General features: G+C 30.0%; 53 protein-coding genes and 2 pseudogenes (1 of these 55 running past the window's edge). 18 read left to right on the forward strand and 37 right to left on the reverse strand.

Going from position 1 to position 57,671, the window contains the following annotated elements; genetic code table 11:
- Positions 1–597 precede the first annotated feature (597 nt).
- Positions 598–1,164, forward strand: a complete 567-nt coding sequence (locus ACQ3F0_RS23160; RefSeq protein WP_428868168.1) for a class I SAM-dependent methyltransferase — start codon at positions 598–600, stop codon at positions 1,162–1,164.
- Here the strand turns inward: ACQ3F0_RS23160 and ACQ3F0_RS23165 are convergent.
- From ACQ3F0_RS23165 to ACQ3F0_RS23230, 14 genes are all read right to left on the reverse strand, one after another.
- Positions 1,161–1,469, reverse strand: a complete 309-nt coding sequence (locus tag ACQ3F0_RS23165; RefSeq protein WP_428868169.1) for an alpha/beta fold hydrolase — start codon at positions 1,467–1,469, stop codon at positions 1,161–1,163. The genes ACQ3F0_RS23160 and ACQ3F0_RS23165 overlap by 4 nt on opposite strands.
- A 45-nt stretch (positions 1,470–1,514) precedes the next feature.
- Complete coding sequence (locus ACQ3F0_RS23170; RefSeq protein WP_428868170.1) at positions 1,515–1,949, reverse strand: alpha/beta fold hydrolase; 435 nt, start codon at positions 1,947–1,949, stop codon at positions 1,515–1,517.
- 1 nt (position 1,950) lies between these two features.
- Entirely contained in the window at positions 1,951–2,361 is a 411-nt protein-coding gene (locus ACQ3F0_RS23175; protein WP_428868171.1) for a hypothetical protein, read from the reverse strand.
- The gene (locus ACQ3F0_RS23180; RefSeq protein WP_428868172.1) at positions 2,342–2,725 is read right to left on the reverse strand and encodes an N-acetylmuramoyl-L-alanine amidase; all 384 of its coding nucleotides are present in this window, start codon (positions 2,723–2,725) and stop codon (positions 2,342–2,344) included. Before ACQ3F0_RS23180 ends, ACQ3F0_RS23175 begins: the two co-directional genes overlap by 20 nt.
- Positions 2,726–2,974: 249 nt before the next feature.
- Positions 2,975–4,354, reverse strand: a complete 1,380-nt coding sequence (locus ACQ3F0_RS23185; RefSeq protein ID WP_428868173.1) for a GntP family permease — start codon at positions 4,352–4,354, stop codon at positions 2,975–2,977.
- Positions 4,355–4,421: 67 nt separating this feature from the next.
- Positions 4,422–5,972, reverse strand: coding sequence for an acyl CoA:acetate/3-ketoacid CoA transferase (locus ACQ3F0_RS23190; protein WP_428868174.1), 1,551 nt, complete (start codon positions 5,970–5,972; stop codon positions 4,422–4,424).
- A 362-nt stretch (positions 5,973–6,334) separates the two neighbouring features.
- Complete coding sequence (locus ACQ3F0_RS23195) at positions 6,335–7,513, reverse strand: acetyl-CoA C-acetyltransferase (RefSeq protein WP_428868175.1); 1,179 nt, start codon at positions 7,511–7,513, stop codon at positions 6,335–6,337.
- A 103-nt stretch (positions 7,514–7,616) separates the two neighbouring features.
- The gene (locus ACQ3F0_RS23200) at positions 7,617–9,341 is read right to left on the reverse strand and encodes a sigma 54-interacting transcriptional regulator (protein WP_428868176.1); all 1,725 of its coding nucleotides are present in this window, start codon (positions 9,339–9,341) and stop codon (positions 7,617–7,619) included.
- 164 nt (positions 9,342–9,505) lie between these two features.
- Entirely contained in the window at positions 9,506–10,513 is a 1,008-nt protein-coding gene (locus tag ACQ3F0_RS23205; protein ID WP_428868177.1) for an electron transfer flavoprotein subunit alpha/FixB family protein, read from the reverse strand.
- Positions 10,514–10,541: 28 nt separating this feature from the next.
- Complete coding sequence (locus ACQ3F0_RS23210; protein WP_428868178.1) at positions 10,542–11,324, reverse strand: electron transfer flavoprotein subunit beta; 783 nt, start codon at positions 11,322–11,324, stop codon at positions 10,542–10,544.
- Positions 11,325–11,336: 12 nt separating this feature from the next.
- Positions 11,337–12,476 carry an acyl-CoA dehydrogenase gene (locus ACQ3F0_RS23215; RefSeq protein ID WP_428868179.1) on the reverse strand — a complete coding sequence of 380 codons (1,140 nt, stop codon included), beginning with the start codon at positions 12,474–12,476 and terminating at the stop codon, positions 11,337–11,339.
- A 153-nt stretch (positions 12,477–12,629) separates the two neighbouring features.
- On the reverse strand, positions 12,630–13,046 hold the full coding sequence (locus ACQ3F0_RS23220) for a MaoC family dehydratase (protein WP_428868180.1): 417 nt from the start codon (positions 13,044–13,046) through the stop codon (positions 12,630–12,632).
- A gap of 125 nt (positions 13,047–13,171) precedes the next feature.
- Entirely contained in the window at positions 13,172–14,020 is an 849-nt protein-coding gene (locus ACQ3F0_RS23225; RefSeq protein ID WP_428868225.1) for a 3-hydroxybutyryl-CoA dehydrogenase, read from the reverse strand.
- A 9-nt stretch (positions 14,021–14,029) separates the two neighbouring features.
- Entirely contained in the window at positions 14,030–14,812 is a 783-nt protein-coding gene (locus ACQ3F0_RS23230) for a short-chain-enoyl-CoA hydratase (RefSeq protein ID WP_428868181.1), read from the reverse strand.
- A gap of 685 nt (positions 14,813–15,497) precedes the next feature.
- Here ACQ3F0_RS23230 and ACQ3F0_RS23235 point away from each other — a divergent pair.
- The 7 genes from ACQ3F0_RS23235 (at position 15,498) to ACQ3F0_RS23265 (ending at position 22,047) form a co-directional block, all read left to right on the forward strand.
- Positions 15,498–16,538, forward strand: a complete 1,041-nt coding sequence (locus tag ACQ3F0_RS23235) for an extracellular solute-binding protein (RefSeq protein ID WP_428868182.1) — start codon at positions 15,498–15,500, stop codon at positions 16,536–16,538.
- An 11-nt stretch (positions 16,539–16,549) separates the two neighbouring features.
- On the forward strand, positions 16,550–18,136 hold the full coding sequence (locus ACQ3F0_RS23240; protein WP_428868183.1) for an ABC transporter permease: 1,587 nt from the start codon (positions 16,550–16,552) through the stop codon (positions 18,134–18,136).
- 2 nt (positions 18,137–18,138) lie between these two features.
- Complete coding sequence (locus tag ACQ3F0_RS23245) at positions 18,139–19,194, forward strand: ABC transporter ATP-binding protein (RefSeq protein ID WP_428868184.1); 1,056 nt, start codon at positions 18,139–18,141, stop codon at positions 19,192–19,194.
- Between the two features lie 96 nt (positions 19,195–19,290).
- Positions 19,291–20,163 carry a DUF2971 domain-containing protein gene (locus ACQ3F0_RS23250; protein ID WP_428868185.1) on the forward strand — a complete coding sequence of 291 codons (873 nt, stop codon included), beginning with the start codon at positions 19,291–19,293 and terminating at the stop codon, positions 20,161–20,163.
- An 80-nt stretch (positions 20,164–20,243) separates the two neighbouring features.
- The gene (locus ACQ3F0_RS23255; protein ID WP_428868186.1) at positions 20,244–20,819 is read left to right on the forward strand and encodes an RNA polymerase sigma factor; all 576 of its coding nucleotides are present in this window, start codon (positions 20,244–20,246) and stop codon (positions 20,817–20,819) included.
- Complete coding sequence (locus ACQ3F0_RS23260; RefSeq protein ID WP_428868187.1) at positions 20,809–21,135, forward strand: hypothetical protein; 327 nt, start codon at positions 20,809–20,811, stop codon at positions 21,133–21,135. The genes ACQ3F0_RS23255 and ACQ3F0_RS23260 overlap by 11 nt, the downstream gene beginning before the upstream one ends.
- A gap of 27 nt (positions 21,136–21,162) precedes the next feature.
- Complete coding sequence (locus ACQ3F0_RS23265; RefSeq protein ID WP_428868188.1) at positions 21,163–22,047, forward strand: zinc ribbon domain-containing protein; 885 nt, start codon at positions 21,163–21,165, stop codon at positions 22,045–22,047.
- Positions 22,048–22,105: 58 nt separating this feature from the next.
- On the opposite strand, the gene ACQ3F0_RS23270 is transcribed toward ACQ3F0_RS23265, so the two are convergent.
- The 4 genes and pseudogenes from ACQ3F0_RS23270 to ACQ3F0_RS23285 all read right to left on the reverse strand — a co-directional run.
- A complete protein-coding gene (locus ACQ3F0_RS23270) occupies positions 22,106–22,768 on the reverse strand; it encodes an SIMPL domain-containing protein (RefSeq protein ID WP_428868189.1) in 663 nt (220 codons plus the stop codon).
- A gap of 230 nt (positions 22,769–22,998) precedes the next feature.
- On the reverse strand, positions 22,999–23,691 hold the full coding sequence (locus ACQ3F0_RS23275; RefSeq protein WP_428868190.1) for a hypothetical protein: 693 nt from the start codon (positions 23,689–23,691) through the stop codon (positions 22,999–23,001).
- Positions 23,692–23,937: 246 nt separating this feature from the next.
- Complete coding sequence (locus tag ACQ3F0_RS23280; RefSeq protein WP_428868191.1) at positions 23,938–24,444, reverse strand: hypothetical protein; 507 nt, start codon at positions 24,442–24,444, stop codon at positions 23,938–23,940.
- A gap of 91 nt (positions 24,445–24,535) precedes the next feature.
- A pseudogene (locus tag ACQ3F0_RS23285) lies at positions 24,536–24,823 on the reverse strand (AAA family ATPase); the annotation flags it as partial.
- 97 nt (positions 24,824–24,920) lie between these two features.
- Between ACQ3F0_RS23285 and ACQ3F0_RS23290 the strand changes: the two are divergent.
- The 3 genes from ACQ3F0_RS23290 to ACQ3F0_RS23300 are packed head-to-tail and all read left to right on the forward strand — an operon-like array spanning position 24,921 to position 26,794.
- Positions 24,921–25,313, forward strand: coding sequence for a GntR family transcriptional regulator (locus tag ACQ3F0_RS23290; protein ID WP_428868192.1), 393 nt, complete (start codon positions 24,921–24,923; stop codon positions 25,311–25,313).
- Complete coding sequence (locus ACQ3F0_RS23295) at positions 25,285–25,980, forward strand: ABC transporter ATP-binding protein (protein ID WP_428868193.1); 696 nt, start codon at positions 25,285–25,287, stop codon at positions 25,978–25,980. The genes ACQ3F0_RS23290 and ACQ3F0_RS23295 overlap by 29 nt, the downstream gene beginning before the upstream one ends.
- Complete coding sequence (locus ACQ3F0_RS23300) at positions 25,973–26,794, forward strand: hypothetical protein (RefSeq protein ID WP_428868194.1); 822 nt, start codon at positions 25,973–25,975, stop codon at positions 26,792–26,794. Before ACQ3F0_RS23295 ends, ACQ3F0_RS23300 begins: the two co-directional genes overlap by 8 nt.
- 58 nt (positions 26,795–26,852) lie before the next feature.
- Here the strand turns inward: ACQ3F0_RS23300 and ACQ3F0_RS23305 are convergent, their stop codons facing one another.
- From ACQ3F0_RS23305 to ACQ3F0_RS23340, 8 genes are all read right to left on the reverse strand, one after another.
- Positions 26,853–27,485 (reverse strand): class I SAM-dependent methyltransferase, encoded by a 633-nt coding sequence (locus ACQ3F0_RS23305; RefSeq protein WP_428868195.1) that lies wholly within the window; start codon positions 27,483–27,485, stop codon positions 26,853–26,855.
- A 38-nt stretch (positions 27,486–27,523) separates the two neighbouring features.
- On the reverse strand, positions 27,524–28,582 hold the full coding sequence (locus ACQ3F0_RS23310) for an ABC transporter ATP-binding protein (protein ID WP_428868196.1): 1,059 nt from the start codon (positions 28,580–28,582) through the stop codon (positions 27,524–27,526).
- Position 28,583: 1 nt separating this feature from the next.
- A complete protein-coding gene (locus ACQ3F0_RS23315) occupies positions 28,584–30,272 on the reverse strand; it encodes an ABC transporter permease (protein WP_428868197.1) in 1,689 nt (562 codons plus the stop codon).
- A 3-nt stretch (positions 30,273–30,275) separates the two neighbouring features.
- Entirely contained in the window at positions 30,276–31,373 is a 1,098-nt protein-coding gene (locus ACQ3F0_RS23320) for an ABC transporter substrate-binding protein (RefSeq protein ID WP_428868198.1), read from the reverse strand.
- Positions 31,374–31,641: 268 nt separating this feature from the next.
- Positions 31,642–31,959 (reverse strand): PTS sugar transporter subunit IIA, encoded by a 318-nt coding sequence (locus ACQ3F0_RS23325; protein WP_428868199.1) that lies wholly within the window; start codon positions 31,957–31,959, stop codon positions 31,642–31,644.
- 23 nt (positions 31,960–31,982) lie between these two features.
- The gene (locus tag ACQ3F0_RS23330) at positions 31,983–33,155 is read right to left on the reverse strand and encodes an NAD(P)-dependent malic enzyme (RefSeq protein WP_428868200.1); all 1,173 of its coding nucleotides are present in this window, start codon (positions 33,153–33,155) and stop codon (positions 31,983–31,985) included.
- A gap of 52 nt (positions 33,156–33,207) precedes the next feature.
- On the reverse strand, positions 33,208–33,816 hold the full coding sequence (locus ACQ3F0_RS23335) for a copper homeostasis protein CutC (protein ID WP_428868201.1): 609 nt from the start codon (positions 33,814–33,816) through the stop codon (positions 33,208–33,210).
- A gap of 48 nt (positions 33,817–33,864) precedes the next feature.
- Entirely contained in the window at positions 33,865–34,827 is a 963-nt protein-coding gene (locus ACQ3F0_RS23340; protein WP_428868202.1) for a glycosylasparaginase, read from the reverse strand.
- A 259-nt stretch (positions 34,828–35,086) separates the two neighbouring features.
- On the opposite strand from ACQ3F0_RS23340, the gene ACQ3F0_RS23345 reads away from it, so the two are divergent.
- Complete coding sequence (locus tag ACQ3F0_RS23345) at positions 35,087–36,673, forward strand: sigma 54-interacting transcriptional regulator (protein ID WP_428868203.1); 1,587 nt, start codon at positions 35,087–35,089, stop codon at positions 36,671–36,673.
- 161 nt (positions 36,674–36,834) lie between these two features.
- On the opposite strand, the gene ACQ3F0_RS23350 is transcribed toward ACQ3F0_RS23345, so the two are convergent.
- The 4 genes from ACQ3F0_RS23350 to ACQ3F0_RS23365 form a co-directional block, all read right to left on the reverse strand.
- Complete coding sequence (locus ACQ3F0_RS23350) at positions 36,835–38,220, reverse strand: aspartate ammonia-lyase (protein WP_428868204.1); 1,386 nt, start codon at positions 38,218–38,220, stop codon at positions 36,835–36,837.
- A 338-nt stretch (positions 38,221–38,558) separates the two neighbouring features.
- Complete coding sequence (gene pepV / locus ACQ3F0_RS23355) at positions 38,559–39,944, reverse strand: dipeptidase PepV (protein WP_428868205.1); 1,386 nt, start codon at positions 39,942–39,944, stop codon at positions 38,559–38,561.
- An 18-nt stretch (positions 39,945–39,962) separates the two neighbouring features.
- Positions 39,963–41,300, reverse strand: coding sequence for a PTS sugar transporter subunit IIC (locus tag ACQ3F0_RS23360; protein WP_428868206.1), 1,338 nt, complete (start codon positions 41,298–41,300; stop codon positions 39,963–39,965).
- Between the two features lie 64 nt (positions 41,301–41,364).
- Positions 41,365–41,691 carry a PTS sugar transporter subunit IIB gene (locus tag ACQ3F0_RS23365; protein WP_428868207.1) on the reverse strand — a complete coding sequence of 109 codons (327 nt, stop codon included), beginning with the start codon at positions 41,689–41,691 and terminating at the stop codon, positions 41,365–41,367.
- Positions 41,692–42,252: 561 nt separating this feature from the next.
- On the opposite strand from ACQ3F0_RS23365, the gene ACQ3F0_RS23370 reads away from it, so the two are divergent.
- The 3 genes and pseudogenes from ACQ3F0_RS23370 to ACQ3F0_RS23380 form a co-directional block, all read left to right on the forward strand.
- Complete coding sequence (locus ACQ3F0_RS23370; RefSeq protein WP_428868208.1) at positions 42,253–43,125, forward strand: DegV family protein; 873 nt, start codon at positions 42,253–42,255, stop codon at positions 43,123–43,125.
- A gap of 249 nt (positions 43,126–43,374) precedes the next feature.
- Positions 43,375–44,076: a 2-hydroxyacyl-CoA dehydratase gene (locus ACQ3F0_RS23375; protein WP_428868226.1), complete on the forward strand. Its 702-nt coding sequence runs from the start codon at positions 43,375–43,377 to the stop codon at positions 44,074–44,076.
- Positions 44,063–44,563 (forward strand): annotated as a pseudogene (locus ACQ3F0_RS23380) (acyl-CoA dehydratase activase); the annotation flags it as partial. The gene ACQ3F0_RS23375 and the pseudogene ACQ3F0_RS23380, both read left to right, overlap by 14 nt.
- A gap of 185 nt (positions 44,564–44,748) precedes the next feature.
- Here ACQ3F0_RS23380 and ACQ3F0_RS23385 read toward each other — a convergent pair.
- The 3 genes from ACQ3F0_RS23385 to ACQ3F0_RS23395 form a co-directional block, all read right to left on the reverse strand.
- A complete protein-coding gene (locus ACQ3F0_RS23385) occupies positions 44,749–44,910 on the reverse strand; it encodes a hypothetical protein (protein WP_428868209.1) in 162 nt (53 codons plus the stop codon).
- A gap of 115 nt (positions 44,911–45,025) precedes the next feature.
- A complete protein-coding gene (locus ACQ3F0_RS23390) occupies positions 45,026–47,431 on the reverse strand; it encodes a DUF5301 domain-containing protein (RefSeq protein WP_428868210.1) in 2,406 nt (801 codons plus the stop codon).
- Entirely contained in the window at positions 47,428–47,790 is a 363-nt protein-coding gene (locus ACQ3F0_RS23395; protein ID WP_428868227.1) for a BlaI/MecI/CopY family transcriptional regulator, read from the reverse strand. The genes ACQ3F0_RS23390 and ACQ3F0_RS23395 overlap by 4 nt, the downstream gene beginning before the upstream one ends.
- A gap of 365 nt (positions 47,791–48,155) precedes the next feature.
- Between ACQ3F0_RS23395 and ACQ3F0_RS23400 the strand changes: the two genes are divergently transcribed.
- Together ACQ3F0_RS23400 and ACQ3F0_RS23405 are read left to right on the forward strand one after the other, a co-directional pair.
- On the forward strand, positions 48,156–50,984 hold the full coding sequence (locus tag ACQ3F0_RS23400) for a DUF6273 domain-containing protein (RefSeq protein ID WP_428868211.1): 2,829 nt from the start codon (positions 48,156–48,158) through the stop codon (positions 50,982–50,984).
- A 230-nt stretch (positions 50,985–51,214) separates the two neighbouring features.
- Positions 51,215–52,321 carry a hypothetical protein gene (locus tag ACQ3F0_RS23405; RefSeq protein ID WP_428868212.1) on the forward strand — a complete coding sequence of 369 codons (1,107 nt, stop codon included), beginning with the start codon at positions 51,215–51,217 and terminating at the stop codon, positions 52,319–52,321.
- A gap of 208 nt (positions 52,322–52,529) precedes the next feature.
- On the opposite strand, the gene ACQ3F0_RS23410 is transcribed toward ACQ3F0_RS23405, so the two are convergent.
- The 3 genes from ACQ3F0_RS23410 to ACQ3F0_RS23420 form a co-directional block, all read right to left on the reverse strand.
- Positions 52,530–53,393 (reverse strand): AraC family transcriptional regulator, encoded by an 864-nt coding sequence (locus ACQ3F0_RS23410; RefSeq protein ID WP_428868213.1) that lies wholly within the window; start codon positions 53,391–53,393, stop codon positions 52,530–52,532.
- Positions 53,394–53,697: 304 nt separating this feature from the next.
- Positions 53,698–54,117 carry an alpha/beta fold hydrolase gene (locus tag ACQ3F0_RS23415; protein ID WP_428868214.1) on the reverse strand — a complete coding sequence of 140 codons (420 nt, stop codon included), beginning with the start codon at positions 54,115–54,117 and terminating at the stop codon, positions 53,698–53,700.
- Complete coding sequence (locus ACQ3F0_RS23420; protein ID WP_428868215.1) at positions 54,099–54,779, reverse strand: hypothetical protein; 681 nt, start codon at positions 54,777–54,779, stop codon at positions 54,099–54,101. The genes ACQ3F0_RS23415 and ACQ3F0_RS23420 overlap by 19 nt, the downstream gene beginning before the upstream one ends.
- Positions 54,780–55,262: 483 nt before the next feature.
- On the opposite strand from ACQ3F0_RS23420, the gene ACQ3F0_RS23425 reads away from it, so the two are divergent.
- A complete protein-coding gene (locus ACQ3F0_RS23425; protein WP_428868216.1) occupies positions 55,263–56,429 on the forward strand; it encodes a helix-turn-helix domain-containing protein in 1,167 nt (388 codons plus the stop codon).
- A gap of 78 nt (positions 56,430–56,507) precedes the next feature.
- On the opposite strand, the gene ACQ3F0_RS23430 is transcribed toward ACQ3F0_RS23425, so the two are convergent.
- Positions 56,508–57,671 carry the 3' portion of a DUF4179 domain-containing protein gene (locus ACQ3F0_RS23430; RefSeq protein ID WP_428868217.1) on the reverse strand. It continues 144 nt past the right edge of the window, so the window shows 1,164 of its 1,308 coding nt (coding positions 145–1,308); its start codon lies off the right edge, out of view — the gene reads right to left on this strand; the stop codon is at positions 56,508–56,510.

Genomic DNA, 57,671 nt, shown 5'->3' on the forward strand with positions numbered 1-57,671 from the left:
CGTCCTGAGCCAGGATCAAACTCTCAATTTGAAAAGTTCAATCATTTACTCATTACTTAAATTCATTGACTGGCATTTATTATCATTCTCTGTTTAATTTTCAAAGATCAAATCTGTTAAATCTTTCCCGCTGTTTTTCGACAGCTAAATTAGTTTAACATTTCAATTCCTTGTTGTCAAGAGTTTTTTTATTTTTTCTTTCGACCGTTTTCTTGGTTTCTCTTGGCGACAAGGAATATCTTATCAAATTAAATAGGACTATATTTCATCAAACAATCCTCTTACTTAAAATTATATCCTATTTACTCTTAATTAATAACTATATCTCTATTTTAAATATATTGACACTCCTGGAGGGGTAGACTTTACATTTCACAGTTATCAGTGTACAGTTGACAATAAAGGATTGATTTTCTTACATAAAATCTTTAACTAAGCCTTTATTAGCTTCGCTCACTTGAACAAATTACTTTTGCTAAAGTAAAAAATATCCATAACTAACAACCTACTACTTTAAGCTGTAAACTGTGCACTGTCACCCGTCAACTAAACATTGTGTGATTTCTTAATCGATTCAAATGAAAAGGAGAGAAAAACATGAGTTACTATGATAAAAAAGAAAATGTAAAAGAATATATCAAAATGGCAGAGGGTTTTGATGGAAGAAAATTAATTAAAATATTAAAAACTCATCTAAGAAAAGGTTCTACAGTTTTAGAGCTTGGCATAGGACCTGGTAAAGACTTGGATTTATTGAAAAATGACTTTATTGTTACTGGGTCAGATAACTCTTATTTATTCATTAATTCATATAAAGAAAAAAATCCTGATGCAGATTTAATATTTCTGGATGCTACCAAAATGAATACGCCACAAAAATTTAACTGCATTTATTCTAATAAGGTACTCCAACACCTTACAAGAGAAGAGTTTAAAATATCTTTAAATAAGCAAAAGGAAGTTTTAAATAAAAACGGTATTTTGTTTCACTCATTATGGTATGGTGATACAGTGGAAACTTATAATGATTTAAGATTTACTTACTATACTGAAAATTCATTGAAACAGATTATAGGCGAAAGTTTTGAAATTTTAGAGATGAATTTATATACTGAGATGGAAGTTGACGATTCCTTATATATAGTACTAAAGAAAAAAGACTAAAAGCCATTTTCCTTCAGTGGCACTATATTGGTTTCTATAATTCCCTTGTCAGTTATAAAATTGTATACTAATTTATTTAATAATTCTGGCTGCTCATAGGGTATACCATGTGCAACATTTTTTATGATGTATGCTTTACTTGACGGTAGCTTCTCATTTACACTTCTTGCTGACTCTATCATTAGCCTTTTTTCTTTTTCACCCACTAAAATCAAAGTATCAATATTGACTTTATTAGAGTTTTTAAAACTAAAATTCATGTTCTCACTAATAATATTATTAAAAGTTCTTTTAGTAATTTTCAAAGAATCTTTATAATACAATTCAAACATGTTATTGGGGATGGCTAGCTACTTTGCCTGCATCTTAGCAAAACTTTTCATTTTTACAAAAGGTATAAAGCATTCAACCATAGACTTTAATAAAGTATTAACTACTTTCATAGGCTTATTCAAAGCACTAATTATAATGCATTTTTCCAAAACTGTATAGTAATTTTCCAACATATTTAGAACTATCTGTGCACCTATGGACAATCCTATTAATATAGCTTTTTTTGAATTACTCTCTTTAAGTATTATTTCCTGTACATCTATACAACATGATTCAATGGTTGTAAATTCAATATGACTATTATCACCATGCCCTGGTAAATCAAAAGTTATACACTTAAATTTCGAAAAATAGCTTAGTTGATTTTGCCACATCCAAGATCCAACACCTGCACCATTAATAAATATGATAACCTGTCCATTGCCCTTTCCATAAACACTATATTCAACCATACTATTCTCCTTTTACTCCATATTTTAAAGTAGTAGTTAAAAGTTCTATATCCTTCATTACTGAGCATTCAAATTCCTCCATACTTAAATCATCAAATGTCTTCTTTAATAAAGATAAATTATATCCTTCAATCATATATTCAGAGATTTTTAAAATATTTATTTTTTCTATTCTATATTGAGTCCAATCTATACCAACAATTAATTTACTTTGGTACTTAAGAATCAATTCTTTTCTCTTTTCCATTAGTTTACTATAATTAGGAGAAGTTATGTCATTTAAAACATTCAATACTAACTTAAACTCCAAAGGCTTGTTTTTATAATATTCAAACCCACTTTTTAATAAAGAAATTAGCCTATCAAAATAGCAATTAACTGAAACATCAATTTTACAAGATTGATATTTCATTACATTCTCTAAACTCTCTAGTTTTTGCTCCTCGATCAGGTATTCCTAAAGCTTTAGATAAATCACTAGATATCTTAGCTGCATAAACTTTATCATTTGGTAAATCTACTGAATAAAAAACTTCTGAACCTGAAGCAGTGCTATTAAATGCATTGAAATGAACTGAAATGAATAAGTCGCCATTTTTAGCCATTAGTCCTCTGTTTGTCAAAGGAACATATACATCTTTTGATCGTGCCAAAATCACATCTAATTTTGTTTTAACCTTATTACATACTTCAAGTGTCAAATCTTTTTCTTTATAAATTTTACCTACTGCACCGGGATCAGAACCCCCATGTCCCGGATCAAATACTATCTTCATATTTTTACTCTCCTTTTATCGTTATAAACTGAAAGGTACATATACTGAACACCTTTCAATTTATAAAATATGCTTTAGGATACGTTTTTGTCTATTAATCGCGGTATTTCAAATCTTAATTGATTACTTTTTAAAAGCAAAATAATAATATATACTTCCTCTATCTACTGAAGGATAAATTTTATATACAAAATAAAGCCCTCTAAAATATAATAGAGGGTTTTAAATATTTTCTTTTTATGTTTAATACTATACAACTCCCATAGTTGCAAATACTATAGATACTGCAGTAGCTATAAGAGGTATAACAACTGTACACATTGCTAGGTCAATATAAGATTCTTTATGTGTAAGTCCTGTAATACCTAGTAAAGTAATTACAGCACCGTTATGTGGAAGTGTATCAAGTCCACCACATGCCATTGCAGCTATTCTGTGGAATGCTTGTGGATTTATACCTAAAGCTGTGGCTTTTTGCATATAGATTTCACCTAAAGCTCCTAATGCAATACTCATACCACCTGATGCTGAACCAGTTATACCAGCTAGGATACTTGTGGATGCAGCTAAAGAAATAAGTGGTGTTCCAGGTATAGCTAATATAGCTGTTTTAATCAAAGCAAATGCTGCTAATGTTTTAATAACATTTCCATATCCAACTTCTGAAGCTGTGTTAGCTATTGCTAGTAAAGATCCAATTGCACCTTTATTAACTGTATCTTTAACACTGTCAAAGTTTTTCCAGAATAATGCAATCGCTATTACAATGGCTATTACTAATGAAGAAATCAAACTCCAAATTCCCTTAACTTTTGATATAGTAATTCCACCAAATTCTTTAAGGAATCCACCATCCATATTAGCAAAAACAAGTTTTCCTAATAAAAGATTCACAACTAGCACTACGATTATTGGAACTAAAGCTTTTCCAAAACTAGGTAGCTTTGATATATCAAATGTTTTAATTACTTCATTTGCATGCTCACCATAGCCTTCTCCCCCAGCCATAGCTTTTTTTGATCTTCTTGTAAGCCAATACATACCTCCACCAAACATAACAGCTGCACCGATTAGACCTAATATAGGTGCTGCCCAAGATGTTGTTCCAAAGAATGGCATAGGAATAGCATTTTGAATTTGTGGTGTTCCAGGTAACGCTGTCATAGTAAATGTAAATGAACCAAGTGCTATAGAAGCAGGTATAAATCTTTTCGGAACGTCAGCTTCTCTAAATAATGCAGCTGCAATAGGATAAACTGCAAATGCAACAACAAATAATGAAACTCCACCATATGTTAATATTGCACAAGATAAAACTACCGCTAAAATAGCTTTGTCTTTCCCTAATTTTTTACTAATTGTGTGAGCTATAGCCTTAGCTGCACCTGAATCATCCATTATCTTACCGAATATAGCACCTAGTAAGAAAATAGGGAAATAAGCTTTCGCATATCCTGCGAAGTTAACCATAAATACTTCTGTATAATTAGCTAATATATGCGGTTGCCCTCCTTGGAACAACACTGCTAATACTGCTAAAATTGGTGCTAAAACAAGAACGGAAATCCCCTTATAAGCTAAATACATTAATAAGGCTAGTGAGATAATAATACCGATAATACCTAACATAATTTTCCTCCTTTAAATTTGTTTATATTATAGTTGAATAACCATAACACACCCTTCATTGTTTACTTTAGAATTCAAGTCCCATTACTTCATCTTTGAAAATTCTTTCATCCATAACTCTCAAATCTTCAGAAATTATAGGTTTAAAATCTATATGAGCTAATATATCTTCTTCAAGATTAACTCCTGGAGCAATTTCCTTAAGCACTATCCCTTCTTTGCTAAGTTCGAATACGGCTCTTTCAGTAATATAAATAACTGGTTGCCCTTTTTCAGAAGCATATTCTCCACTGAAAGTCACGTGTTCAACTTTCTCTATAAATTTATTTACTCTTCCTTCATTTTTGATTATAAGTTTTCCATCCTCTATTTTTACTTTAAGACCACCAGCAGTAAACGTTCCACAATACACAACTTTTTTAGCATTCTGAGTTATATTTATAAAGCCACCACACCCAGCTATCTTTGGTCCAAATTTACTTACATTAACATTTCCACAACTGTCACATTGTGCAAGCCCTAAAAATGCAACATCTAAACCTCCACCATCATAGAAATCAAATTGTGCAGCTTGGTCAACAACAGCTTCAGCATTAATTGAGGCTCCAAAACTCAAACCACCTGCTGGTACTCCGCCTATAGGTCCAGCTTCAACGGTAAGTTTCATCTCATCTCCTACCCCTTCTTCATTAGCTACCATTGATACTCCCTCTGGAACGCCTATGCCTAAATTAGTTATAGCATTAGGGACAAGTTCCATAGCCGCTCTTCTAGCAATAACTTTTCTTTCATTTAAAGGTAATTTATCTAAAGATTTCAAAGGTACTTTTATCTCTCCTGTATATGATGGGTTATACTGTTCACCATAAGTTTGCATATGATTTTCTGGTTTAGATACAACTAATGCATCTACATATATTCCCGGAATCTTAACATCTTTTAGTCTTAAACTTCCATTTGTAACTACTTTTTCAACTTGCAATATTACAATACCACCAGAGTTTTTCGCAGCTTGCGCCATTGCGAGTCCATCTAAAGTAGCAGCTTCTTTATCCATTGTTGCATTTCCGCTTTCATCTGCATATGTTGCTCTTATTATTGCTACGTCTATGGGAAAAGCTTTATAGTAAAGATATTTTTCACCTCCAAGCTCTATCAATTCAACAATATCTTCTTTTGCAGCATCATTTAACTTTCCTCCATCTAACCTTGGATCAACAAAAGTTTTCAATCCTACATGAGTTATAGTTCCTGGTTTACCTGCTGCAATATCTCTATAAAGATGAGAGACTACACCTTGTGGAAGATTATATGCTTCTGCTTTATTATCAATGGCTAATTTTTGTAGCATTGGTGAAAGACCCCAATGTCCGCCAATAATTCTTTTAACTAACCCTTCATGTCCTAAATGATTCATGCCTTTAGTTTTGCCATCTCCTTGTCCTGCTGCATAAACTAAAGTTAATCCTTCTGGTTTTCCTACTTCCAAAAATTTCTTTTCTAATTGAAGTGATATTTCTTCACAATGTCCTGCGCCTACAAAACCTCCAAAAGCTATAGTATCCTTATCTTTAATCATTGAAACAGCTTCTTCAACTGATTTGATTTTTGACCTCATACTTAGACCTCCTTAATTGTTTAATTTAATAGAATCGTTTACATTGAAAATACGATAATATTAAAAGCAAGTCTTATGCCAAATATTGTAAATAAACTATTTTATTGTTCCATTATCTTAAAAATTCCCTTTGTTAATTAATAACCACTGAAAATTCTCTGAATTTGAAGATTTTTTAACGAAAATTTTAAGTTTTTATTGAAAAATAATACTAATTCCATAGAGAATTTAACAAAATCAATTTGTAATTATATTTCAACTGTTTACTTAGTTAACATATTTTAAATTTCATTCTCTCCATTAACTATTAAGGTCAATTTATAAATTGTATGCTTTTTTTACATATAATCTTTTTACACATTTTACCTTTTAACTATCAACGCAGTTCCTTGTCCTCCACCGATGCATAAGGTTGCAAGTCCAGTCTTTGAATCTCTTTTTATCATTTCATAAATTAATGTAACTAATATTCTTGCTCCAGAAGCTCCTATAGGATGTCCCAGTGCTATAGCTCCACCGTTAACATTTACTTTGTTCATATCAAAATTCAAATCTTTAGCAACGGCTAAACTTTGTGCTGCAAAAGCTTCATTTGCTTCAATTAAATCTATATCTTTTATAGTCATCTCAGCTCTATCCAAAGCTATTTTAGTTGAAGCAACAGGTCCATAGCCCATAATTGAAGGGTCTAATCCCTTTGATCCAAATGAAACAATTTTAACTAAAGGCTTAACTCCTAATTCTTTTGCTTTTTCACCACTCATTACTACAAAAGCTGCTGCTCCGTCATTAATTCCAGAAGCATTCCCTGCTGTTACTGTTCCACCCTTCTTAAAGGCCGGCCTTAACTTAGCTAACTTCTCAATAGTAACACCAAATCTAGGAAATTCATCAGTTTCAAATATCGCTGGTTCTCCTTTTCTTTGTGGAATTTCTACTGGAACAATTTCCTCTTTAAATCTTCCATCTTTAATAGCTTTCTCAGCTTTATATTGAGAATTTTTAGCAAACTCATCCTGACTTTCTCTTGATAATTTCCATTGTTCTGCAATATTTTCTGCCGTAATTCCCATGTGATAGTCATTAAAAGCATCCCATAATCCATCTTTTATCATCCCATCAACTAACGTACCATCACCCATTCTTTGTCCCCATCTTGCTTTATTTAGTATATAAGGAGCTTGAGACATATTCTCCGTACCACCAGCAACAACAATATCCGTGAATCCTGTTAAAATCATTTGAAATGCCAAACTAACTGCTCTTAATCCTGAACCACATACTTTATTAAGGGTGAATGAAGGAATATCGACAGGTAATCCTGCTTTTACTGCAGCTTGTCTGCATACATTCTGACCTAAGCCTGCTTGCAAAACATTTCCCATAATTACTTCATCAATTACTTCTGGTTTTATATTTGCTCTTTTAACTGCCTCTTTAATTACTAAAGCACCTAAGTCTACTGCTGAAACATTTTTCAAACTACCACCAAACGTTCCCATCGCTGTTCTAACTGCACTTGCTATTACTACTTCTTTCATCCAAAATCCTCCTAAAATATAATATTTTCCTCATATTACATTTAAGCAATTACTATGCCATTTTCCATTATATACCATACTAGACTTATGTTTGTTTATAATTTCACATTTTTAATTTATTCATATCTAAATTATATCTTTCAATCTTTTTGTATAACCCAACCCTACTAATGCCTAACTGATTTGCAGTTTTATTTTTGTTTCCTTTATTAACTTTCAAAGTTTCTTCAATAATTTCTTTTTCAACATTAGCAACTACACACTTCAAATTATTGTATCCTTTTTTATAATATTTTTTTCTATTATTTACTATTCTCTCAGGTAATTGATCTATTGTTACAACTAATTCTGTATCTTGTAAATTAAGCGCTCTTTCAATTACATTCTCTAACTCTCTAATGTTTCCGGGCCAATTATAATTTTCTAATTTCTTTTCAGCTTCTTTAGATATCCCCTCTACGTATACTCCAAGTTTATTAGCCACCTTTTTTAGTAAAAATCTTGACAATTGTATAATATCATCTCGTCTTTCTCTTAATGGGGGTACAATTAACTTCATAACATTTAATCTATAGTAAAGATCTTCTCTAAATTCTCCAATTACAATACTTTGCTCTAAATCTTTATTAGTAGAAGCGATTATCCTAACATCAATATTTTTAAGGATATTCCCTCCTACCCTTTCAATTTCTCTTTCTTGGATAACTCGTAAAAGCTTCACCTGCATATCCATAGGCATGTCCCCTATTTCATCAAGTAATATAGTTCCTTTATTCGCAAGTTCAAACTTCCCTTTTTTACCACCTTTTTTTGCACCTGTAAAAGCACCTTCCTCATAGCCAAATAATTCTGATTCAAGTAATTGAGCTGGAATAGCTGCACAATTTACCTGTATAAACGGTGCCGATGCTCGTTTACTAGCCGTATGAATGGAATGTGCAAAAAGCTCCTTGCCTGTCCCACTTTCACCAAAAATAAGCACATTAGAATCTGTTTTTGCTACTCTAGCCGCCATTTTTTTAACTTTAGTTATTTCAGATGAATTCCCTATTATATCTTCTAAACAATATTGAGATGTTCGTTCCTTTCCAAGTTCATTTTTATAATACTCAATTTTTCTTTCCAAATTACTAATTTTTTTACTAATAGAATAAAAATCACTTATATCTTTAAACATTGCTTTGCCAACTGCTGCAACAACTCTACCATCTTTTATTATAGGAATTCTCATAGCTATCATTTTATTTCCATTAATTTCTTGTAATTCACCAATTTCTTTTTCACCTGTGTCCAATACAACATGCATTCTTGTATTATCTATAATTTCTGTAACATGCTTTCCTTCAACATCATATTTATTTAAAAATTCTTTGTATGCCTTGCTCATCATAGTTATTAGTCCATCTTTATCAACAACAACAACCCATTCATTGACAGTATTCATCATGGTATACAGAATATCTACATCTAATTTCTCTTTTTCTTCATCATTTTCTAGATCGTTATACTCCTTGACTTCTCTAAGCATTACTAATACCTCTATTGTATTTTTACAATTAAACATAGGTATTATATTAACGCTTAGTTTCTTTTGATTGATCTTAATATCTTTGTTAATAACTTTTTTTCCTGATTCAATTATTTCAAAAATATTGCACTTACTTATTATTTCATTAATACCACTTTTCATATTTTGCTCAGTATTTATGCCTAATAAACGCTTAGCCGATTTGTTGATTTTTGTGATATTACACTTATTGTCAAACACTACTACAGATTCATCAATTACATCAACAAAGTCACCAATACACTCTTTTAGATTTTCCATTATCCACCTCTCAATAATTAATCTTATCTATTGGTATGCAGTTTTTTTCTAATTTAGGATTGAAATCTGTAAACTTTATTTTCACTTCACGGAAAATAAGCCCTCATAATCATTTAAAAGGGCTTATTTCCTATGAATTTATTAACTTTTTAAAATTAAATTCATTAATCTTTCTTATAATTTTTAATCTGATTTATTATTTCAGGAATCACTTTATTTACATCTCCAACAATCCCTACATCAGCTACTTCAAATATTGGCGCACCAGAATCTTTATTTATTGCAATTATAAATTCTGATTCTTCCATTCCAGCTAAATGTTGAATAGCTCCTGAAATACCACATGCAAAGTATACATCTGGTCTAACTGTCTTACCTGTTTGACCAACTTGGCGATCTTTATTCATCCAACCCGCATCAACTACAGCACGTGAGGAAGAGACAACACCTTTTAATTCATCTGCAAGTTCTGTAAGCATTGTGAAATTTTCTGGACTTCCTATACCTCTACCACCAGATACTAATATACTCGCATCTTCAATATTAACTCTTTCTTTTTCTTCTTTAACAATCTCTAAAATTTCAACATTTTTATCCTTTGAAGTAAATTTTACTTTTATTTCTTCAACAGTCCCTCTTCTTTTCTCATCTTTCTCAAAAGCCTGCATAACGCCAGGTCTTACTGTAGACATTTGTGGTCTGTTATCAGGACAAATTATTGTTGCAAGAATATTTCCACCAAAAGCAGGTCTTGTCATCAATAATCCTTTTGTCTCTTCATCTATTGCAAGTGAAGTACAATCAGCTGTTAATCCTGAATGAATTCTTGCAGATACTCTAGGAGCTAAATCTCTCCCTATTGTAGTAGCACCATATAGAACTATCTCTGGTTTTTTAGAAGTAATAACTTCTGCCAAAGCTTTTGTGTAAGGCTCATTCATATAGAATTCTAAAACTTTATCATCAACACAAAGTACTTCATCTGCGCCAAAACTTATCAGTTCATTTGCTTTATGTTTTATATCATATCCAACTATTACTGCAGTTAACTTTTCATTAAGTTTATCTGCAAGTTCTCTACCTTTTCCTAGAAGTTCAAAAGAAACCTTTTGAATTTCACCTTCTCTTTGTTCAATGTATACAAAAACGCCTTTATATTCTGTAATATTCAAGGTAACCCCTCCTTTTACCAACTTCTATTTATATATAGTATTTCTCTTTTAGTTTATCAACCACAATCTTAGCTGCTTCTTTAGCATCCACATCATATACTTTACCAGCCATTTTAGCTCCTTTAGTAAATGATTTTTTAACTTTAGTTGGAGAACCCTTCAAACCAATTGTAGTTGGATCAACATCTATATCTTCTAGTGACCATCGAATAATTTCTTTTTGTCTAAATGCATCAAATATACCCTCAACCGTCATATATCTAGGCTTAGTATTTTCACTTAATGTAGTTATAAGGCATGGCATTTTTGTTTTAATCATTTGGTAGCCATCTTCAAACATCCTTTTCAATATCAAATTGTCATCAATTTTCTTCAATTCATCTACATAACTAACATGTGGAAGATTTAAATGTTCAGCTATTTGTGGACCTACTTGAGCAGTATCTCCATCTATAGCTTGCCTTCCTGCAATAATTAAATCATAATCTAATTTATTTATTGCAATTGACAATGTTAATGATGTTGCCCATGTATCAGCTCCTGCAAATGCTCTATCACTAAGTAAAATCGCCTCATCAGCACCCATTGCCAAAGCTTCTTTTAAAGCTTTTTCTGCTTGAGGTGGTCCCATAGTAAGAACTGTAACTTTTGCATTAAACTCATCCTTTAATCTCAAAGCAGTCTCGAGTCCGCTTTTATCATCTGGGTTAATTATACTTGGAACTCCTTCTCTTACTAAAGTTCCTGTTTTAGGATCAATTTTAACTTCTGTAGTATCTGGAACTTGTTTTATACAAACAACTATATTCATAATTAAACCTCCTTATTTTAGCATATTACCTGAAATTACCATCCTTTGAACTTCTGAAGTACCTTCATATATCTCAGTTATCTTAGCATCTCTCATCATTCTCTCAACTGGATATTCTCTTGTGTAACCATATCCACCATGCAATTGAACTGCTTTAGTAGTAACTGCCATTGCTGTCTCAGCTGCAAAAAGCTTAGCCATAGCAGCATATACTGAGTATGGCTCCCCATTATCTTTAGCTCTAGCTGCTCTGTAAACTAATAATCTAGCCGCATCCACTTTAGTTTGCATATCGGCTAATTGGAATTGTGTATTTTGGAATTTAGCAATAGGTCTTTTAAATTGCTTTCTTTCTTTTACATACTTCACTGTCTCATCAATAGCTCCTTGAGCTATACCTAAAGCTTGAGCAGCTATACCTATACGTCCACCGTCAAGGCTCTTCATTGCTATACCAAAACCTCTACCTTTTTTGCCTAATAAGTTCTCAGCTGGAACTTTACAATTTTCAAATATCAATTCACATGTAGCTGATCCTCTGATACCCATTTTTGCTTCTTTTTTACCAACACTAAAACCTTTATATTCTTTTTCAACTATAAATGCTGATATACCTCTAGTTCCTGCACTCTTATCAGTCATTGCCATAATTATATAAATATCTGCATAACCTGAGTTTGTAATAAATATTTTTGATCCATTTAATACATAATGATCGCCTTCTAAAACAGCTGTCGTTTGTTGGCTAGATGCATCAGTTCCTGCATTAGGTTCAGTAAGACCAAAAGCTCCTAATTTTTCTCCTTTTGCAAGTGGTACTAAATATTTTTGTTTTTGCTCTTCATTACCAAATTGATAAAGGGGCGCACAGCATAAAGATGTATGAGCAGATAATATAACTCCAGTAGTTGCACATACTTTAGATAACTCTTCAACTGCCATTGCATATACTAAATTATCTCCACCTTGTCCTCCATATTGTTTTGGAATTGGAATACCCATCATTCCACATTTAACCATTTTTTCTACTGTCTCTACAGGAAATCTTTCTTCTTCGTCCACTTCTTGTGCTAAAGGCTTTACTTCTTGTTCAGCAAATTCTCTGTACAATTGTTGCGCCATTTCATATTCTTTTAAAATTGAAAATTCCATAACCCTTCCTCCTTAAAAATATATTTAATTCGATATGTCAATTTGATGTGCTTGTTATAAATTAAACAATCATTCCCAAATTCTAAGGAGTGTTCGAGCTCTCTCAAAATTAACACTCCTTGGTTTGTAAATCTTATATTCTTCCTATGTTTTTTATTTAGGCGGCATTACAGTCGCAATACCTTTAATAACTACCACTCCATCTTGATTTGTACATGTTGTAAGTAACTTAATCCTATTTTTTGCTTCTATTTTTTCAATTACTTCCACTTCTGCTTTTATAGTATCTCCGAATCTAACGGGAGCCGTAAACTTAAGTTCTTGTCCCAAATAAATAGTTCCTGGTCCAGGTAATTTCATTCCCAATACTGCAGAAATAAAACCAGCTGTCAACATTCCATGAGCAATTCTTCCTTTAAACATTGAGTTTTCAGCTTCAATCTGATTTATATGAGCTTGATTTAAATCTCCTGTTACACCTGCATATAAATAAACATCTGTTTCTGTAACTGTTTTTTCGAAAAAATCCTTATCACCTATATTTATTTCATTTATTGTAAATCCCTTCATTCTAACTCCTCCTTTACATAAAGTATCAGTAACCAACCACCACTATTTTCTCTTCAATACTTGCAAAGTCCACCGCCATTAAAAGGTCGCCAGCTTTGTCTTTTATTAAATTTTATATATATAAATTATTTTGAGTAATCATAGAATCCTTTTCCGGATTTTCTACCAAGTAATCCACCTCTAACCATTTTTCTAAGTAATGGATGCGGTCTATACTTTGAATCACCAAATTCTTTATACAGAACTTCCATAATAGCTAAGTTTACATCGTTACCAATTAAGTCAGCCAATGCTAAAGGTCCAATAGGATGATTACAGCCTAACTTCATAGCTGTATCAATATCTTCTGCCGTTGCTACTCCATCTGCTAATAATCCAACTGCTTCATTAATCATTGGTATAAGTATCCTATTTACTACAAAACCAGGTGCTTCTTCTACTTCTACAGGAGACTTTCCTATTTTTTGTGCTGTTTCTATAACTTTTGATTTTGTCTCTTCTGACGTTACTATTCCTTTTATAACTTCAACTAATTTCATAACTGGAACAGGATTGAAAAAATGCATTCCTATAACCTTATCTGGTCTTTTTGTAGCACTTGCTATTTCAGTAATTGATAGGGATGATGTATTAGTTGCAAGAATAGCCTCGGCTTTACAAATACCATCTAATTCAGCAAATATTTTTTTCTTTATTTCCATATTTTCAATTGCTGCTTCTATAACAAAGTCAACATCTTTAGCCTCATTAATATCAACAGTTCCAGTGATCCTCATTAATATGCTTTCTTTATCTTTCTCAGATAGTTTACCTTTTCTAACCTTTCTATCTAAGTTTTTTTGTATAAGTTTTAACCCTCTTTCAACAAAGTTCTCATCAATATCTCGCATAATAACTTCATAGCCTGCTTCAGCGAATGCTTGAACAATACCTGAACCCATCGTTCCTGCACCTAGAACAAACACTTTCATTATTTTTCCTCCCTAAATTTTATTTTTAAAACATGCGGGTCTTTTTTCTACAAAAGCAGTCATAGCTTCTTTTTGATCTTCATTTGCAAAACATAATCCAAATAAATCTTTTTCAATTATAAGTCCAGTCTCAATATCAGTTTCCATTCCTCTATTAATAGCTGATTTACAATATCTAACAGCAATCTGTCCTTTAGATGCAATCTTTTCAGCAAGTTTCACTGCTTCGTTTACAACCTCTTCCTGTGATACAACTTTATTAACTAATCCAATTTTTTCAGCATCTTTTGAGTTTATTATTGTAGCTGAAAAAATCAATTCTTTAGCTTTGCCCATTCCAACTAAGCGGCATAATCTTTGAGTTCCACCAAATCCAGGTGTAATCCCTAGTCCAACTTCTGGTTGTCCGAATTTTGCTTTCTCTCCAGCTATTCTAATGTCACAACTCATTGCAAGTTCACATCCACCGCCTAAAGCATATCCGTTTACAGCAGCAATTACTGGTTTATCCATTAGTTCTATCTTTCTAAAAATCTCAGATCCTAGCTCTCCAAATATTCTACCTTTTTCTGATGATAGCTCTTTCATTTCAGCTATATCTGCTCCTGCCACAAAAGATTTTCCAGCTCCAGTAATAACCAATGCATATATTTCTTCATTTTTATCTATTTCATTTATTGCCTTATCTAATTCTTTTAAAGTTTCTGAGTTTAATGCATTTAAAGCCGAAGGTCTATTAATAGTTAATATACCAACTCTTTCCTTTCTATCTACTATAATGTTTTTATATTCCATTATTATACCTCCTTTACATTAAATAACAAAAGCAATTTATATGCCAAATCTTTTATTAAAAAGAAAATTAATGCAAACCTTATCATTTTATTAAACTCTTACTTGGTTAAACCCCAATTTACTTAGCTTCGTAGCCATTTTTTATCGTTAATTTTATTTCTTTCAAACTCCTTAGTGATAACTTTTTTTAATTAAAAGAAATCTTAAAATTATAAGACTTGTTTATTTTATATACAAAATTTATAAATTCAAATTTTAAGTTACTCTTCATCACCATTCTTCATAATCTCTCATTAAATTATTAAAATCTGTAAACTTTATTATCATGTATACTTCTTAATCTTTTATCCTATTTTCATAATTGTTCTAGTTTATTTAAATCTTCTTATCATAAATTACTTTTCACAAAGATAAAGAATTATATATATACTGTAATATGGACAAGTATATATTAGCTACAGTTAACAGTTATCAGTGTTCAGTTAACAGTAATGGACACCTTTCACTACCGTGAAAGCTTTTAATTTAACTACAATATAAAATGTTTCCTTTTGCATCAGCAAAAAATCCTTATCATAATCTGCGAAGCAGATAAAGGCTTAGTTAAAGATTTTCTGGAAGAAACAACATTTACTGTCAACTGTATACCGTCAACTGTCAACTAAATATAAGAAGGAGTGTTAGTATGAAAGTATTATGTAAAAAGAATTTTAAGTTTATAATATCTATTCTCCTTATATCAGTTTTAGCTTTTACTGGATGCATGACATCTTCAAATAATAAAAACAACTCTACTAATAAGGAAAAATCTAAAGAGTTAACAATTTATAGTGGTCGTAGGGAAAAATTCACCCTTCCATTAGTAGAAAAATTTCAAGCAGAAACTGGAATTAAGGTTAATTTGATTACAGGAAAAGCTACTGAATATGCACACAGGATTGTTGAAGAAGATAAGAATACTAAAGCAGATGTTTTTTTAGCTAATGATGCTGGAGTATTAGAATATCTTCGTCTTCAAGATATGTTAGCACTAATTGATTCTGAAGAAATAGAAAAAGTTCCTATGAATTATAGAGGAAAAGGTAATACTTGGACAGGCATTACTGTAAGATCACGTATATTCATGTACAATAAAGATCTTATAACCCAAGAAGAAATGGCAAAATCTATGTATGATTTAACAGATTCAAAATATAAAGGACAATTTGCTATAAATAGAGCCGGTAATGAATCTATGGTCACCTACTTTACATCTATTAAAACTATAATTGGGGAAGAAAAAACACTTCAATTGATGAAAGATATTATGGCCAATGACCCATTAATACTGAAAAGTCATACAGAAGTAAGACGAGCTGTTGGTAGTGGTGAGGTTAAATTTGGTCTTGTAAATAACTATCATCTAAAAGTTCAACTAACAGAAGATGGTATGAATAATGTAGCTGCAATCTATCCAGATCAAGATGAAAACGGAATGGGTACCTTTGTTAATGTATCTGGTGCAGCAATTACTAAATATGCGAACAATCCTGTGAATGCTCTTTCATTTATAGAGTTTTTACTTCAGGAAGAGCAGCAAAAAATGAATGCAGAAACTCCAATAATACCAAATATTGAAGGAATAAAATATGAAGAATTCAAAGCATCCAAAGCATCCCTAGGTGAAGTTGGCCCTGAATGGGAATCAACTACAGAATTAATGAGAGAGGCAGGTTATTCAGATTAGGGGGAATCAATATGAATAGAATCAAAAGTATATGGGTAAAAGTCTGGCGAGGTTCTCCCCCTCGCTCAACTCTTTTACTTATAAACATTATAACTGTATTAATAATGTCAATACCAATAGTTTATATTTTTACAAGAGCACTAACTGCTCCAATAAAAAAATGGGAAATAATGCTGAAAACTCGTATCCCTTTGCTCCTTTGGAATACTTTAAGCTTAGCAATAACAGTTGCTTTAATTACTACAATAATTGGAGTTGCCCTTGGATTTCTTGTCGAGCATACAAATTTGCCAGGAAGAAAGTTTTTTAAAATTGCATTGAGTCTTCCATTAGTAATACCACCTTATATTGGTGCATTGACCTATGTTATATTCTTTGGGCCAAGAGGTATTCTCTACTCTTTATTTGGAGAAAGTCCTATAGATGTTTATTCATTTTTTTCAGTTGCATTTGTATTATCAATGTTCACTTTTCCTTATGTCTTCTTAACCGTTTCCGCTTCACTACGAAAAATCAGTGCAAACTATGAAGAAGCTGGTCGCTCCTGTGGAGCATCCTACTCAACAATAGTCAGAAAAATTATTATACCTCTCGTGAAGCCAGCTATATTATCCAGTAGCATTGTGGTTTTATTTTATATTGTATCAGACTTTGGTGCAGTATCAATGCTGAGGTATACAACTTTTTCAAGTAGTATTTATTTTCAAATGGTAGGAAGCTTGGACAGGTCATCTGCTGCAATATTAAGCATTGTACTTGTAGCACTTGGACTCACAATCCTATTGGCTAAAGGCTATATCCTTAATAAAAGGGTTTTTTATCAAAATCCCAAAGCAAACAGAAAGATGACCCCCTTAAATCTAGGAAAATTCAAATATTTATCATTGATATTTGTAGGGATTGTTTTATTATTCTCTGTTATTCTACCTTTATCAACTTTAGTAGCATGGAGCGTCAAAGGAATGAACGAAGGTGTGATTAATCTAAAAACTTTAGGATATATAAAAAACAGCTTAACTGTAAGCATGGGAGCAGCTTTTATTACAATGATAATTTCTGTACCTGTAGCTTACCTTAAGTTCAGGAATCCTTCAAAAATAACTCTTATAATGAACAATATTTGCCACATGGGTCTAGTTATACCAGGAACATTACTAGCTTTAGGTATGGTATTCTTTGTTAGCCACTATTTTTCATGGCTTATTGGCAGCCAGATAGTATTAATGATAGGGTTCTCAATAAGATATATGTCACGTAATTTGCAATCTACTGAATCGTCAATGTCACTGGTATCTAAAAATCTCGATGAAACCGCCTATAGTCTTGGAAAGAATTTTAAATCCGTATTAATGAAAGTAATTCTTCCTTCAATTCTGCCTGGGGTTTTATCTGGTGGTGCTTTAGTTTTAGTGAGTTCAATGAAAGAACTACCAATAACATTGATGTTAAGAGCAGCTGGTTTTGATACTTTAGCAGTTAGAATATGGATAGAAGCAAGTGATGGTTTTTACACTCGTGCTGCTCCTGCTGGACTATTAATTGTACTTGTATCAATTATTCCACTCTACTTTATGTTAAAAAGCTATAAGGGGGATTAACTATGGCATACCTTGAAATAAAAAATCTTTCAAAAAAATACGATAATGCATCAGTTTACACTATAGAAAATCTAAATTTAACTGTAGAAAAAGGAGAATTAATAACAGTGTTAGGTAAAAGTGGCTGTGGTAAAACAACTTTACTACGTCTTATTTCTGGCTTTGAGGTACCTAACAAGGGAAAAATTGTACTAAACGGAAATGTAATTTCAAGTAAAGATGTATGGGTCCCTCCAGAAAAAAGAAATATAGGTATGGTATTTCAGGACTATGCTCTTTTTCCCAATATGACAGCATGGCAAAATATAGCTTTTGCCATTAACAAAGATGATGACTACAAAAATAAAACAAATGAAATGTTAAAACTAATAGGCCTTTACCATTCCAAAGACAAATATCCTCACGAATTATCAGGTGGTCAGCAGCAAAGAGTTGCTATTGGAAGAGCATTAATGAGACAACCTACTATTCTACTTTTGGACGAGCCTTTCAGCAATTTAGACTTGGAACTAAGAGAAGTTATGCGTGCTGAAGTGCTGAAGTTATTTAAAAAAACAGAAACAACAGCTATATTTGTAACTCATGATCAAATTGAAGCATTATCCATTTCCCAAAGAATAGCCATATTAAATGAAGGAAAGATTCAGCAAATAGCTACCCCATACAATATTTACAATAAACCTATTAATGTCTTTGTATCAGAATTTATTGGAAAAGCAAATTTATTTACCGGAAAAGTCCAAGATTCAAATTCTATTTTGTGGGAAGAAATTCTTATACAATGTAAAGATACTATTCCCTATAAAAAAGGAACTATAGCAAAATTTATGATACGAGAAGAAGATGTGCTTATAAATAAAGATGGGCATTTAAAAGGTACAATTGTTAACTTTACCTACATGGGTATGAGCTACAGTGCAACACTATCAATCAAAACTCCAAACAATAAAACCTTTATGTTAAATGTTTTATTACCAGGTTCAGCTAAGGTAGCATTAGGAAATGAAATAAATTTAGATTTATTTATAAAATCCAAAGATCATGTTTTTTTACAATAAAATTGATATACAAATAAATTAGTATCCCAAATCAAAATTAATTTCATATGCTATTATATAGGAGTAAAATTTTCCTTCTAAAAATGGAGGCGATGTATGTCTAATATAGAATTTTTATATCATTACACTAGTAGAAATGGTTTAGACGGGATAATGAGTAATTCTTCATTTTGGGCTACAAGAAGTATATTTTCCAATGATATTCAAGATTCTAAGTATATTAAAAGTATTCTGTCTCAAGTGCTAAAGTTATATGATAATAAAAAGTATAAAGATTTCAAAAAAAGCCTTTACTATACCTTTAATTATGCCGAGAATGAATGCATCACTCCCTCAAATTGTAAAAACGAAATTTTTGAAAAAGCTTTTATCATTAGTTTTTCGCATAAAAAAGATTCCAGATTTTTTTGGGAAGCTTATACTCAAAATGATGGATTCAACCTTATGTTCAATAAAAAGAAGCTAATAAATCATTTTAATTTGTACAAGCCTAATATTTATTTTAATAGATTTATGCACAGAAATGTTATATACAATGAGAAGGAACAAAAGAGAATAATAATTAAAATACTTGAAAATGCACTAAAATATTATAAGTATTGTGGAAAGGATAGTATAAAAAAAGACAAAATAATCAAAAATTTAGTTAAAAAATTCATTTTTGAGGCACCTTTTTTTAAGGATTCTTTTTGGGAAGAAGAAAAAGAATATAGATTTGCATTCTTTAGAAAATATCATGATAAAAATTTAGTAGATATAAATTTTAATCATAAACCAAAGTATGAAGGTCTTGATAGCAAGCAAACTTATATAAATTTGCCATTTGACACTAACCTTATACAAAAAATAATTATTGGTCCATGTAGTATTATTGATATTAATAAATTTTTAAGCAGTTACTGCTTTTTTAATAATAATATATTTCAAAAATCAAAAGGTTACGGATTTGTTAGAAAGTTTATTGTATAAATAAACTTTCTTTTATTTTTTTCCTTTTATTTGCGAACAAATTGTTTATAGAAAGGGTATACTCTAATTGAAAGGGGGAGATGCATATTCAACAAGAAGAATTAATTCTTAAAGCTAAAAATAATAAAAACGCTTTTGATAAAATAATGAATATATACTCTCCTTATATATACAGGCTTTGTAGGCGCCTATGCAAAAATAAATTTGATGCTGATGACTTATTTCAAAACACATGGATGAAAATCTACAAAAACATAAACAATTATGATATAAGCAATAAGTTTGAAAACTGGATTTATACCATATGCTTAAACACTTATAGGGATAGCTACTCTAAGAAAAAGAAATTATTATCAAAAGTAAAAGACTTATTCGCATCAACTGAAGAAAAAGACTTAGAGATAAATAAAGTTTGTGATTTATCACAATCTACTGATAATGAAGTTATATCTAAAATGGATAGTGATAAAATTCACTCTTATGTTAATGAACTAAAAGATATTTACCGTATCCCAATAATTTTATTCTATTTCAAAGATCTTTCTTATGGTGATATATCAGAAATAACTAACGTTCCCATTGGTACTGTGAAATCTAGGTTAAGTAGTGCCAAAACAAAACTAAGAAAAATAATGGAGGATGATTATGAAAAATAATGATTTAGATAAACTCTTGAGAACTGCTTTATCTAGTGAAGAAACTCCAGATTTAAGTTTGATCTTACATACAAAAGAAAAGCTATATTCTAGAAAAGAGCAAAAAACAGAAAAGATAATAATTCTATACATGATTACTTTGATATCAATAATAACAGGTTTACAATTTTTTACATTGTTCTTCATATTCAAAGCAAAACCAATTTTAGGAGTTATCCTTTATTTAACTTTTGTATCTTCATTAGCTTTAATAGCTTTTATGATTTATTACTATAAAAATTCAATTAAAAAATATATTATGAGTTTTAATTTATAAAACTTATTAAATTCGGGAGGAATATAAATGTCACTACTTGCACCTATTACAATGCTTATATTTTTATTATTAATCGTAGCTTTACTTATCTCTATCGGTGTTTTCGTATATAAAGATGCTCCAAAACATGGAATGGACCCATTAGTCTGGACATTAATTTCAATCTTAGTTCCAAATCTTATTGGTTTTATTATTTATCTCGTTGTTCGTTCAAGTAATAAAGACACCCATAAGTGTCCAAATTGTAATAATACTGTGAAGAACGATTACGTTAAGTGCCCTTACTGTGGAACAATGTTAAAAAACACTTGTAGCAATTGTGGTAAAGCTGTTCAAAATGATTGGGATAGTTGTCCATATTGCTCATCTCAAATTGATAAATCATCTACTGAATTTTCTGGAGCTTATAGCGATATTAATTATACTTACTCTGAAAATAAAAAGAATGGAAATACGGGGTTAAAAGTTATAATTGGAATTGTTATAACTCTAGTAGTATTATTTTTTATTATAATAGCTGTTAATTTTGTTAGTTTTAATTCCTTTAAGAATTCGTCAAATATTTCTATAATGGAAAGTTCCAATGATGTGCCAATAAAAGTAAATGAGCTTTTAGGTAAAGGATCTAAAGCCACTATGAAAAGTAGCTATCGATATTGGGATGGATCTAAAGAAAAAAATATAACTGTTTTTAAAGGTGGAACACTAAAAATATTCTACTCATCTAAGGTTGAAGATGGTGAGCTAGAAATAAATTTATATGATAGCAGAAAGAAACTTATTGAGTCTTTTCCTACCAATGATAAAGGTACGTATTCTTTGACAGCAGAAGATAATGGAGATTATCTCATTGAAGTGGTAGGCAAAAAAACAAAAGGAAACTATTCAATTGAAATTGAAAAAATAGATTAATTCAATCCCAACCTTCTTCCTAGAGAGTTGGGATTTTTTTATTTTGGTCTTCATACTTTTAATATCCAAAAACTGATGATACCCTTGATTTAAACTGAACGCTTCCTAATTGAATCGGTGTAGTTGTATCCATCGCTGCCATTTTTGACATTTCATAATATGGCACCCCTTTATCTACAGGATTTTCAGTTACTCTCAAAGGTATTTCATTTATTTCTACTCCTAAAGTTTGTGCAATAACAGCTGCTTTTTCCTTAGAATTTAAAACAGCTTTTTCTAAAGCCTGATTATAGTACAGCTCAGGATTTGAAACTGTAAATCTTATATAATTTATAACATTTGCTCCATTTTTAGTTGCAACATCTATGACATCATCAGCTTTATTAATATCTTTTACTGAAATTTCTAATATATGTTTCACTTCATATCCTCTAAATATTTTTTCATTATTTTGGTAATCATATATTGGTGTTATTGTATAAGTTGCTGTTTCAATATCTTCTTCATCAATACCTATTTTAATAAGACCTTCAATTATTTTGTTTAGTAATACTGCATTCTCTACTTTAGCCTTTTTTATGTTTTTATCCTTTGTAACCACACCTAATGAAATAATTGCCTCATCAGCCTTCGCAGTTACGTTTCCTTCTCCCCATACTTTTATCTTAAAATCTTTTTCATTATTTCTAAACCCATCCATAGGATTCATAAAATTATACACTCATTATTCCTCCACTGAAATATTATTATATTTTTGTTCCTATATTATAATATTTTACAGAGAAATATTCGTTACTTATAAGTCGGCTTAAGAATTAGTTCTACTTTTCTTTCAAAAATATGCAATCCTCAAGCATTTTTTGAAAGAAATCTAGTAGAAGTTATTCTTCAACGATTTCTTTCCTATGAGCCAGTTTAAAAAGCTCTCACCAATTTTAATGAGAACTTTTATTATCTATTTGAAATAATCCTCAAAAATCTATCAATATATCTCTGGTCAAGATTACAATACTGGCTATTATCAGCAGATGATATTTTTTCTACATCACTTTTCGTAATTAAATCATCAAATATCTCTAGTTCCAGATAAGTGTCCTCATAGGGACTACTGGCCTGATAAAAATCAACTTTAGTACCATCTTTAAAATTGGTAACATAATAAAAATCTCCAGCATTTCTATTTCTCCTAAATACACCAGAGGTTTTGCCTTTAAATCCAGTTTCAATTTTCAAAATATCATCATAAGAATATATCATACCTGCAGGTTTATAAAAGCTATAATCAACAATTTTATCCTGAGTTACTACTGTAACACCAGTAATACACATATAAAAAATAAACAAATTAATTCCTATAACTATAAGAATTTTCTTCTTTATATAATTAAAAATGTTTGATACCCATTTAAACTCACTATATTTATTATTTTTATAAAACGTGTAAATAATAAACATCATCATTTCAATTTGGAAAAAGAAAACCAAATAAGAATATGGCGGTTTAAACATATAAAGTAAATATTCATCTGGCGCGAATATAAGTCCTTGAAGCTTGTCTATTAACATAAATAATATTAATGTTATAATCATTGCTCCAATAAATCCTACAAAAGTTACAAAAGCTCTTAATATTTTGTTTTTCATATTTATGTCCTCACTTTCAATAGTTACATTTATATTAAATACCTTGAAATAATGGAAAGTCAAGTACTTATATCAACAGTCTTGAAATAATCTAAAAATAAAAACTCACCCTAGAGTGAGTTTTTAGCAATTATTCATTATCAAATAATTCAGTTTCAGTTGTTTCAACAATAGATGCTGAATCTTTTGCTATAATAGATTTATTATTACCAGCAGTATCAACAAATTTCATAACTAATTTTTTCACTAAGGCCAATATTTATTTTTCATTTTATATACTTCACCTGTTATTGGATTAACCAAAAAATACTTATTCTCACCAGTTGACTTGATTTCATAACAATAGGCTCTATCTGATACAAATAAACGCTTTGGATTGTTTATTAAAGTCACAGTATCCATACCTCTAGGGATATCAACAAATATAGGTTTTCCAGTAACTTGTACATATTCCTTAACTATCTGTTTCCCTTGCTTATATGTATAATTAGGTAGGGTAAAATATATTACTAAAGGTAAAACAACTGATAATGATCCCATCACAATAATTCTTAATCTTAAGCTAGTTTTTTGTTCTTTAAATAATAGCCTATAGTAGTATAATGGTTGAAGTATAAGAGGTATACTAATTCCAATTTCATAAACTCCTGCATACTCTCTAGATATATAATATGCATACTTCAATTCCAATAATGATACTAGTGCAATAAAAACAAGTATAGAAATCTTTGTCTTTTTATGTTCCATTCTCATATATCAGCCTTCCTTAATATATAGCTTCAATTATTATTTTATCCTAAATCATCAACTTTTCCAACAGTTGTATATAAAACAATTATATTCAATATTCTTTATCTAATTTAACTCCTTTGCTTTTTTCATAATCATCCAGCATGGTTTTAATTTCTATGGATGAAAAACTTATATCAACAGTAAAGTCTGTTGCAATATTCCAAGGACTATTATATTTTTCTTCTTCTCCATTTCTAATTTTTAATTTTAAGCTTTTTACATCATGAACACCTGCTAGTATAATACTGTGAAAAGTGTAATCTTTTCTTTTTAGTTGTAATACATACTTGTTCCTAATCATTCCTAAAAAGCTTAAGAATAATTGATTATTATTGCTTTTAAAACCAAAAAAGTATTGTTTTTCCAACACATCCAGTGTACTATATACATAGTGCACTAGATGTGTTTCAACTGAATAATTTGAAGGAGGTGAAAATTTGGATTATAAGAACAATACACCTATCTATATTCAAATAATGAATCTTATAAAAAATGAAATTATTAATGAAAAAATAAATTGTGGAGAGCAACTACCTTCCATTAGAGATATATCCGTAAAATACATGGTTAATCCAAATACTATGCAGAAAGTTTTTAAAGAACTTGAAAGAGAAGGAATTGTTTTCACCAAAAGAGGCACGGGAACCTTTGTTACAGAGAATTACAGCATTGTAAAAACTTTAAAAGAAAATATAGCTAATGAGATAATGGATAGTTTTCTAGAATCTATGAAGGACTTAGGCTTTGATCATGAAGAAATAATTAAAAATATTAATAATAGAATGAAAAAGGGGGAAAAAGATGTTACTGCAGATCAAAAATATAAATAAAAAGTATTTTAAGAAATCATCTTTAATTGATATAAATATGAACATCCAGGAAGGAAAAATTGTAGGACTACTAGGTCCAAATGGTAGTGGAAAAACAACTCTAATGAAAATTATAGCTTCTTTAATAAGAGCTAATAAAGGTGAAATCTTAATAAATGGTTATAAGCCAGGTATTGATACTAAAAAAATTGTATCCTACCTTCCTGATAAAGAATTTTTACCTAACTGGATGAAAATTAAAGATGCTATAAAATATTATGAAGACTTTTTCCCTGACTTTAGTAGAAGTAAGTGTATTGATCTAATTAAATTTATGAAGCTAGATGAAAATATGCATACTAAATCTCTCTCTAAGGGCATGATGGAGAAACTAAATTTGTCCCTTGTTTTATCAAGAGAGGCTAGATTATATCTCTTAGACGAGCCTTTAGGTGGGATAGACTTAGTAGATAGAGAAAATATCATGAATATGATTATAAACAACTATAATGAAAAATCATCTATTCTGATTTCAACTCATTTAATTAATGATATTGAAAGCTTATTTGATGAAGTGTTTTTTATTGATAGAGGTACAATCATCCTTCATCAAAATGCTGAAAATATAAGAGAAAAAAATAATAAATCTATAAGTGAATTGTATAGGGAGGTGTTTAAAAATGCTTAAGTTAATAAAATATGATCTTAAGAATAATATGAAAACTCTACTTATTATGCTACTAGGCTATTTTATATTATTAGGAGTAACTATAATCAGTAATGAAGATGGATTTGGAGGACTTCTTTCCTTATATATTGTAGCAGCCTATATTATCTGCTTTTATGCATCTATAAACCTATTTCTGGATTATGTTTTTTCAGAAGATGAAGGACTTCTCTTTACTTTACCTATTAAAGGGTACAAAGTTTTATTGTCTAGAATAATTTCTTCATTAATTATATTTATAGTACCAATTGGGATAATTTATTTTAGTTACTCATTCGCTTTCCCAGTATTTAATACTCCTTCTGATTTAGAAATATTTTATAATCGTTTTCCTGTTGAACTTCAAGATTTACCTACAAAATTAACTTTATCTATAATTTTAGACTCTTTGATTTTCTATATAGTTTTTTATACACAATTAATTACAATATTTTATTTCTCAATAGCTCTAAGCAGTTCCCATTTAAAGAATATACGATTAGGAAAAGCTTTCTGTATGATAATTGGAGTGATTTTAGAGGTGTCAAATGTTATATATATGAGAAATATAGATAAAGTAAGCCAAGGGTTTAAATTTTTAAACCTTAATAAAGTATTATTCTCCATAAATCAACAAAGTGGTAGCAGCAGTACGTATGGTAGCTATAGTCTTACTTCCTATGCTTTGATTGACCACAAACTGTATCTTACTACACTTATCTATATAATTGTAACCACTCTCCTTTTATTCTTTATAACTAGTAAACTTATTGATAATAAAGTGGAGATTTATTAGGCTTTCTAAATATCAAAAGCTGCCGTTTTCGGCAGCCTTTATATAATCAATTTGCTATTCATTTCTTTATACCAACTATTAAAAAGCACTTTGTTTTATCTCCTAATAACTTTGATTTTTCAATTGTAAATCCTGAATTTTGCAATAATCTCTCTACTCCTTTTGGTGTACTTCCCTCTTTACTTCCCTTTGGAGGTATACCAAAAGTCTTTAAAAACCTATAAATCATCTTTATTTTCTCAGAAAATTTCATTCCTTCTTGTGTAAAGGAAGATACAATAATTTTTCCACCTTTTTTTAAAACACGGTAGCTTTCTTCTATAACCTTTTCTGGTGAAGGAATAACATGAATTAAGTTAGCCATAAAAACTGTATCAAAACTATTGTCATGAAATTGTAGTGCCATTGCATTTGCTTTATGGCATGAAATATTAGATAATCCTCTTGTCCGCTCCTTTACTACCTTAATCATCTCATCTGAAAAATCAGTTACTTGAATGCTACTTGCCTTTTTATTAAGCTCAATTGTGTAACTTCCTGTTCCACAAGCTAACTCCAAACATCTTCCAAAATCTTCTTCCTTCTTCAATTCATTAATTACAGTTGTAAATGTGTTTTCACCTGTAACATATCGCTGCCTTTTTTCAAAATCACTTGCAAATTTACTCCAATATACTTCTTTTTTCCACATATTATCACCCACTTATTTTTTTACAATAGCAGTGTTTTTTAAGAGTCCAAAACTGATATAACCCTATAAAAATCAAAACTCACTTTTTCCCCGACTTTATAATTTTCTTTAGAATTAGTTTGAACTTTTAGAATTCTATCTCCCACTCTCAGCTCATATTCTATCATATTACCTTTATATACTGATGAAATTATTTTTCCTTTTCCTAATTCTTTTGCTGAATTTAGGATTATGTCCTCTGGTCTCACAGATAGAATTACTTTTTCTCCAACTTTTCCACTACTATACTTATCCTCAATAAAAATGTCTTTTAATATTTCAAGCTTCAATAGATTTTTCGATTTTACAACCTTACTCTTCAAAATATTAGATTTTCCGATAAAATTAGAAATAAACTGAGATTTTGGTGAGTCATATAGCTTTCTTGGTGTATCTATTTGAACTACTTTTCCTTTATTCATTACTACAATTCTATCTGCAATCCCCATTGCTTCATATTGGTCATGCGTTACATGGACTATTGTCACACCTAATTCTTTATGAATTTGTTTAATTTCATATTGCATTTCTTCTCTTAATTTTGCATCTAAATTGGACAAAGATTCATCTAAAAGAAGTAACTTAGGTTTCATAATCAAAGCTCTTGCCAATGCCACCCTTTGCTTTTCTCCCCCACTCAATTCATGGGGGTAACATTTTTCTTTCTCAGATAATTTAACTAATCTAAGCATTTTTTTTACTTCTTCATTTATAATAGTCTTTTTTTCTTTTCTTATTTTTAAAGGATATGCAATATTTTCAAATACACTTTTGTGAGGCCAAACTGCATAATTTTGAAATACCAATCCAATTTCTCTTTTTTCAGGTAGTTTAAAAATCCCTTCTTTAACTGATGATACCGCCTCTTCCCCTATTATCAAAGCTCCTTCATCTGGCTTTATTAGTCCAGCTATAATGCTTAATAATGTTGTTTTGCCACATCCGCTGGGACCGACTACAGCTAGGATTTCGCCATCATATATATCTAAATCTAAAGAATCAATAGCTACTATATTTCCATATTTTTTCGTCAATGATCTAATTCTAGTATGAATCATATTAACTCACCGAACCCTTTGAATTTTTTATTTTTCTTACAAATAAACGCCCTATAATACTTAACATAATTACAACTACAGAAATTGCAGATATTGCTTCAAGACCACTAGAATTAGAACGCATATTAAAGAGTAAAACTCCAACAGTTTCTGTTCCTGGTGCATGTAACATTAATGATATTGGTATTTCTCTTAAAGCAATTATTATACAAAGTACCCATGAGGACTTCATTCCTGGTTTTATCATAGGAAAAGTTATATCCCTATATGTTTGTAATTTTGAAGCTCCTGACACTCTAGCAGCTTTTTCAAGTGTAATATCTTGATTTTGAATAAGTCCGCTAATATTTTTCAATGCGATAGGTAAAAATAATGCTATATAGGTAATAATAATTATGGAAGATTTTCCATAGAAATTTATAGGAGGTCTGCTCCAAGCTAAAATTGCTGCAATAGCCATTACAATATTCGGAAAAGACATTGGCCAAGATGCAATAAATTCAATAAATTTTCCACCTTTAATGATTGAGTTATTAGATACATATGATATTATAGCTCCAATGATTACAGCAATACATGCTGCTATAATTCCATAAATAATACTATTTTTGAAAGCTCTAATCGATGTTGATGCTCCAAACAAATTATAATAATTCGCTATTGTTAGGTTCTTCAATATTAAAGGAAGCCCCCATCGTTTTAAAAAAGATGATACAAAAATCGTGGCTAAAGGAATAATAGTAGTACATATTTGAAAAATAATAACTAATACAGAAATAAATTTGTTCCTTTTTCCCAGATTAATAAGTCTTGGTAATGAACTATCAGAAGTCACTAAAGTAAACTTTTTCTTTCTTAAAATCAAATTTTGAAGCAAAAAAGCAAGACCTACAAATATCACGAGAATGATAGCTATAGCAGCTGCAAGTGATAAATTCAAATCATTTAAAGCTCTATATATTCTAGTGGTTAAAGTTTCTTTATAAAGAGGCATTAATAATAAAGCTGGCACTCCAAAGTTTGCCATTGTACGACTAAAAACAAATAATCCTATTGAAAATATGCTAGGCATAATAAGAGGAATAGTAATAGTCATAATTCCTTTAAATCTGCTAGCCCCACTTAAAACAGTCGCATCCTCTAGCGAATTATCTGTTTTGCTTAAAGCATTTGACAAAGCCATAAAAACTAAAGGATATAAATGAATAGTCATTATAATAATTACAGCCCAAACTGAGTAAGTTTGAAATTTAAAATCATTGATATTAAATAATTTAAAAAATTTATCTACATATCCATTCCGACCTAATAATTCAAGCCAAGAAATCCCCAAAATATAAGAAGGAATAGTAAAAGTAAAAAACACATTATTTCTAATAAATTTTTTATATGGAAAGTCTGTACGTGTTACCAGCCAAGCCAATGATCCACCTATTAAAATAGTCATCATTGTAACAGCCAAGGAAGTTACTAATGTGTTCACTATGGCTGAAAATGTATAGCTGTCTTTAAAAATTTCTTTATAAGCCTGAAAAGATAAAGCTCCTCCATCATAAAAAGAAATACCAACACTTTTCAAAATTAAAACCAAAGAAGGAAATACTACAAGGAGCAAAGCCATAAAAACTACAATAAAAAGAATCACAGTCTGTACCTCAGATCGCAATCTTTCCATTATCCTTTTTATCATAATCTAGTTTCCTAACATGACTTTCTTAAAATCATCACGTATTGTTTTCTCATGTTTACTGACAGACTCCCAATCAATAGTTTTGTATTTTATATCTGATGGTGCTCCTTTTGGTACTTCAACATCATTTCTTACAGAAAAGAAATTATACTTTACTGTAATTTTTTGCCCCTCAGGCGATAACATAAAATCAACAAATTCTTTTGCTAATTTAGTATTTTCCTCTGGTCTAGCATCATTTTTCATGATTGCTATTGGTCTTTCCAATCTTATTGCTCCCTCTTTTGGCCACATAATCCCTAAATTACTTTCAAAACCTTCTTTCTTGGCTTTTTTATTTATACTTGCTACAGCGTCGTATGCAGTTATCCCAGCTCCTATTTCACCAGACTGTATCTTATCAGCTACTTCTTTAGACTTTGCTACTACCAAAGTATTGTTAGCTTTTAATCCTTCAAAAAAACTCATGTTTTGTCCAGTTAAATCCCATAAACCAGTGGTAAGGGCTAATGCAGTTGATGATTGGCTTATATCTGTGTAAGCTATTTTATCTTTCCATTTTGAATCCTTAAGATCTTCATATGATTTAGGAGCATCCTCTTTTGATATATTCCCCTTATCATATACTAATACTTCATAACGAGCATTGACTAATGTAAAGAACCCATCCCCCACTTTATATTCCTCTTTTAAAGCTTCACTATGTTTTGAAACATAATTCTCTAAAGCACCTTTTTCTTTTAATGCATGATATATTAATGGATTTGAACCAAAGAAAACATCAGCATGTATATTTCCTGCTTCTACTTCTGTCCAAATCTTTTGGCGTAATGGTCCACATCCTGCATGGTATATTTCTAAAACGTCTCCGCGGTCTTTTTCAAATGCATTTTCTAACTCTTTAATCATATTAGCAGGACCGGATAAATAAACACTTATTCGTCCCTTTTCTCCAGAATATTTTGCCTGTGTTTCTTCTTGCTTAATAGATGCACTAGCCGCTTTATTATTTGTAGTTATATTTTCACCTTTACTACAACCTACAAAAACTGAAGTAATCAAACAAACTGCACTTAATATTACTAATAACTTTTTACGCACTTCTTTTCCCCCTAACCAAAACTCTTATTTCTTTAATTGATAATGATTTTCATTAGCATTCATGTATATTATATACTTTATACCTAAATAATGTCAAGTTAAGTATCATATGCCAAAAACTTTTCAGCATAAAAAGCTGGCGTCGTAAATCGCGACGCCAGCTTTTTTAAATACTATAACTATTACTAAATTCTATCAAATACTTTTTTATTCCTATATCTAACCGAAAAATAAACATTAACTTTTTCTTCTGAATAAACTTTTGAATTTAATTTTTTTCTGATATTTTCTTATTCAATAATATCATTTCTTTTACAATACCTTTTAGTGTTTCTGTAGTCATTAACTGATCTTCTGCATGCATTAAGATTAATGAAAATTGAACCTTATCCCCTGAAGCCTCTTGTTGTATTAGCGAAAAATGAGACTCATGGGCTTTTAATATGCTCTTTTCTGCACATTCAACCTTCTCTTCTGCCTCTTCAAATCTTTCTTCTCTAGCATCTCTTAAAGATTCAAATAATAGTGATCTTGCTACTCCTACATTACTGATTAATTGAAATGATATCTCTTCTAAATTTGCCATCTTTATTCCCCTTTTCTCGATAATTATATTTTGTTTACCTTCGTTTCTATTGCAGCTTTTTTTACCGCTTCAGCAACAGCTCTTTGAACTTCTTTATTAAATGGTTTAGGTATTATATAATTTTCATTCAATTCTTCATCTAAAACTATATTTGCTATTGCATATGCAGCAGCTATTTTCATTTCTTCATTTATATCCCTAGCTCTTACATCAAGCGCTCCCCTAAATATTCCTGGAAAAGCAATAACATTATTTATTTGATTACTAAAATCTGATCTTCCTGTTCCAACTATTCTAGCTCCAGCCTTTTTTGCCTCATCAGGGTATATTTCGGGTTCAGGATTTGCCATAGCAAATATTATTGCATCATTATTCATTTCTCTTACCATTTTTTTAGATAAAACATTTGCTGCCGATACTCCAATAAAAACATCTGCTCCTTTAATTACATCCTTTAATTTACCTTTTTTACATTCTGGATTTGTAATTTGGGCAATTTCCTTTAAAGAATTATCTTCATAGTTCATACCCTTATAAATTACACCATTTATGTTACACATAATTATATTTTTAGCTCCAGAAGACAATAATAATTTTCCAATTGCTATGCCAGCAGCACCTGCTCCATTTATAATAATTTTTATATCTTCTAAATTTTTATTAACTATCTTTAATGAATTAATTAAAGCCGCCAAGACTACTATAGCAGTTCCATGTTGGTCATCATGAAAAACAGGTATATCTAATTTTTCTTTTAATCTTTTTTCTATTTCAAAACATCTAGGTGCTGAAATATCTTCAAGATTTATTCCTCCAAATCCTGGCGCAATATTTACAATAGTTTGAACTATCGCATCTGTATCAGTTGTATCTAAAACTATTGGAAAAGCATCCACATCAGCAAAATTCTTGAATAAAATACTTTTGCCCTCCATTACTGGAAGTGCTGCTAATGATCCTATATTTCCTAAACCTAACACTGCTGTTCCGTCAGATATAACTGCAACAGTATTACCTTTTCTTGTATAGTCGTATACCTTTTCTTCATATTTGTGTATTTCTTTACATGGTTGAGCTACTCCAGGAGTATAAGCTAAACTTAACTCTTTTTCATTTTCAATCTTAACTCTTGAAGTAACCTCAATTTTACCGTTTAGTTCTTTATGAAACTTTATCGATTCTTCATATATATTCAAAATATATACCCCCTTCTAAATAATAAATAAAATCATTAATTTTATTTATTACTTAGACTACTTTACTACCGTGAATTTCTTTTGCTCCAGTAAAATCCAATATAAAATGTCTATTTTCTTTTGTCACTCCTTTTCCTGGCATAATAGAAATTCTACCATTAGAAAATTCAACTAAATCCTTCAAATTTTCTTTTCCACTTAGTGCATTTTCATTTCCACCTTTAGTTAATATTCTATCAACACCTAAATTAACTAATTCATCAATAGCAATATATTTATCTTCTATTTCATCAAAAGCCATATGAAATGTTATACTCATTGGTTTTGCTATTTCAGCAAGTTCCTTTATTACATCTTTATCTATATGACCATTTTTTAATGCTCCTATTACTACGCCATATGCTCCAAGGTTTTTACAAGTAATAATATCATCCTTCATTATTTGAACTTCATCAGGAGAATATTCAAAGTTTCCACCTCTAGGCCTAATGATAACCATAATAGGAATATTTAAGTTTAAAATTGTTCTTTTTATTGTACCGTAACTTGGAGTAGTTCCATCTTCTAAGAGATTATCACAAAGTTCTATTCTATTTGCTCCAAGTTTTTGAGCCCTTAAAGCTTGATTATAATTTCCTACACAAGCCTCATATATACGCATAAATTATTTCCTCCTATACTATAGAAATTCTACCGTGAAATTTATAGTTTAGTCAAAAGTAATTGGAGATTTAATTCTATTTAAATAAGCCTCTAACCACTCCTCTGAAGCTACATCATAGGTTGTTTTTCCATCTTTCATTTTATTGCATACGTAAACTGTTGGTGTTTCATCCTCTGATACTACTGAAAATGAGAATCCTTCAATATTAGTTGAAACTCCCCATTCTCCCTTATTATTAAGCGCAACTACAGAAATATCTCCTGCTTTACCCCTTCTCTTAATCAACTTTTCATCTAATTCTGAAACTGCTTTATCGGCTGCCTCTTGAGGATGTAACCCTTCTTTCATCAATCTCACTATTTCATATGAAATACATCCCTTCATTAAGTCTTCACCAAGACCAGTGGCAGATGCTCCCCCAATCTCATTATCTACATAAAATCCTGAACCTGCAACTGGAGAATCACCAACTCTTCCTCTTTTCTTCATAAACAATCCACTTGTTGATGTTCCAGCTACCATTTCACCTTCCTTATCAACAGAAATCATTCCCACAGTATCATGTCCATCATAAGGACTTAATCCCTTATCTATAGTTTCTCTTTTCCTTTTTTCATAGTGTCTCTTTGCTCTATCTGTTAGCATATTCACTCTTTCAAAGCCTTGTTTTTGGGCATATTCATCTGCTCCAGCCCCTACTAAAAAACAATTAAATCTTTCTTCACTTAATTTTTTTGCGATACTAATAGGATTCTTAAAGTCTCTTATCCCTCCAATAGCTCCAAAGGAAAGTGTATTACCATCCATATAAGCAGCATCTAATTCCACCTTACAATTTTCATTTGGTAATCCACCATATCCAACTGATTTATAATACGGAAAATCTTCAATCATTTTTATTGCTTTTTCTATAGCCTCGCCTGCATAAGCACCATTTTTCAAATCCTCTGCAGCCTCTGTTAATCCTTCTATTGCCATTCTCCAAGTTGCTATTATTGCCCATTTCATTTTTTTTCCTCCAATCACTATTACCTTACTCTAGTAATATTAGAGCAATAAATATGCCAATTAATTTTGTATTTTTAAAAATAAGTCTCTCACTCTATTTATAAATATTTTGTATTGCATTTAAACAAAGTGTATTATAAAATGATACATAATATTATTTTTACATTATAAATTCAACACAGTATTAGTGAATTATACAAATATTAATACAGTATAAAGAAATATTATACAAATACATTATTAAAAGAAGGTAATTTATATGAAAAGAAAAAATTTAATTTATGACACTGTGAAAAAATTTGATAAAGGTGATGGAATTACAACTAAAAAAATCAGCGAATATCTTAATTTAGAACGTTCTAATGTCAGCAAAGATTTAAATTTACTTGTTAAAGATAATCTTTTATACAAAAATAATTCTAGACCTGTGAAATATTTTTTAAATAATAATAGCACAGAAATCGTTGCACAATCCTCAATGGATCAACTATCTTATCTTTACCCTTCATTATTACCTGCATTAAAATTAGCTAAAACTGCAATATTATATCCTCCTAATGGAATGAATTGTTTGATTATCGGCGACACAGGTGTAGGTAAATCTATGCTTGCTAATCTAATGCACAAATATGCAAGTTCATTATATACTGATAAAAATATGCCTTTTTTACATTTTAATTGTTCAGACTATTCTAATAATGTTCAACTTCTAAGCTCTCATCTTTTTGGAGTAAAAAAAGGTACCTTTACAGGTGCTAATGCTGATAGACCTGGTTTAATAGAACAAGCCGATGGAGGTATTTTATTTCTTGATGAAATACACAATCTCCCAAGTGAAGGCCAAGAAATGCTATTTGTATTTATGGATACTGGGTATTTTAAAAGATTCGGAGAAGTTTCACATAAAATAAAATCTTCTGCTCGTATTATTTGTGCAACAAATAAAGATATAAATACTTCACTATTAGATACATTTATTAGAAGAATCCCAATAAAAATTTATCTTCCTGGATTAAATGAAAGACTTATAGAAGAACGTTTAACATTAATAGAATATTTTCTTAGAGAGGAAAGCTTAAAATTAAATAAACCTGTACTTGTTTCTTATAATTCTATGCTTTGTTTATTATCCTATGATTGTCCTTATAATATTGGCCAATTAAAAAATGATATAACCTTAGCAGTTGCTAACGCTTACTCAGATTATTTTATAAACAATAAAAAACAAATAAAAATTAACAGTCCTGATTTACCAGATGATTTGCGAAATAAGCTTAACCAACCCTTGTCAAAAGAAAAGGCGTTTTTAAATGCTTTTAAAAGTTCAAATGATTATTTTACCTATGATGAAAATACTAAAATAACAAGCCACTCATTTTTAAAACAAAAACAAGCTCTTCTTAAGAGTTTTAATGATTTGGTCATTAATATAAATACCATTGTAAATAACAAAGAGACATTTAATAATTCTATAATTACTATTTTTGATGATTATTTAACTACAATAAAAGATACTATGTCAAACTATAATTTTACTTTGAATAACTCCGCTTATGAAGATGTTCACAAAAATCTTGTTATTATAAATAATGAAATTAAAACGTTCTTTACTGATGATATATTAAACAATTTCTTTCATATTCATGTGGATATGATTTATGATAGAATCAATCTTATACATATTAATCCTTTACCAATTATAAATAAGCTTAAAGATTTTTTCCCAAAATACTATTCTCTAGCCTTAAAATTCAAATATATTATTGAAGAAACTTATAACATAAATTTATCAAATATAGAAATGTTATTTTTAATTATTTTAGTTACCTATATATATGAAAGGTAAATAAGTTTATTTTAAAAATGCATAACCCTGATGCTTATACTAAGGGTCGGCTTAAGAATTACTTCCACTTTTCATTAAAAAATATGCAATCACCAAGCATTTTTTTAATGAACTATAGTGGAAGTTATTCTTAAACGATCCTTAAAGTATCAGGGTTATATCTATGCTAATTTACTCATATTTTTTACATTTAATATACTATCAATTTCATATTGACTAAATTCACATTCTTCTCTTATTATTTCCTTTACATATTTACCAGTTTTTAATGCTTTCTTTGCAATATCAGCTGATTTTTCATATCCAATTACAGGAGCTAATGCAGTAACTACTCCTATGCTTTTCTCTACAAGCTCATTACATCTTTTTTCATTCGCTTCAATTCCCTCAATACAATTATCTATAAAAGTTTTAATTCCATTTGTTAATATACTCATTGATTGATATAAGTTAAATATAATAATTGGGAAAAATGCATTTAACTCTAATTGACCTGATTGTACAGCTAATGTAATAGTTACATCATTTCCTATAACTTGATATGATATTTGCTTCATAAGTTCTGGCATCACAGGATTAATCTTCCCAGGCATGATTGATGATCCATTTTGCTTAGCTGGAAGTATAATTTCACCAAATCCTGTTCTTGGCCCTGATGACATCAATATTAAATCACCTGCTAATTTGCTGATATTTGAAGCGCATATTTTCAATTGTGATGATATTTCTGAAAACTTATCTAAGTTTTGAGTTGCATCTATTAAATCTTCTGATTGATAAACATTATATCCTAATAAATTTCTTAAAGTAGGTACAACATTTTCAATATATCTTTCATTAGCAGTTATTCCTGTCCCTATTGCTGTTCCACCTAAATTTACTTTTTCCAAACTTTTTTTAGTAACCCTTAATCTCTGTGAATCTCTGCCAATAGCCCTAGCAAAAGCACCAAATTCACTTCCTAGAGTTATAGGAACTGCATCTTGCATTTCTGTTCTTCCCATTTTTATTATCGAATCAAATTCTATACTCTTCTTAGTTAAAGCCTTTTCTAATCTATCAACCTCTTCAATACATTTATCTAAAAGTTTATAAGCTGTAATGCTAGCTGCTGTTGGAATAACATCATTAGTCGATTGTCCCATATTAACATGATCATTAGGATGCACAGGAAATGTATTACCTTTTTCATAACCTAATATCTCATTTGCTCTATTTGCAATGATTTCATTAATATTCATATTCATAGAAGTTCCAGCTCCACCTTGAATAGGATCTGTAATAAATTGATCAATTAATTTGCCATCGCATATTTCATTACAGGCTTTAATAATGGCTTTTCCTATTTCTCCATCTAGCTCATTACTTTCTAAATTGGCTATTGCACATGCTTTCTTTACTAAAGCTAAATCCTTCACAAAATTTTCATTTACCTCTAATCCACTTATTCTAAAGTTTTCATAAGCTCTTAGACTTTGTACTCCATAATAGACTTCCTTCGGAACATTCTTTTCACCAATAGAATCTCTTTCTCTTCTAAATTCCATATAAATTCCTCCAAACTATTTATGTATATAGAATCTCTATATCTTCCCTATCAAATAGCAATAAACATACCATTTTTTTGTATTGTTTTATGGAAATAAACTTAAAATGCACTCATTCCTTTATCATTGTGGAGTTATTAAAATTATTATTTCACATATAGAAATATAGTGTATTAATAATTGGAGCTAATTTGAGTATTTTAACACACTATTATTATATTTATTAGTTTTTAATACACAAAAAACAAAATTATATACTTTCCTTTCTATAAAAAAATAGGTAGATTTGAGGTTAATCAAATCTACCTATTATCTAATCTTAAATTTTTAATTTCATCTTATTTAGCCAATTCATATATAGCTCTTGCATATATTTCAATGCACTTTTTAAGTAATGATACTTCAATAAATTCATCTGCCTGATGAGCCAAATTATATTTCTCATCAAAAATTGGTCCAAAAGCTACAGTATTTGGCATTAATTTTGCATAAGTTCCTCCACCTGTTGCTAATAATTTTGCAACCTCTCCTGTAGATTCTTCATATGCTTTTTTAAGTGCTATTACTAATTCATGGTCCTTTGAAAAATGTAATGGCGGATTATGATTTCCCATTTGGAAAATCAAATTATTTTCCTTAAGTTTTACCTTAATATTACTTAAAATCTCTTTATGATCTTTCATAACTGGATATCTTATGTTACATCTCATTCTTATCTCATTATTGTCTCCATTTATAATTCCAAGATTTAATGTAAGCTTTCCAGACTCCTCATCATAAAAATTAATACCTAGCTTTTCTCCTGTATAATCAAATCCAATAATATTAGAAAACGCTTTTAGAAAATCTATAAATTCATCCTCTAAACTTAAAACTTCTTTCAAGTAAATTAACATATTAGATATTGCATTATTACCCAATTCAGGAGTACTGCCATGAGATGATGTTCCATAACTTTTAATTACAATGGCATTTTTCACAATATGTGTAGCAATCTTGTATCTTTCTTTTAATATATCATCTGTAAATTCCTTATATAATTTCTCATTTGAATCATATACTAGCTTAGCCTCGCAATAATCTGGAACAATATTTGACTTTTTACCACCTTTTATATATTGAATCGTATATCTTGATAATTCTTTTTCAAATTTTTTTACTATTTCAAAAGTTAAAATCCCCTTCTCTGAAGTTACAATTGGAAAATATGCATCTGGTGTAAAACAAAGCTTTGGAGGTTTTTCATTTTTTAAATAATATTCTATATCCTCAGTCCCAGATTCCTCATTTGTTCCAAATATTATTCTAACCTTTTTTGATAGCTTTATATTAGACTCTTTTATCAATTTCAAGGCATAAAGTGCACATAATATTGGTCCTTTATCATCCAAAGAGCCTCTAGCATATATTTTTCCATCTTTGATTATAGGGTTGAAAGGATCTTCAGTCCAGTTACTTCCTTCTGGAACCACATCTATATGTCCAAGGACACTTACATAATCTTCTCCTTCTCCATATTCAGCAAAACCTATATAATTATCTAAATTGACTGTATTAAAACCATACTTTCTGGAAATTTCTAATGCACAATTTAACCCATCAACTATATCATGACCAAAAGGAGCATTATCATCGCTATTTGATTTTATTGTTTTCTTTTTTAATAATTCTTTTAAATCCTCTAAAAACTCTTCTTCAAATTTCATGTGTTCAAGAAATGTCACTATTTGCTCCTTTCATTCTTATAGTGAGAAATCAAAATCTTCATCATCTTTTTCATTTTGGATTTCTATTTCACACTGTTTCTTGTCCATAACTTTTATAAATGGATACCATATTCCCATAACAACAAACATATCAAATAATTGTAATAAGGACCCCTTTATACTTCCTGTAATTAAGTACCCTTGAATTAATGGTGGTGTAGTCCAAGGTAAATATATTCCATTTGGTTTTGGTACTATTCCAGTATACATAGCAAAATAATTAATAATTATTAATATTACCGGTGTAACGACTAATGGTATAAATGCAATAGGATTTAAAACAATTGGTAAACCAAACATTACTGGTTCATTTATATTAAATATACCTGGTAAAACAGATATTTTACCAATTTCCTTATATTGTTTTGATTTAGCTCTTATAGCTAATAATATACAAACTGCAAGAGTTGCTCCTATACCACCCATATATATCAAATCATAGAATTGTTCTGTTAATATATGCGGAGGAACTTGTCCAGCTTGAATAGCTGCCATATTTTGTTCTTGTAATTGCATCCAAACTGGTCTAATAACTCCATTTAAAGTTGACGTTGCATTGATTCCTAAGAACCAGAATAATGATGATGTAACTGATAATCCTATAGCTCCAAAAATATTATTTCCTATGAATGCTTGAGCAGGCATGGCTATTAATGTATAAATCAGTTCTAGGAATGAACCATAACCTGTTGCTGCAAAAACAGAACGAATTATTAGCATTAAAGTTATAATTACAAAACCTGGTATTAAAGCAGAAAATGCTTTTGAAACAGCTTCTGGTACTCCATTTGGCATCTTAATTGAAATATTTTTCTTAACAAATAAATTGAATATCTCTGTTACAATTATTGCAACTATTATCGCTGCTATAAGTCCTTTGGCTCCTACCCATTCGCCTATTTTTATTACTTTTGATACTACATGAACTTTTCCATCTACTTCTATAGTAGTTTCAAATGGTATTAGTAATATAAAACTGGCTATTGATAACAAAGCTACTGTAAATGCATCTATGTTATATCTTTTTGATAGATTATAAGCAATTGCTCCTGCAATATATACTGCCATAAAGTTAAATGTTACTCTTACAGGTGTCATTATCATTTGTGAGAAACCTTCCCCAAATAGCTTAACCTGTAGTTCTTCCCATCCCTTAATAGGGAAATTTGCAATAATCAAAAATACTGATCCTATAATTAAAAATGTCATAATAGTAGCAAATGCGTCACGGATTGCTCTTAAATGTCGTTGTGCAGAAATTTTTTGAGCAACAGGACTAATCTTTTCCTCTACAATTTTCTCAAATTTATTCACTTTTTTCTCTCCTTTTTAAACATTATTGACTATGTTAATTTCCTAATTTAGTAAGAAATTGACTTTATTTAATTTGGTTTGCTTTTATCATTTTAATAGCTTGCTTTAAAACTTTTTCTCCATTCATTGTTCCATAGTCTGTTGAATTTACAACATCTAAAGGTATATTTTGTTTCTTACATTTGTCTTCAATATCCTTTAATAAAAACTTTACTTGCGGTCCTAATAATATACAGTCTGCTTTTTTATTGTCAATTATTTCAAAAGATTTTGCAAAAGGCAGCGCTTGTATTTGTACGTTTACATTATGAGCTTTAGCAGATTCTCTCATCTTTGATACTAATAAGCTTGTAGACATTCCAGCATCACAGAATAAAAATATGTTCTTCATTATAATTCCCTCCCATTATTAAATAGATTATTTCTTACTATTATTTCTAAGCAATTAACATGCCAATACTGTTTATATAACAACTTTAGGTGTTTTAAGCGAATTTTTATAAACTTTAACATATGTGTGTTTAATTTTAATACATTTTCGTAGTATTATCACTACAGTGTATTAGTTCTTCATCATAATTCACACACTGTATCGATATGATCAATACAATAACTTTTAATTTTTGAATATGATACTCTTATAAAAAATTTCATATAATTATAACATAATATATCAATAGTTCCCATAAACACACACTTCAATTTATTTTATTTCATTATATTATTTTTACATAATACCCATTTAATTCGAATACAAAATCAGTTTAAATTTATTATATTGCATAATTTTGGATTCTAAACATTTTTACACCACAATTTCTTAAACACTTTATCTATGTATAAATATTATAAATATGTTATAATTTCCATATAAATTGAATAGGAATTATACTAAACTCATTCTGGATTCTATTAGTTAAAAACAAACATAATTAAAAAAGGAGTCATAAAAATGTCTAATTATAAAATTATTACAGATTCTACATCGGACTTGTCTTTGGAACTTGTTTCTCAAATGGATGTACATATTATCCCTATGATTTACACTATTGACGGCAAAGATTATCATAACACAGTTGACGAAAAAGAACTGTCCTCACATGATTTTTACAATCTTATGAGGAAGGGAAAAAACACTTCTACAGTTCAAATTAATGGTGAAATTTTCAAGAATGAGGTTCGCCAATATCTAGATGCTGGCCTTAATATTCTATATCTTGTATTTTCATCAGGTCTTTCAGGCACATACAATTCTGTGAAAATTGCATCCGAGGATTTAAAAGAAGAATATCCTGAACGAAAAATTATTATAGTGGACACCCTTGCCGCATCTATGGGCGAAGGTTTACTTGTTTACTATGCAGACGAATTGTACAAGCAAGGTAAAACAATAGAAGAAACTTCAAAATGGGTTGAAGATAATAAATTGAACCTTGCTCAATGGTTTACAGTTGATGATCTACACTTTCTAAACCGTGGAGGTAGAGTTTCTACAACAGCTGCTGTGGTAGGTACTCTCCTCAGTATCAAACCAGTATTACATGTTGATGATGAAGGTCATCTTATTATGATGGAAAAAGTAAGAGGCCGTAAGCAAAGCCTAAAAATATTGGTAGATCATATGGAAAAAGTAATAATTAATCCTGAAAAGCAAACTATCTTTATAAGCCACGGTGATTGTCCTAAGGATTGTGAATATGTAAAGAAATTAATAAAGGAACGCTTTGGAATTGAAAAAATGTATTCAAATACTATCGGTCCAGTAATAGGTTCCCATTCTGGTCCCAATACAATAGCACTATTCTTCTTAGGTGAAAAACGTTAAAGAATTTAAGTAGTATGAATAGGAAGTGATCAAGTGGGAAGTTTAATAGATAATTTCGGAAATATTGTTGATGACCTAGCTAGCAGAGATCCTGAAAAGGCAAAAAATTTATTGGTTACAGGTTACCGATTTGAACGTCTACGATTGAAAACAATTGCTAATAAAGGTTTACCTCCCTTTAGAAAATATTTACCTAGTTTGATGATGGATAATATAATAAACAGTTTGAATAATTCAAAAAAATCTGCCATGGTGAGCATTTTTGTTCCATGTGAACCTTTGGCAGCCATGGGAATTATCCCTTATTCATTGGAGGGTCTATCAAGCTATATAACAGGAACCAATATGCATGGTGGTTGCCTTGAAGAATGTAAAAAAAAAGGTTTCCCTGAAACCCTGTGTTCCTATCATAGAGTGTATATTGGTGCTGCTGAAAGACAACTTATGCCAAAACCTCCCTTTATTATCTATTCCAATTTGGCTTGTGATGCAAATCAAATTACATTCAAATACTTGGCAGAGAAATTCTCTATACCAAGCTTTTATATTGATGTACCTTACAATCAAAATCATGAATCAGTACTATATGTTGCCCTTCAACTTCGTAAAATGGTGAACTTTATCGAGACATGCACAGGACAAAAAATGTCTGAAGAAGCATTTGCAAAAGCTATGAAAAGAAGTAAAAATACTATTGATAATTATAAAGATTACTTATATAATCAAAAAACAAAATATGTAAAGGGCGATATTACTTCTGAAATGTATATGGCAGTTACCAATCATATATTGCTAGGAACAAAAGAGCAGGAAAATCTAAGTAAGATGTGTCTTGAAAACATAGATGCTGCTCCCAATAATAAAGGATTGAAGCTGCTATGGGTACATACTATTCCATTTTGGCAAGAACCTTTAAGAAATTTATTTAACTTTAATGAATCTGAATTCTAATATCAGAACCATTATCGATATCGGTGGTCAGGACAGTAAGGTAATACGAATTGATGACACTGGAAATGTAGTAAACTTCGTGATGAATGATAAGTGTGCCGCAGGAACAGGTTGCTTTTTAGAAATGATGGCAAGAACCTTGGGTCTAAACCTTGATGAAATGAGTAAAAAAGGTCTTACCTATAATGAAGATATAACCATTTCCAGTATGTGTACCGTATTTGCAGAATCCGAGGTGGTTTCACTTGTCGCTCAAAATAAAAATATAGATGATATTGTTCATGGTCTAAATAAGTCCGTTGCATCGAAAACAGCTGCTTTAGTTAGCAGACTTGGCCTAAATGATGATTTCATCATAACAGGCGGTGTTGCTAAAAACAAAGGTGTTGTAAAGTCACTAGAAGAAAAACTCGGTATAGAACTATTTGTTTCTGACTCTGCACAACTTTGCGGCGCATTAGGTGCTGCATTATTGGCTTTAGAATAAGCAAGGCTGCCGTCGTTAATCACGACGGCAACCTCTTTTCAATTATAAATGTATAGCTAATCTCCTACGCCCTCTTCTGAATATCTTTTTTTAATATCATCTTCAGTTTTATCAAACCTACCATCAATAGTAGTTATTTTAAAAGTACAGGTATTGTTATAAAATTTATATTTTTTTCTATCATCTTAAATATGATTTTTATTTTCACCTTCGTATAAATTAAAATTATAATTAAAATTATCATAATTCTCATCATTACCAACGAAATCTATCTTTGCTTCTCCTTCCCATTCTCCCTGTGGACCGCCACCAGTACTTTTTATTTCCTTTTTTAATAGAGCTTTCATATGCTTCTTCACTGAATTTATTAAATAAGCACTAAAAGAATTACTTCCTATTTTATAGTTTTTAGTTAAATTAAAACAAAGGCATAGAATAGCTATAAACTATTCTATGCCTTTATCACGTAATAGGGATAATATCATCTGGTTCACTATTATATTCTCTTTTTAATGAAACACCATACTGATTATATTTTTCTAAATGCTTTTTTAGATTCTCACGTTCTAGTTTAATTATATCTTCATAATCTCCGTAATGGCTAATAATTTTATCAGCTAATCCATTAATAACTTCGCCTGATACTGGCATTGCACAAAATTCTCTTATAGAGGATTCCCATAGTCCACCATCCATAGACATTTCATACTTCTCTAATGTATAACTTCCATCTGAATTTTTCTTAAAGGTTATAGCACTTGGAACTACGCTTCCACCTTCTTCAGAAAGAACTTTTTCATATAAATTATAGCTACTTGAATATGTAGTTACAAATACCTTTAATTTATCTCCTTCTTCATAGTCTCCAAAGATATGTGGTGCAACAATTGTAAAATCACCATAACTATCCTTACTCTTTTCAATTTCTGTATCATAGACTAATTTTTCTATATTATCATTACCATCATACTGAAAATCTGGTAAGCTAACCTTTTCTCTTATTTTTAATTGTTTAAACCACTCATCAGCAGACAAAGAATCATCCTCTACATTATTTCTAATCCCTAATAACTCTTTACACAAAATCATCATGACCTCACCACGTAATCCCTTAGTATCACCATTTTGAAACTTAGTAAGCATATAAGAAAGAGCATCTTCTCCTCCATATTTTAATATGTTTTCATATGCCATATCATTATTCTTTATATAATCTCTGGCAGTAGTCTGTGGATTAACTGACTCATAAGGATTTGGGAGAATTTTCTCCAAATTTCCCTCTACTAATTGTGCAATTTCATTTAATTTATCATTTCTTTCTACTGTAAAATTTTTCGAATTAGATATTACATCTAACCCCTCAGAGTAAACCTTCTCTGATATTTCATGGATAAACTGATAGGGACTTTCACAATAATATTTTCCATTATACTTGTAAATATGATAAATAAAATGAGAATCTTTCTTGAAGCGAAAACTATAAAACTCAGCAACATTTGTAGGTGACTCATTAACACTCATAATTTTTGTTTTCTTACCACTTACAACAAGATTAATTATTTCATTAGGTATAAAGTAACTGCTAAAATTGTGCATAGCTTTTACTTCATTATAAAATCCTTTTGGAATATTATAATACCTATAATCACTGCCATCTAAAATCATTGCAAGGTCAGGTTCACTATCATACAAACGGATCTCAGATATTCCTGGATTTATATATACAGTAAGTGTTGGCGAAAGTTCAAGTGGGGAAGATACATCTTTTTCCTTCCAATTATCTAAATTCTCATTAATAAGTTTTGAAAACTGGCTTCCACTTATAGAACTACCCCCTCTTTCATGATCATTTATCACTAAGTTTCCGAAGCTTAATATTCTATCAGCAATAAATTCAATACTAAGGTCAGATGACTGCTGCTGTTTTTCCTTAGGATTTGTAATCAATGTTCCACATGCTACTATTAATATTATTACCGCTAATACTATCCCCCAAAACTTTGGCGTTTTATAATTCAAAACATTTTTTATCCTAGATTTAGTATTGTTTTCCCCAAAAGCAATGGGACTTAATAGATTACTCCTCTTTACTGATAAATTAAGCAATAATTTTGCATAATCTCCTTTTATATCATTACCCTTTAAATTCATAACTTTTTCATCACAGGACATTTCCATATCTTTAGTCATTAAATAGTAAGATACCCACATTAATGGATTAAACCAATGAATTACTACTGCTATAAAATATAGAGGTTTTATAATATAGTCTTTTCTTTTGATATGAGTTTTTTCATGACTTATGATGTATTCATAGCTTTTATCTTTTATACCAATAGGTAAAAATATTCTAGGCTTTATAAAACCTAAAACAAAAGGAGTGTTTATTCTATCTGTTTGGTACATATTTTCTTCTATTATAGTAGCTGTGCTAACTCTTTTATATAATCTTATGTAAGAAACTACAGAATATATAAGAATTAAGATAATGCCTATAATCCATATAGTACTCCCTATATAAAGGACTATCTGCATAGGATTTACACTTGCTACTTCATTCACAGGTGATAAATTATTGGTAATTAAATTATTGGTAATATTATCAACAGAACTTATACTACTATATATTTCTGGAGATTTCATATAACCAATATTTTTAGGAATGGTATTGCTCTCTGTAGGTATCAAACTCACTATACTTTTAAATGAAAAAGGACAAACCATCCGTAAAAATGCTATTACCCATAAAATATAAGAATATATTTTAGGATACTTTCTTAAAAATAATCTTATGAGAATAACAGCAAAAACAACATAAGTTGCTATAAAGCTCATATTTAGAATTTTTATAAAAATACTCTCTATCATTCTTCAGTAGCCTCCTCTATCATCTTCATAATTTCATTCGCTTCCTTTTGAGTGAGTTTTTTATCTTTCAAAAATGCAGAAATAAAATGAGGCAGAGAATTATCAAAAACTCTGTTTACTAACTGCTCGCTTTCATATTTTTTTACTTGTTCCCTTTTTACGATGGCTGATACAATTGCATTTTCATTTTTTATTATCCCTTTTTGAGAAAGTTTTCTTATCATTGTATATGTGGTAGATTTTTTCCATCCAAGTTTCTCTAAGCATAATTTGTGTAACATAGTTGAGTTGATAGGCTCATTATCCCAAATAACACACATGAATTTGTATTCTCCATCAAATAATCTATATTCCTTCATAAATAATAAATAAACCACTTCCACTATTCTTCACTATCCTAAATATACAAAGTGGTTTATTTTCACCCCCTTTTTTAGGTTTACTTTAATAAACCTAGTTTATACCAATAAACCTACATTGTCAATATTGATACCTTAACTTAATAATAATATCTATATACTGCAATATAACCCATTTTGGGTGATGAAAAACGTTATAATTTGGTGTAATATAATTATTAAAACTACTATATACCACTTTTAAATAAATGTTTTTATAGGATTATAAAAATTTAAGAATTCTTCGACAAAAACAACTTGATTCTTAACTCCTATTGATGAACTTACAAAGTGATATATAGATATAAACAGACGGAGGGAACGCAATGAAGAGAAAGCTAACAGGACTAATTTTAATGTTTGTAATACTAATAACATTATCAATGGCAATGACTACTAATTCATATGCCGTTGATAATAAACATTTATCAGATATGAATGCAGGAGATATAATTACCTTTGCAGATAAGGAATGGATGATATTAACCCCTAACAAAAGTATAGCGGATGATAAAACTGGATGTTATGTTGTCCTTGTAAATAATGATGGAAATAGACCATATGATACATATAGTAATAACTACGCAGATAGTGATTTAAGAACATATTTAAATAATGAATTTATAAATAATTTAGGCGAAAAAAATAAATCTTTAATTGAAGAAATCACGTGGGATTGGGATCCTAAGAATTATTTAGAATTAGATAATCATACAGTTACAGATAAAATAGGATTATTAACCTCTGATGAAGGTTCTACTTATTTATTTGATATTAGTCCAGATAGGTTTGCAGATAATAAATCTTTTTGGTGGTTTAATCCACGAAAAGATAACAAAATTCAAGTTCCACGATATTCAAAATATTATGATTATTTCCAGGAAAGAATTGTACCTAGCTTAGGTTACAGCTATCCAACCATCTCAGATTCAAAATCTTATGCTGTTCATCCTACTTTATATCTAAAACCTGAACTATATGTATCCATAGATAAAAAAATTGTTGAATTTACAAAGTCAATAATTCTTAATTTAACAACTGAAAATAATCAAATTCTTAAAACTGAAGATGGACATAATACTATTACAGTATCAGGCTCAGTTGATGAATCTGATAGCAAAATATACTATAGAATTGATGGAAGTGATGAAGATGCTGGAACTGATTTAGAAGCTACAATAGATGGTTCTGGAAACTTCAGTAAAGAAATAAATTTAAGTAGTGAAAGTGAAGGTTCTCACACATTATATATATGGGCTGAAGATACTAATGGAAATAAATTCGGACAAACAACTAGAAATTTCAAAATTGATAATACAAAACCAACTATAACTGATGGAAATATTTCTATATCTGGTGCATCTGGTATAGGTGGCGCATTTATAATTGGCGATACCATTACTACGACTTGGAATAATACATCAGCTGCTGATAATAATGATGATATTTCTTCTGTAACTGTTGATTTTAGTGCATTTGGGGGTGTTTCCTATGTATCAGCATCTAATTCAGCAGATACATGGACAGCAACTTATACCATTATATCTGATTCTATTGATGCAACCAATATAAATGTATCTGTTACAGCTACTGACAATGCTGGAAATTCTACTACTACTGGGGATAGTACAAATGCCTCCCTTGATAGTAACTCTCCCGCAGTAACTGATGGAAATATTTCTATATCTGGTGCATCTAGTACAGCTGCAACATTTATAATTGGTGATACTATTACTGCTTCTTGGAATGACACCTCAACTGGTGATAATAATAGTGATACTATTGCTTCTGTAACAGTTGATTTTAGTAGTTTTGGAGGTAGTTCAGCTATATCAGCATCTAATTCAGCAGCTACATGGACAGCTTCTTATACCATTACATCTGGAGATATTAATGCTTCAAATGTAAATATATCTGTCACAGCCACTGATAATGCTGGAAATTCTACTACTACTTCTGATAGTACAAACGCTACTCTAGATACCATAAAACCTACTGCTAATAAACCTACATTAGAAACCGTAAGCGCAAATTCTATAAAAATAATAAGTAATTCTTCTGATAGCGGTAGCGGTTTAGACACTAATCCTTATCTCTATATTCGTGATGGAAATGATATAGGTACATGGACAAGTGATAGGAGTTATACAGATACAGGCTTAATAGCAAATACTCTTTACAAATATAAATATAAATCAAAGGATAAGGGTGGTAACGAAGCTGAATCAGAAGAAGTATCTATCTATACCTTAGCACTTAATGCAGAGTCTATATCAAAAAAATCATCAAGTACTAATTCATTTGTATTCGAAATCACCAATACAGCTAGGCAAACTTCACCACCAGAACATAGATTGGAATTAAAATTAAAAGATGCAGGTGAAACTGGAGAAAATAAAGTTATTTCCGAATGGAGCCACGCTACTACAATAACAATAACTGGACTTAATGATAATACTGAATATGAGCTTTGGGTTCAAACTAGAAATAGTAATGGAACTACCAATGCAAAATATAAAGTTGATGAAGTTTTCAAAACAAATAGAATTTATCATCCTAGCTCTACCCCATCAGTTCCTCCTGTGACACCAGCTTCCACTAAATCAAAGATTAAAGAAGCTAAAAACATAGAAAGCCTTAAAGATACATTAACCGATATAGAAAAATTACCAAGTTCTCAAAGAGAAGAAGTTAGACAAGAACTTACAAAGAAAGCTATTGATATAATGAAGGACTTATCTCAACTAGACTTTATGCAATCAACTATTGACGATATTAAAGATAGTGAAACCAAGAAAAAATATCAATCTAGATTAAACGGAAAAAAAATGATCTACAGCGAAAATTATAAACAATGGATTAGAGACAATAACACTTCTGAGGAAAGTAATAAAGTTTGGAATGTTAAATTCAATTCTTCACTTGATAAAGAATCAATTAAAGCTGAAGATGACTATATAACTGTAGTAGATGAAGATGGTTATAGAATAAAAGTTAAACTTGAATATAACGAAGAAACTAAAATTTTAAAAGTACTTCCTCTAAATAATTATGAAAAAGGAAAGAAATATTATCTCATAATGGGTACAAAAATAAAAAATTCTGAAGGAATTTTATTAGATAAACCGATAAGGGTAGAATTTGATATTGAGTAATAGGTATATATTATATTATTGTTTATGGAGTTTGTGAATAACTATCTCTATAGTTATCTCACGCAAAAGAGTGGATTTCCCACTCTTTTTTTGATTCTCATAAAAAAATTTTCAACAAATATTTTAATGACAAAATGGTTATTTATATTCACTTTTACATTTTTGTAATAATTATGATATAATTATATATAAAGTGAATTTAAATATTATAAGTAAGGAGAAGATTAAATATGTTTAAAAGTAAATTAATTGCATTATTGCTAGGAGTTTTAATTATAGCCAATAGTAATAATATTTTTGTTGCTAATGCTGCTCCTGTGAATGGATGGAACCAAAATGGACAAACATGGGAATATTACAAAGAGGGAGTAATTCAAATAAACTCCTGGATACAAGATTCCTCAAATAAATGGTATTATTTGAGTAAAGCTGGAACTATGAAGACTGGATGGCTTGAGTATAATGGTAAATGGTACTATTTAAACACAGATGGATCTATGTTATCAAACACATGGTTAGATTTAAATGGGAAATCATATTATTTAAGCAATAATGGTGATATGATGGCTAATTGTATTACTCCCGATGGATATAATGTAGGTGATGATGGAGCTTGGGATGGAAAATTGACAAATACTACTAGTGAAAAATCTAACAATAACCCATATAAAGATAATTCAGAAAGTGGAATAAAAATACCAGCTGGTTCCTATAGAACATACACAGGCTCAAATCATTCATATATTGACTCTTCAACTGTAGCAAAAATAAATAATTTAATAGATTACGAGACGTATGCTTATGCTTATGCAGGATTAAATAATTACCATGAAATAGGGTATATACTTAAAGATGGTAACATATTAGTAAAAACTAAAGGAATTCACGTTAATTCAGATAAAATTGAAGCTTATATTCTTGCATATGGTAAACTTTTTTATTTTTCACCAGAAAAGGATACAAATACATCAGAGAGTACGAAGATACCTATAGTTGATAATGTTACTCTACAACCTGACAGTAAGATAATATATGAAAAACAAGTTTTAGGTGATACCTTAGAAAAAAGAAATTTTGAACTTAAAAGATTAGATTATTTTACTGAAAATGGTAAATTATCTGTTAAATGTGAAATAACTAATAATGATAAAGATTATGAAAATACATGCTATTTTATCTTGGGAATTTATAAAAAAGCCGATAACGACTTGTTAAAAGAAGTTGGATTATCTGTTCACGATGGATTTAAAAAAGGCGAGACTAAAGTATTAGAAAAAGATATATATATTGATATAACAAACAAGGATGATATTTATTTAGATATATATTGCGAATAAATGTAATTGTTAGATACTAAAAATCATTATCATACTATATGGAAATCAATCTTCTTTAGTTTGATTTCAACCGCTAAATGAACCGTACCCAATTAAATATTTGTTGATTTTTACAATTTATTTACTAGGTGCGGATCTCATAGCGAAAAGGTTTATCCTTTTACAATTACTTCTCACTGGTAATTTTATACCAGTGAGACTTATATAGTTAAACTTGATATGATTTCTCAACAGGAATCCATATTTCACAAAAGCAATCTAAAGCTTCTGAGTACAATTCAAAATCAGTATCATCTATCATACTATAATCTGAACCCGGAAGAAACTCCGAAAAAATTTTCTCCCATGTCTCCCCTATACAATCCCCTGTTTCGCCAATACATTTAAATACAGCCCATAATGTGGGTTTTACTTCCCATAAAGTATATTCCTCTGGTACAGTATCACCATTAAATTCCATACCAATACCATAGTCAAAATGCGTACTTTCTTTTGATATTGGTGCACAAGCTCCGTAAACATCATAAATACTAGCATTCTGTTTCAGAACATCAAATGTGCCATTATTACCACATTCCTTCCAAAAATCTGGTATTTCAGTATTTCCTTCTTCTGTAATTGATTCATTTCTAAACTTTCTAATTTTAGTCAATAGTTTAAATGTTTCTCTTCTCTCAATTCTATAGTCCATAACAGTACCACCTTCCAATTTTATTTTAATGATAAGGCGATTAAAAGATTTTAATTTCATACCTGCGCGCCTTGCCACATTTGGTGTAATGCCATGGAATCTAGTAAATGCTTTTGTAAAACTCTCTGGAGAATTATAACCATATTTTAAAGCAATATCAATTACTTTTCTATCAGATATAGAAAGTTCTTGCCCGGCCATAGATAATCGTCTATTTCTTATATACTCATTGGCAGTAATCCCAGTCACCAAACTAAATGTCCTATGAAAATGGTAACTTGACATATAAAGAGACTTTGCAACATCTTCATAATTAATAGGTTCACATATATGTTCTTCCATATAGTCTATTGCCCTTTGCAAGCTTTGAATAAAATCCATTTTTCTCACCTCCACGCATTAATTTTACTAAAATATAACTGTTATTTCCTATCCTACCTTGCTTTCATTTGTCTAGATAAAATGTTTTTTAATAAAATCCCTTATTTCTTTGTTAACATCCTCATAGTTATCTGCATTAGAAAAATGTGCCGCACCTTTAATAATATGCAGCGGATAACCCTCTTTTTTTGACCATGCTTCACAGTATTGCTTCACTTTCCCTGTTTTATCGTATTCACCTAGCAAAATCAGAAAGGAAAATCAAAATGCACTGATTCTTTTCTATCAAAAACTCTACCATAAGCTATACCATTTGTTCAACAATATCATTTTTACTCAAAGGTTCCAGCATTTTAAGCATTATATCATAAGCATATTTGATTTTTGAAACTGATTTTGCCATACTATTTCGCAACATTTTATCAGTAAAGCTTTTTGCCATTAGTTCAACATGCTTAATTTTCTCAGCATAGAGTATAGCTTTTAATTCTATTGCGGTATTTTCATAAGAAAAGTCAGTATATGGGCGAGATTCTCCGTGTAAAGGCACATCCCATGTAATAACTGAATATTTCTTTGAAAAATATTCAACTTGTTTTTCAAACATCATATGATTTGCGGTTAAACCATGTGTAAAAACAATGCATCTTGCATTTTTATCCACATTTCTATTTATCCAATAATAGGTTGTCCCACGCTCTGATTTTACACTTTTGTGTTCCATAATAAACTCTCCTCTCTTTTCATGTATTTCTGTGTCCATGGACAGTTAGCTAAGCATTTTAAGCAAGTTTCACAGTGATACACATCTACTATTAAATCTCTATTCATATCCCTTTCCCAAATAGAATCATGTATAGCACCTGTAGGGCAAATATCCTTACAAACAGTACATTCCCCGCATTTAGGCACTACTATCGCCCTATTTTCAGTAAGAAATGGTGCATTTGTCAACATGCTACACATGCAAAATGCACTTCCGTATTCCTCGGTAACTAACAAGTTATTTTTTCCAATCCAACCTAATCCACTTAATATAGCAATTTTTTTGTGTGGAAGTGGAGTGCTTTTCGAATTTTTATCATAAAATCCATTCAATGCAAGATTTCTTTCCGATTGAGCAAAGGCTTTATATCCTTTTGCAATAATAAAATCAGCCGCCCATTCTGCAAGTTTATCAGCAGCATTTTCTTTTCTAGTAAACTCGGATTTGTCTATTACATTTTCTTTAGATAAACGAAAAATATAACTCTGACTAAGAGCTATCCCTATAAGAAGCGCAACACTATATCCCTGATTTTCCTTCTCGGAAAGCATGGAAATATCAACGACCTTAATGAAATTTGCACCATTGGTATTTAATTTAGATATTAATTCCTTAAACATATGTCACACCCTAATTCCTTATTGTTATTTTTTTCTGCTGTGCCTAAGTTATTACTATTTCTTTTTAGGAACATTACATCGTGATATATTAAACTGTTTAACTAAGTCACTTATTGTAAACATAAATTGTAACTCCTTCCAAAGTTTAAATACATATATAATTATTATGATTATAGCATTTTACCTGTCTTTATGAAATAATTCATTGATAACTTCCAAACTCATTATCTGTCTCAAATACACAACTTTTTCAGCTAAACCGCTTTTAGAATAAATCAAATACTAATAAAGTCTTGTATATAGATAAACACTAAAGTATCCAATCCCAAGATATATGTTAATATATCCAACAATTCTATCAAAAGGTTTCGTTATTACTGTTTTTGGTCTAAGAATAACATTACAAAATCGAGGGAAAAATTATATAATGAAAATGTTCTAGTCAACTTTTATAATGTAATTGGTACAATATAAGGAGACAATATGAAGAAGGTAGCACAAATTAAGTTTAAAAATAATAAGAAAGAAGATAAAGGTTTTGAAATTATATCATTGAAAAGTTTTTTTCAAACTGCCAATACTTCTTTCATTAGAAAACAGTTTCGTACTGATTTTTACAATCTGATTTTTATTACTAAAGGTAAATGCATTCATGAAATTGATTTTTTCGAATATACCATTCAATCAGGTGAACTCTTAGTTATCTCAAATAATCGTGTACATGGATATAGTGAGTTTGATAATTTAGAAGGATATTTAATCATGTTCACAGAGGGTTTTCTATGTGAATTTTTAAGTAGTCATACCTCTGAAGTCAAGGATTTGTTTAAACAAAGTTATTTAAATCCACATGTGAAATTTATAGATTTATATGCCTCGACATTAACAAAACTTTTAGATGTACTATATGATATGTACACAAATACTGATGCCGTTATGAATTATAAGGTGATTTCTTCAGCTTTCAGAACACTGGCACTATTAGTACTCAACAATAGCTTAACAGAAGATATTTCAAAACAGAAAAAGAATGAACTTTTTATACAATTCACTGAATTAGTGGAAAAGCATATTCATAAAGAGAAAACTGTAGAAGGTTATGCTAATATGATGCATATTTCTAAAAAAACCATTAATTTAATGACAAGAAAAGCTATTGATATATCCGCAAAGCAATATATCATTCAACAACTTATTCTAAAAATAAAACTTAAACTATGTTTTGAGCAAAAAAGTATCAAGGAAATTGCCAATGAATTAGGTTTTACAGAAGCATATAATATGACAAAGTTTTTTAAAAAATATACAAAGTTAAATCCAAGAGAATTTAGAAGTATGAGCAGAAAAAATAATAATAAACGGATAAGGAGTGAAAATATGGATTTAAACGTTATAAAAGAATCTATTGAGAAGAAGGTATATCATATCCCTTGTGATATAAAAGTTCCTCTGCATAAACATGCAGAACATGATGAAATATTTTATTGTATAAAAGGCTCAGGCTTTGGGGTTTTAGAAGATGGGGAAGTAGAATTAAATGTAGGAAAGTCATTTATTGCTCCTGCTGGAACAATGCATTCGCTTAGAAGCGAAGGAGAGATGTATGTATGTGCTTTTCTTGTTCCTGTAGTAGATGATAGATTAAAATAATTTAAAAACCTAAATAAAAAATAAAGTCCCTGTTGGATTTTATTTTTTATTTTAGGTTCAATTTTTCAACTCTCACTACTATTTTATTGGTATTTTAATAACTTCATCTATTGTTTTTTTATATTTTATTCTTTCTATTTTTAATTCTAATTTTTCTCCAGTACCAATAAATCTTAATGTTCTAGTATGAGTTACAGTTCCATCTTCATTCTTTTCCTTATTATCAGTATTAGTGTTTTGAAGCTCTACCTTACTGCCATCTATCATAAGAAAAATTCTTGATATCACCACATGTTCCTCTGTTGTAATAGTTACAAAAGTTTCATCCTTTTCTTCATATACCTTATTTATTTGGATACTTTGATCCTGAATATTTATAGTTTTATTATTATCTCCCTTAACAATATTAACTCTTTCATCTGCATCATAATCTGCAGTTAACCCCTTAACCTTTATTTTGAGATCCTTTAAATTCTCTGGCAATGGTTCAAATTCATAATCAAATTTAATACCATCTAAATTTGTACCCATGCCTTTCCCTTGCCATTGCAATTCTTTGCCGTTAGCAATTAGCTCTATATCTAAATCTTCTGGTCTAATTCGTTCTTCAGTAAAATAATCTAAAGCTAATTCAAAAACATTTTGGATGGTTCCTTTAATAACTGTAGAAGTTTCTGATGCCTGAATTGATTTAAATTTTATTTTCCTATCATTTAACTTCACACTTTTATTAAGCCTGCTTTTCAAAGTATGACCCATAGCTTTACTTCTATCTAAAGTAAAGGGAATTTCCCCTCTCTTTGTTTTTCCATCTTCAATAATAGCAAACTCCCACTTGAATTCTTTATCAAAGAATTTAGGTGCATCAAAACTTGTTATCCATTTTATTTCAGTTTTTTCATCATTTATAATACCCTGACCTCCATGCTGATGAAGGATTCCTCTAGATCCTTCTATTGACATTATTGATACTATTCCCGTTTCATTTACATTGCCTTCTTGAAATTTTTCAGTATAAAACAATATCAATTGATTATCATCAACCATAACTGCATCTAAAGTGACAATTATTCCATTTTCAAATGTAAAGCTCTTTCCAATAATTTGTCCTTTTCCTCTTTCATTTAACTCTTTTAATGTACCGTTCATTACTGAGTCAAATCCAATAATTTTCTTACTAAAGTAGGCTAACGTGTCAAAATTATAACCTATTAATGTTATTAATATTAATATAGATGCAAC

The sequence above is a fragment of the Clostridium sediminicola genome (assembly GCF_050402865.1).
GTDB classification, from domain to species: Bacteria; Bacillota; Clostridia; order Clostridiales; family Clostridiaceae; genus Clostridium_AF; species Clostridium_AF sediminicola.

Excerpts from the sequence above, each read along its gene's own strand:
- ACQ3F0_RS23250 (WP_428868185.1), top strand. The coding sequence starts at position 19,291 with ATGTCTAATATAGAATTTTTATATCATTACACTAGTAGAAATGGTTTA.
- ACQ3F0_RS23420 (WP_428868215.1), bottom strand. The coding sequence starts at position 54,779 with ATGTTTAAGGAATTAATATCTAAATTAAATACCAATGGTGCAAATTTC.
- ACQ3F0_RS23345 (WP_428868203.1), top strand. The coding sequence starts at position 35,087 with ATGAAAAGAAAAAATTTAATTTATGACACTGTGAAAAAATTTGATAAA.
- ACQ3F0_RS23415 (WP_428868214.1), bottom strand. The coding sequence starts at position 54,117 with ATGGAACACAAAAGTGTAAAATCAGAGCGTGGGACAACCTATTATTGG.
- ACQ3F0_RS23370 (WP_428868208.1), top strand. The coding sequence starts at position 42,253 with ATGTCTAATTATAAAATTATTACAGATTCTACATCGGACTTGTCTTTG.
- ACQ3F0_RS23350 (WP_428868204.1), bottom strand. The coding sequence starts at position 38,220 with ATGGAATTTAGAAGAGAAAGAGATTCTATTGGTGAAAAGAATGTTCCG.
- ACQ3F0_RS23170 (WP_428868170.1), bottom strand. The coding sequence starts at position 1,949 with ATGGTTGAATATAGTGTTTATGGAAAGGGCAATGGACAGGTTATCATA.
- ACQ3F0_RS23215 (WP_428868179.1), bottom strand. The coding sequence starts at position 12,476 with ATGGAATTTTCAATTTTAAAAGAATATGAAATGGCGCAACAATTGTAC.
- ACQ3F0_RS23230 (WP_428868181.1), bottom strand. The coding sequence starts at position 14,812 with ATGGAATATAAAAACATTATAGTAGATAGAAAGGAAAGAGTTGGTATA.
- ACQ3F0_RS23280 (WP_428868191.1), bottom strand. The coding sequence starts at position 24,444 with ATGAGAATGGAACATAAAAAGACAAAGATTTCTATACTTGTTTTTATT.
- ACQ3F0_RS23260 (WP_428868187.1), top strand. The coding sequence starts at position 20,809 with ATGAAAAATAATGATTTAGATAAACTCTTGAGAACTGCTTTATCTAGT.
- ACQ3F0_RS23275 (WP_428868190.1), bottom strand. The coding sequence starts at position 23,691 with ATGAAAAACAAAATATTAAGAGCTTTTGTAACTTTTGTAGGATTTATT.
- ACQ3F0_RS23195 (WP_428868175.1), bottom strand. The coding sequence starts at position 7,513 with ATGAAAGAAGTAGTAATAGCAAGTGCAGTTAGAACAGCGATGGGAACG.
- ACQ3F0_RS23390 (WP_428868210.1), bottom strand. The coding sequence starts at position 47,431 with ATGATAGAGAGTATTTTTATAAAAATTCTAAATATGAGCTTTATAGCA.
- ACQ3F0_RS23375 (WP_428868226.1), top strand. The coding sequence starts at position 43,375 with ATGGTGAGCATTTTTGTTCCATGTGAACCTTTGGCAGCCATGGGAATT.
- ACQ3F0_RS23295 (WP_428868193.1), top strand. The coding sequence starts at position 25,285 with ATGTTACTGCAGATCAAAAATATAAATAAAAAGTATTTTAAGAAATCA.
- ACQ3F0_RS23395 (WP_428868227.1), bottom strand. The coding sequence starts at position 47,790 with ATGAAGGAATATAGATTATTTGATGGAGAATACAAATTCATGTGTGTT.
- ACQ3F0_RS23310 (WP_428868196.1), bottom strand. The coding sequence starts at position 28,582 with ATGATTCATACTAGAATTAGATCATTGACGAAAAAATATGGAAATATA.
- ACQ3F0_RS23325 (WP_428868199.1), bottom strand. The coding sequence starts at position 31,959 with ATGGCAAATTTAGAAGAGATATCATTTCAATTAATCAGTAATGTAGGA.
- ACQ3F0_RS23180 (WP_428868172.1), bottom strand. The coding sequence starts at position 2,725 with ATGAAGATAGTATTTGATCCGGGACATGGGGGTTCTGATCCCGGTGCA.
- ACQ3F0_RS23255 (WP_428868186.1), top strand. The coding sequence starts at position 20,244 with ATGCATATTCAACAAGAAGAATTAATTCTTAAAGCTAAAAATAATAAA.
- ACQ3F0_RS23300 (WP_428868194.1), top strand. The coding sequence starts at position 25,973 with ATGCTTAAGTTAATAAAATATGATCTTAAGAATAATATGAAAACTCTA.
- ACQ3F0_RS23425 (WP_428868216.1), top strand. The coding sequence starts at position 55,263 with ATGAAGAAGGTAGCACAAATTAAGTTTAAAAATAATAAGAAAGAAGAT.
- ACQ3F0_RS23220 (WP_428868180.1), bottom strand. The coding sequence starts at position 13,046 with ATGAAGGGATTTACAATAAATGAAATAAATATAGGTGATAAGGATTTT.
- ACQ3F0_RS23235 (WP_428868182.1), top strand. The coding sequence starts at position 15,498 with ATGAAAGTATTATGTAAAAAGAATTTTAAGTTTATAATATCTATTCTC.
- ACQ3F0_RS23340 (WP_428868202.1), bottom strand. The coding sequence starts at position 34,827 with ATGAAATGGGCAATAATAGCAACTTGGAGAATGGCAATAGAAGGATTA.
- ACQ3F0_RS23305 (WP_428868195.1), bottom strand. The coding sequence starts at position 27,485 with ATGTGGAAAAAAGAAGTATATTGGAGTAAATTTGCAAGTGATTTTGAA.
- ACQ3F0_RS23210 (WP_428868178.1), bottom strand. The coding sequence starts at position 11,324 with ATGAATATAGTTGTTTGTATAAAACAAGTTCCAGATACTACAGAAGTT.
- ACQ3F0_RS23365 (WP_428868207.1), bottom strand. The coding sequence starts at position 41,691 with ATGAAGAACATATTTTTATTCTGTGATGCTGGAATGTCTACAAGCTTA.
- ACQ3F0_RS23400 (WP_428868211.1), top strand. The coding sequence starts at position 48,156 with ATGAAGAGAAAGCTAACAGGACTAATTTTAATGTTTGTAATACTAATA.
- ACQ3F0_RS23240 (WP_428868183.1), top strand. The coding sequence starts at position 16,550 with ATGAATAGAATCAAAAGTATATGGGTAAAAGTCTGGCGAGGTTCTCCC.
- ACQ3F0_RS23335 (WP_428868201.1), bottom strand. The coding sequence starts at position 33,816 with ATGCGTATATATGAGGCTTGTGTAGGAAATTATAATCAAGCTTTAAGG.
- ACQ3F0_RS23405 (WP_428868212.1), top strand. The coding sequence starts at position 51,215 with ATGTTTAAAAGTAAATTAATTGCATTATTGCTAGGAGTTTTAATTATA.
- ACQ3F0_RS23265 (WP_428868188.1), top strand. The coding sequence starts at position 21,163 with ATGTCACTACTTGCACCTATTACAATGCTTATATTTTTATTATTAATC.
- ACQ3F0_RS23185 (WP_428868173.1), bottom strand. The coding sequence starts at position 4,354 with ATGTTAGGTATTATCGGTATTATTATCTCACTAGCCTTATTAATGTAT.
- ACQ3F0_RS23200 (WP_428868176.1), bottom strand. The coding sequence starts at position 9,341 with ATGGAAAATCTAAAAGAGTGTATTGGTGACTTTGTTGATGTAATTGAT.
- ACQ3F0_RS23315 (WP_428868197.1), bottom strand. The coding sequence starts at position 30,272 with ATGATAAAAAGGATAATGGAAAGATTGCGATCTGAGGTACAGACTGTG.
- ACQ3F0_RS23190 (WP_428868174.1), bottom strand. The coding sequence starts at position 5,972 with ATGAGGTCAAAAATCAAATCAGTTGAAGAAGCTGTTTCAATGATTAAA.
- ACQ3F0_RS23175 (WP_428868171.1), bottom strand. The coding sequence starts at position 2,361 with ATGAAATATCAATCTTGTAAAATTGATGTTTCAGTTAATTGCTATTTT.
- ACQ3F0_RS23245 (WP_428868184.1), top strand. The coding sequence starts at position 18,139 with ATGGCATACCTTGAAATAAAAAATCTTTCAAAAAAATACGATAATGCA.
- ACQ3F0_RS23385 (WP_428868209.1), bottom strand. The coding sequence starts at position 44,910 with ATGAAAGCTCTATTAAAAAAGGAAATAAAAAGTACTGGTGGCGGTCCA.
- ACQ3F0_RS23160 (WP_428868168.1), top strand. The coding sequence starts at position 598 with ATGAGTTACTATGATAAAAAAGAAAATGTAAAAGAATATATCAAAATG.
- ACQ3F0_RS23410 (WP_428868213.1), bottom strand. The coding sequence starts at position 53,393 with ATGGATTTTATTCAAAGCTTGCAAAGGGCAATAGACTATATGGAAGAA.